Annotated in this window: 47 protein-coding genes, 1 other RNA gene and 2 pseudogenes (2 of these 50 only partly in view); 25 read left to right on the top strand and 25 right to left on the bottom strand. The window is 61.2% G+C overall.

The window, feature by feature from the left end:
* Positions 1 to 1061, bottom strand: partial view of an aldehyde dehydrogenase family protein gene (locus J1D76_RS05330; protein ID WP_421137354.1) — the 5' portion only. It extends 430 nt beyond the left edge of the window; only the first 1061 of its 1491 coding nucleotides appear in the window; its start codon is at positions 1059 to 1061; its stop codon lies beyond the left edge, outside the window.
* Between the two features lie 552 nt (positions 1062 to 1613).
* On the opposite strand from J1D76_RS05330, the gene peaA reads away from it, so the two are divergent.
* The 4 genes from peaA (at position 1614) to peaD (ending at position 6174) form a co-directional block, all read left to right on the top strand.
* Positions 1614 to 3194, top strand: coding sequence for a quinohemoprotein amine dehydrogenase subunit alpha (peaA, locus tag J1D76_RS05325; protein ID WP_421137353.1), 1581 nt, complete (start codon positions 1614 to 1616; stop codon positions 3192 to 3194).
* A gap of 81 nt (positions 3195 to 3275) precedes the next feature.
* The gene (peaB, locus tag J1D76_RS05320; protein ID WP_421137352.1) at positions 3276 to 4706 is read left to right on the top strand and encodes a quinohemoprotein amine dehydrogenase maturation protein; all 1431 of its coding nucleotides are present in this window, start codon (positions 3276 to 3278) and stop codon (positions 4704 to 4706) included.
* A 1-nt stretch (position 4707) separates the two neighbouring features.
* Positions 4708 to 5031, top strand: a complete 324-nt coding sequence (gene qhpC / locus J1D76_RS05315) for a quinohemoprotein amine dehydrogenase subunit gamma (RefSeq protein ID WP_007971075.1) — start codon at positions 4708 to 4710, stop codon at positions 5029 to 5031.
* A gap of 24 nt (positions 5032 to 5055) precedes the next feature.
* Positions 5056 to 6174, top strand: coding sequence for a quinohemoprotein amine dehydrogenase subunit beta (gene peaD, locus J1D76_RS05310; RefSeq protein WP_421137351.1), 1119 nt, complete (start codon positions 5056 to 5058; stop codon positions 6172 to 6174).
* A 120-nt stretch (positions 6175 to 6294) separates the two neighbouring features.
* Here peaD and J1D76_RS05305 read toward each other — a convergent pair whose 3' ends face one another.
* Together J1D76_RS05305 and J1D76_RS05300 are read right to left on the bottom strand one after the other, a co-directional pair.
* Entirely contained in the window at positions 6295 to 6696 is a 402-nt protein-coding gene (locus J1D76_RS05305) for a lysozyme inhibitor LprI family protein (protein ID WP_421137350.1), read from the bottom strand.
* 63 nt (positions 6697 to 6759) lie between these two features.
* Positions 6760 to 7158, bottom strand: coding sequence for a GFA family protein (locus J1D76_RS05300; protein WP_421137349.1), 399 nt, complete (start codon positions 7156 to 7158; stop codon positions 6760 to 6762).
* Between the two features lie 198 nt (positions 7159 to 7356).
* On the opposite strand from J1D76_RS05300, the gene J1D76_RS05295 reads away from it, so the two are divergent.
* Positions 7357 to 7836 carry an SRPBCC family protein gene (locus J1D76_RS05295; RefSeq protein WP_421137348.1) on the top strand — a complete coding sequence of 160 codons (480 nt, stop codon included), beginning with the start codon at positions 7357 to 7359 and terminating at the stop codon, positions 7834 to 7836.
* A gap of 288 nt (positions 7837 to 8124) precedes the next feature.
* Here J1D76_RS05295 and inhA read toward each other — a convergent pair whose 3' ends face one another.
* Entirely contained in the window at positions 8125 to 8811 is a 687-nt protein-coding gene (gene inhA, locus J1D76_RS05290) for an isonitrile hydratase (protein WP_421137347.1), read from the bottom strand.
* A gap of 89 nt (positions 8812 to 8900) precedes the next feature.
* Between inhA and J1D76_RS05285 the strand changes: the two genes are divergently transcribed.
* Positions 8901 to 9884 carry a GlxA family transcriptional regulator gene (locus J1D76_RS05285; protein WP_421137346.1) on the top strand — a complete coding sequence of 328 codons (984 nt, stop codon included), beginning with the start codon at positions 8901 to 8903 and terminating at the stop codon, positions 9882 to 9884.
* Positions 9885 to 10126: 242 nt separating this feature from the next.
* Here the strand turns inward: J1D76_RS05285 and J1D76_RS05280 are convergent, their stop codons facing one another.
* Positions 10127 to 11953: a glycoside hydrolase family 15 protein gene (locus J1D76_RS05280; RefSeq protein WP_421137345.1), complete on the bottom strand. Its 1827-nt coding sequence runs from the start codon at positions 11951 to 11953 to the stop codon at positions 10127 to 10129.
* 234 nt (positions 11954 to 12187) lie between these two features.
* Between J1D76_RS05280 and J1D76_RS05275 the strand changes: the two are divergent.
* The 5 genes and pseudogenes from J1D76_RS05275 to J1D76_RS05255 form a co-directional block, all read left to right on the top strand.
* Positions 12188 to 12502, top strand: a pseudogene (locus tag J1D76_RS05275) (ornithine monooxygenase); the annotation flags it as partial.
* 506 nt (positions 12503 to 13008) lie between these two features.
* Positions 13009 to 15723, top strand: coding sequence for a magnesium-translocating P-type ATPase (gene mgtA, locus J1D76_RS05270; protein ID WP_421137344.1), 2715 nt, complete (start codon positions 13009 to 13011; stop codon positions 15721 to 15723).
* Between the two features lie 352 nt (positions 15724 to 16075).
* Positions 16076 to 16477 carry a chemotaxis protein CheY gene (locus tag J1D76_RS05265; RefSeq protein ID WP_421137343.1) on the top strand — a complete coding sequence of 134 codons (402 nt, stop codon included), beginning with the start codon at positions 16076 to 16078 and terminating at the stop codon, positions 16475 to 16477.
* 108 nt (positions 16478 to 16585) lie between these two features.
* On the top strand, positions 16586 to 17212 hold the full coding sequence (locus tag J1D76_RS05260; RefSeq protein WP_421137342.1) for a response regulator: 627 nt from the start codon (positions 16586 to 16588) through the stop codon (positions 17210 to 17212).
* A complete protein-coding gene (locus J1D76_RS05255) occupies positions 17213 to 20440 on the top strand; it encodes a transporter substrate-binding domain-containing protein (RefSeq protein ID WP_421137341.1) in 3228 nt (1075 codons plus the stop codon).
* A 3-nt stretch (positions 20441 to 20443) separates the two neighbouring features.
* On the opposite strand, the pseudogene dkgB reads toward J1D76_RS05255, so the two are convergent.
* Positions 20444 to 20580 (bottom strand): annotated as a pseudogene (gene dkgB, locus J1D76_RS05250) (2,5-didehydrogluconate reductase DkgB); the annotation flags it as partial.
* Between the two features lie 187 nt (positions 20581 to 20767).
* Entirely contained in the window at positions 20768 to 21676 is a 909-nt protein-coding gene (locus J1D76_RS05245; protein WP_421137340.1) for a LysR substrate-binding domain-containing protein, read from the bottom strand.
* A gap of 104 nt (positions 21677 to 21780) precedes the next feature.
* Between J1D76_RS05245 and J1D76_RS05240 the strand changes: the two genes are divergently transcribed.
* The 3 genes from J1D76_RS05240 (at position 21781) to ycaC (ending at position 24108) form a co-directional block, all read left to right on the top strand.
* Entirely contained in the window at positions 21781 to 22647 is an 867-nt protein-coding gene (locus tag J1D76_RS05240) for a pirin family protein (RefSeq protein WP_421137339.1), read from the top strand.
* A gap of 94 nt (positions 22648 to 22741) precedes the next feature.
* The gene (locus J1D76_RS05235) at positions 22742 to 23425 is read left to right on the top strand and encodes an isochorismatase family protein (protein WP_421137338.1); all 684 of its coding nucleotides are present in this window, start codon (positions 22742 to 22744) and stop codon (positions 23423 to 23425) included.
* A gap of 56 nt (positions 23426 to 23481) precedes the next feature.
* Positions 23482 to 24108, top strand: a complete 627-nt coding sequence (gene ycaC / locus J1D76_RS05230) for an isochorismate family cysteine hydrolase YcaC (protein ID WP_421137337.1) — start codon at positions 23482 to 23484, stop codon at positions 24106 to 24108.
* Between the two features lie 111 nt (positions 24109 to 24219).
* Here the strand turns inward: ycaC and guaD are convergent, their stop codons facing one another.
* From guaD to xdhA, 4 genes are all read right to left on the bottom strand, one after another.
* Positions 24220 to 25524: a guanine deaminase gene (guaD, locus tag J1D76_RS05225; RefSeq protein ID WP_421137336.1), complete on the bottom strand. Its 1305-nt coding sequence runs from the start codon at positions 25522 to 25524 to the stop codon at positions 24220 to 24222.
* Positions 25525 to 25547: 23 nt separating this feature from the next.
* Positions 25548 to 26405, bottom strand: a complete 858-nt coding sequence (gene xdhC, locus J1D76_RS05220) for a xanthine dehydrogenase accessory protein XdhC (RefSeq protein WP_421137335.1) — start codon at positions 26403 to 26405, stop codon at positions 25548 to 25550.
* A gap of 140 nt (positions 26406 to 26545) precedes the next feature.
* Complete coding sequence (xdhB, locus tag J1D76_RS05215; protein WP_421137334.1) at positions 26546 to 28945, bottom strand: xanthine dehydrogenase molybdopterin binding subunit; 2400 nt, start codon at positions 28943 to 28945, stop codon at positions 26546 to 26548.
* Entirely contained in the window at positions 28938 to 30392 is a 1455-nt protein-coding gene (gene xdhA / locus J1D76_RS05210; protein WP_421137333.1) for a xanthine dehydrogenase small subunit, read from the bottom strand. The genes xdhB and xdhA overlap by 8 nt, the downstream gene beginning before the upstream one ends.
* A 265-nt stretch (positions 30393 to 30657) precedes the next feature.
* On the opposite strand from xdhA, the gene J1D76_RS05205 reads away from it, so the two are divergent.
* The 6 genes from J1D76_RS05205 (at position 30658) to ffs (ending at position 39975) form a co-directional block, all read left to right on the top strand.
* Positions 30658 to 31317: a GntR family transcriptional regulator gene (locus J1D76_RS05205; RefSeq protein ID WP_421137332.1), complete on the top strand. Its 660-nt coding sequence runs from the start codon at positions 30658 to 30660 to the stop codon at positions 31315 to 31317.
* 2 nt (positions 31318 to 31319) lie between these two features.
* Positions 31320 to 34808 carry a chromosome segregation protein SMC gene (smc, locus tag J1D76_RS05200; protein ID WP_421137331.1) on the top strand — a complete coding sequence of 1163 codons (3489 nt, stop codon included), beginning with the start codon at positions 31320 to 31322 and terminating at the stop codon, positions 34806 to 34808.
* A 258-nt stretch (positions 34809 to 35066) separates the two neighbouring features.
* Positions 35067 to 35921, top strand: a complete 855-nt coding sequence (gene zipA / locus J1D76_RS05195) for a cell division protein ZipA (protein WP_421137330.1) — start codon at positions 35067 to 35069, stop codon at positions 35919 to 35921.
* Positions 35922 to 36087: 166 nt separating this feature from the next.
* On the top strand, positions 36088 to 38445 hold the full coding sequence (gene ligA / locus J1D76_RS05190; protein WP_421137329.1) for an NAD-dependent DNA ligase LigA: 2358 nt from the start codon (positions 36088 to 36090) through the stop codon (positions 38443 to 38445).
* Positions 38446 to 38600: 155 nt separating this feature from the next.
* A complete protein-coding gene (locus tag J1D76_RS05185; protein WP_421137328.1) occupies positions 38601 to 39767 on the top strand; it encodes a zinc-binding metallopeptidase family protein in 1167 nt (388 codons plus the stop codon).
* 111 nt (positions 39768 to 39878) lie between these two features.
* Positions 39879 to 39975, top strand: an RNA gene (ffs, locus tag J1D76_RS05180) — signal recognition particle sRNA small type.
* Positions 39976 to 40071: 96 nt separating this feature from the next.
* Here the strand turns inward: ffs and J1D76_RS05175 are convergent.
* Positions 40072 to 40836, bottom strand: coding sequence for a substrate-binding periplasmic protein (locus J1D76_RS05175; RefSeq protein ID WP_421137327.1), 765 nt, complete (start codon positions 40834 to 40836; stop codon positions 40072 to 40074).
* 123 nt (positions 40837 to 40959) lie between these two features.
* On the opposite strand from J1D76_RS05175, the gene dnaX reads away from it, so the two are divergent.
* From dnaX to J1D76_RS05150, 5 genes are all read left to right on the top strand, one after another.
* Positions 40960 to 43038, top strand: coding sequence for a DNA polymerase III subunit gamma/tau (dnaX, locus tag J1D76_RS05170; protein WP_421137326.1), 2079 nt, complete (start codon positions 40960 to 40962; stop codon positions 43036 to 43038).
* Positions 43039 to 43106: 68 nt separating this feature from the next.
* On the top strand, positions 43107 to 43445 hold the full coding sequence (locus J1D76_RS05165; protein ID WP_007971455.1) for a YbaB/EbfC family nucleoid-associated protein: 339 nt from the start codon (positions 43107 to 43109) through the stop codon (positions 43443 to 43445).
* Positions 43446 to 43707: 262 nt separating this feature from the next.
* Complete coding sequence (locus J1D76_RS05160; RefSeq protein ID WP_421137325.1) at positions 43708 to 44742, top strand: NADP-dependent oxidoreductase; 1035 nt, start codon at positions 43708 to 43710, stop codon at positions 44740 to 44742.
* Between the two features lie 71 nt (positions 44743 to 44813).
* Positions 44814 to 45416: a recombination mediator RecR gene (gene recR / locus J1D76_RS05155; protein WP_046041325.1), complete on the top strand. Its 603-nt coding sequence runs from the start codon at positions 44814 to 44816 to the stop codon at positions 45414 to 45416.
* Between the two features lie 181 nt (positions 45417 to 45597).
* Entirely contained in the window at positions 45598 to 46746 is a 1149-nt protein-coding gene (locus J1D76_RS05150; RefSeq protein WP_421137324.1) for an acyl-CoA dehydrogenase family protein, read from the top strand.
* 118 nt (positions 46747 to 46864) lie between these two features.
* Here the strand turns inward: J1D76_RS05150 and J1D76_RS05145 are convergent, their stop codons facing one another.
* From J1D76_RS05145 to ccoO, 13 genes are all read right to left on the bottom strand, one after another.
* Positions 46865 to 47413 carry an adenine phosphoribosyltransferase gene (locus J1D76_RS05145; RefSeq protein ID WP_008057870.1) on the bottom strand — a complete coding sequence of 183 codons (549 nt, stop codon included), beginning with the start codon at positions 47411 to 47413 and terminating at the stop codon, positions 46865 to 46867.
* Positions 47414 to 47493: 80 nt separating this feature from the next.
* Complete coding sequence (gene fnr, locus J1D76_RS05140) at positions 47494 to 48228, bottom strand: fumarate/nitrate reduction transcriptional regulator Fnr (protein WP_007995802.1); 735 nt, start codon at positions 48226 to 48228, stop codon at positions 47494 to 47496.
* 90 nt (positions 48229 to 48318) lie between these two features.
* Complete coding sequence (hemN, locus tag J1D76_RS05135) at positions 48319 to 49701, bottom strand: oxygen-independent coproporphyrinogen III oxidase (RefSeq protein ID WP_421137367.1); 1383 nt, start codon at positions 49699 to 49701, stop codon at positions 48319 to 48321.
* Positions 49702 to 49828: 127 nt separating this feature from the next.
* Entirely contained in the window at positions 49829 to 50512 is a 684-nt protein-coding gene (locus tag J1D76_RS05130) for a sulfite exporter TauE/SafE family protein (RefSeq protein ID WP_421137323.1), read from the bottom strand.
* On the bottom strand, positions 50505 to 50723 hold the full coding sequence (ccoS, locus tag J1D76_RS05125; protein WP_421137322.1) for a cbb3-type cytochrome oxidase assembly protein CcoS: 219 nt from the start codon (positions 50721 to 50723) through the stop codon (positions 50505 to 50507). Before ccoS ends, J1D76_RS05130 begins: the two co-directional genes overlap by 8 nt.
* A gap of 22 nt (positions 50724 to 50745) precedes the next feature.
* Positions 50746 to 53196, bottom strand: a complete 2451-nt coding sequence (locus J1D76_RS05120) for a heavy metal translocating P-type ATPase (protein ID WP_421137321.1) — start codon at positions 53194 to 53196, stop codon at positions 50746 to 50748.
* Positions 53197 to 53351: 155 nt separating this feature from the next.
* Positions 53352 to 53891: a FixH family protein gene (locus J1D76_RS05115; RefSeq protein WP_421137320.1), complete on the bottom strand. Its 540-nt coding sequence runs from the start codon at positions 53889 to 53891 to the stop codon at positions 53352 to 53354.
* An 11-nt stretch (positions 53892 to 53902) separates the two neighbouring features.
* Positions 53903 to 55318: a cytochrome c oxidase accessory protein CcoG gene (ccoG, locus tag J1D76_RS05110; RefSeq protein ID WP_421137319.1), complete on the bottom strand. Its 1416-nt coding sequence runs from the start codon at positions 55316 to 55318 to the stop codon at positions 53903 to 53905.
* Between the two features lie 205 nt (positions 55319 to 55523).
* Positions 55524 to 55934: a type II toxin-antitoxin system VapC family toxin gene (locus J1D76_RS05105; RefSeq protein WP_421137318.1), complete on the bottom strand. Its 411-nt coding sequence runs from the start codon at positions 55932 to 55934 to the stop codon at positions 55524 to 55526.
* Positions 55934 to 56188, bottom strand: coding sequence for a type II toxin-antitoxin system Phd/YefM family antitoxin (locus tag J1D76_RS05100; protein ID WP_421137317.1), 255 nt, complete (start codon positions 56186 to 56188; stop codon positions 55934 to 55936). Before J1D76_RS05100 ends, J1D76_RS05105 begins: the two co-directional genes overlap by 1 nt.
* Positions 56189 to 56372: 184 nt before the next feature.
* Positions 56373 to 57350 (bottom strand): cytochrome-c oxidase, cbb3-type subunit III, encoded by a 978-nt coding sequence (gene ccoP / locus J1D76_RS05095; RefSeq protein WP_421137316.1) that lies wholly within the window; start codon positions 57348 to 57350, stop codon positions 56373 to 56375.
* On the bottom strand, positions 57347 to 57532 hold the full coding sequence (locus J1D76_RS05090) for a CcoQ/FixQ family Cbb3-type cytochrome c oxidase assembly chaperone (RefSeq protein ID WP_003175465.1): 186 nt from the start codon (positions 57530 to 57532) through the stop codon (positions 57347 to 57349). Before J1D76_RS05090 ends, ccoP begins: the two co-directional genes overlap by 4 nt.
* A gap of 5 nt (positions 57533 to 57537) precedes the next feature.
* Positions 57538 to 57671 carry the end of a cytochrome-c oxidase, cbb3-type subunit II gene (gene ccoO / locus J1D76_RS05085; RefSeq protein ID WP_421137315.1) on the bottom strand. It continues 475 nt past the right edge of the window, so only the last 134 of its 609 coding nucleotides appear in the window; its start codon lies off the right edge, out of view — the gene reads right to left on this strand; the stop codon is at positions 57538 to 57540.

Below are 57671 nucleotides of genomic sequence, written 5' to 3'. Positions count from 1 at the left end.
CGCTCTTGCTGGCGCGCTGAAATCAGCGGCCCCATCTCGACACTCGGGTCCAGGCCGTTGCCGAGTTTCATGGCGTTGGCGATATCACTGATGTCCGCCACCACATTGTCGAAATGCTTGCGCTGCACATACAGCCTGGAACCTGCGCAGCAAACCTGGCCCTGGTTGAAGAAAATCGCGCTGGCAGCCCCGGCCGCAGCGGTTTTCAGGTCGGCGTCGGCCATGACGATGGTCGGTGATTTGCCGCCCAGTTCCAGGGTGACCCGGGTCATGGAATCCATGGCGATCTTGCCGATCTGCTTGCCCACGGCGGTGGAGCCGGTGAAAGTCAGCTTGTCCACCAGCGGGTTGTGGGTCAGGGCGGAGCCGGCGGTGATGCCAGTGCCGGTGACCACGTTGAACACGCCTTCTGGGTAGCCGGCCTCCAACACCAGTTCGGCGAGTTTCAACGCGGTCAGCGGGGTTTCGTCGGCGGGCTTGAGCACCACGGTGCAGCCGGTGGCGAGCGCCGGGCCGAGTTTCCAGCAGGCCAGCAGCAGCGGGAAGTTCCAGGCGACGATGGCGCCGACCACGCCGACCGCTTCGCGCCTTATGAAGCTGTGGAACTGGTCGTTAGGCATCAGCGGAACCGACACATCAACCGTCGAGCCTTCGATCTTGGTCGCCCAACCGGCCATGTAGCGCAGGAAGTCGATGGCCAGTTGCACGTCCATCACTTGCGCGACCACCGCACTTTTACCGTTGTTCAGGCATTCCAGTTGCGCGAGCAATTCGGCGTCGCGCTGCATCAGGTCGGCGAGTTTCCACAACAGGTTCTGCCGCTCCCGGGGGCGGGTGCGGGTCCAGGCCGAGTCGTCGAACGCCTGGCGAGCGGCGAGCACCGCACGGTCGACGTCTTCCGGCGTTGCCCGTGGCACCAGGCACAACACCTCGCCGGTGGCCGGGTTGTGCAGGGCCATGGTCTGGCCGTCGGCGGCCTCGACCCAGTCACCGCCGATCAGCATGCGCGGGGCACGCTGGATGAATGCCGATACGGCAGGAAGCACATTGGGAAGCGACATGTTGAAACCTCGTCTTGTTCGTGTGGCGAGGTCTTCGCAACGGTTGTGCCAGTTTGCCCAAAGTGCCGTGTTTGCAGGCTTGGGCGGAAAAAGCGGCTCATGAACGAGCGCAAGACTGTCGCAAACTGAGACGCCGCTGACACACTCGTTGCGCCCCTGTAGGAGCTGGCTTGCCAGCGATGGACTCCAATGCGCCGCGTTTATCCAGTCATTACGCGTTTTCGTTAACGACCATCGCTGGCAAGCCAGCTCCTACAAAAGCCGGGTGAATTGATAGATGGTCATCCGCCCGCCGCACGCTTACCTATGCTTGTCTCAGGCTGAAACAGTTGTCGCGAAATTAAACGTGGAACGCAGGCGACAAGACTGGCAAAACACCGGCCTTTATCAGCAACTCATTGATTAATTGAGGTATTCGTAAGCTGGCACGCTCCGTGTATTGCTCATCGCAGACGTTTCTCTTGCCTCCGTCAGCGGCTTGCCGCCGACGGCAGAAACCATAAAAACGATAAGCCACAACAATAAGAACGCACCGTGCGAGGTTCGACGTTGATGAAGAGAAAACTCCGATCAGGCATGAGCGCCAGCCTGCTGGCCGTAGCCGCTTGTGTAGCGCTGCATTCGCCTCACAGCCTGGCAGCCCGCGACGCCCAGACCATCCTCAAGGAAACCTGTCAGGGCTGTCACACCCCCGAAGCCGATAACGCCCTGAGCCGCATCAGCCACCAGCGCAAGACACCGGAAGGCTGGCTGATGAGCATCGCCCGCATGCAGACCATGCATGGTTTGCAGATCAGCGATGATGACCGTCGTACGCTGGTCAAGTACCTGGCCGACACCCAGGGCCTGGCGCCGAGCGAAACCGACGGCGTGCGCTATGCGCTGGAACGCCGGCTCAACACGGTTGAGCACTTCGACGACCAGACCAGCCAGATGTGCGGTCGTTGCCACTCCGGTGCGCGGATCGCCCTGCAACGGCGGCCGGCGCAGGAGTGGGAACGCCTGGTGAACTTCCACCTCGGCCAGTGGCCGTCGCTGGAATACCAGGCGCTGGCCCGGGACCGCGACTGGTTCGACATCGCCCGCAAGGACATGGTGCCGCTGCTGGCCAAGCGTTATCCGCTGGACAACCCGGCCTGGAAAAAATGGCAGAGCGTGGCGCCCAAAGCCGAGACGCTGGTGGGCGACTGGAGCTTCAGCGGTCACTTGCCGGGCAAGGGTGAACTGGCGGGTGTGATGAGCATCAACGCCGACGGCAGCGACACCTTCAAGGTCAGCATCAAGGGCCAATACGCCGATGGCAGCCCGTTCAACGGCGACGGTAGCGCGATTCTCTACACCGGCTACGAATGGCGCGGCAACGTGACCATCGATGGCGTGACCCTGCGCCAGGTGTTCGCTGCCCAAGGCAATGCGATGCAGGGCCGGATGTTCGAGGCCGAGCACGATGAGCGCGGCCTGGACTTCGTTGCCGCCAAGCAAGGTTCCAAGCGTTTGCTGGCGGTGCAGCCGGGTTATCTGAAGGCCGGCAGCGAAACCGAAGTGACCCTGGTCGGCAGCGGCCTGAATGGCAAGCCCGACTTCGGCAAAGGCGTGGAAGTGCTCGAAGTGGTCTCGCAGAGCCCGGAACAAATCAAAGTCAAACTCAGGGCTGCGGCCAATGCCCAACCGGGCGTGCGCGCCGTCACCCTCGGCGCATTGAAAGGCCCGAGCCTGTCGGTCTACAGCAAGATCGATGCGGTCAAGGTGATACCTGAGTTTTCGGTAGCGCGGATCGGCGAGGGCGGCGGTTCGACGCCGAAAGTCCAGGGCCGTTTTGACGCGGAAGCCTGGGGCAAGGGCGCCGATGGCAAGCCGTACCGCATCGGCGTGTTCCCGGCACAGTGGACAGTCGAAGCCTTCGACGACCGCGCCAAGGAAGATGAAGACGTCAAGTTCGCCGGCACCATGCAGGCCGACGCGGGCGTGTTCACACCGGGCGATGCCGGGCCGAACCCGGCGCGCAAGATGTCCACCAACAACGCCGGCAATCTCAAGGTGATCGCCGCCGTCGACGACGCAGGGAAATCCCTGTCCGGCGAAGGCCACATGATCGTGACCGTGCAACGCTGGAACAATCCACCCATTCCTTGAGTTGACTGATCGTCAGCGATTCAGACACTTTTTCGGAATGATCGCAGGCCCTCAAAGCAGGGACTGCACAGGAGGTTGGCAATGGGCGCTATCTTGAATCTGGTCGAACGCAACCTGCACGAAGTGCAGGTCGATGCCGACCGCATGTTGTTTCATATTCCCAGCAGTTCGCTGTTCGCCAGCGATGAACTGACGGGCACCATCATCGATACGTTGCGCGGGCCAGGTTGTTCCTCGGACGACCTGATCCAGCGCCTGGCCGCGCGTTTCAACGGTGAGGAAATCACCGAGACGCTGCGCGAGCTGATGGCCCTGGAACTGGTCAGCGACGGCTCGCCGCTGACCCCGGACATCGCCACCAAACGCGTCGAGCGCACGGCGATCAATACCGTGGTGTTGAACGTCAACACCGGCTGCAACCTGAGTTGCACGTATTGCTACAAGGAAGACCTCGACAAACCGTCTGCCGGCAAGAAGATGGACGTCGAAACGGCGATTGCCTCGGTGGAAATGCTGCTGCGCGAATCCCCGGATGAAGAGCGTTTCACCGTGGTGTTCTTCGGCGGCGAACCGCTGAGCAACCGCAAGCTGATCGAGTACATGGTCGACTACTGCGAGAAGCGTTTTCGCGAGGCGGGCAAGTTCGTCGAATTCGTCATGACCACCAACGCCACGCTGCTCACCGAAGACACCGTGGACTATCTCAACGCCCACCGTTTTGGGTTGTCCGTGAGTATCGACGGACCGAAGACCGTGCACGACCGCAACCGCATCACCGTGGGCGGCCAGGGCACCTACGACGTGGTGCGGCGCAAGGCCGAAATGCTGCTGTCGCGCTACAACAGCCGTCCGGTCGGCGCTCGCGTCACGCTCACCACCGGCGTCACCGATGTCGAAACCATCTGGGATCACCTGTTCAACGAACTGGGTTTTGCCGAAGTCGGCTTCGCCCCGGTGACCTCCGGCGATATCAGCAGCTTCAACCTCACCAGCGACGAGCTGATCGAAGTCTTCGCCAGCATGAAACGCCTCGGTCGGCGTTACCTGGAAGCGGCGCTGGAACACCGCAACATTGGTTTCTCCAACCTGCACCAATTGATCACCGACATCCACGAAGGCCACAAGAAAGCCCTGCCATGTGGCGCGGGCCTGAAGATGCTGGCGGTGGATCACAAGGGCGAGCTGAACCTGTGCCACCGCTTTACCGGGTCCAGCCTGCCGACCTTCGGCAACGTCCACAGCGGCGTGAAACAGGTGGCGTTGAACGACTTCCTGTCCCAGCGCCTGGACCGTACCAACACCGGCTGCGAAGACTGCCAGATCCGCAACCTGTGTTCCGGCGGCTGCTACCACGAGAGCTACGCCCGCTACGGCGACCCGACGCACCCAACCTATCACTACTGCGAACTGATGCGTGACTGGGTCGACTTCGGCATCGAGGTCTACACCCGGATCATGGCCAATAACCCTGCGTTCATCAGCAGCTACATCACTCCGCGCAAGGCTCACTGATATGAAACATCTCAAGGCAATCAATAACAAAGCGTTGAAGCTGGATCAGGCCGCGGACGAGAACCGCATTGAAGAAGTGGTGGCCATGAGTTCGGTCGCGGGCTGTGCCTCGACCACGGATCCGGGCTGGGAAATCGATGCATTTGGCGGTGTGTCGTCGTTGTGCCAGCCGATGGAGGCCGATCTCTACGGTTGCTCCGATCCGTGCTGGTGGCCGGCCCAGGTGCCGGACATGATGAGCACCTACCCGGACTGGAACAAGGATGCCCAGGCGTCCAACGAAAACTGGCGCAACCTCGGCACTGTCTTCCCCAAGGACAAGTGATCAGATAATAAGAAGGATTCCAGCATGCACAGCATCAAAGCCTGCGGCCTGGCCGCTTTCGCCCTCCTGAGCAGCTGTTCGCTCAGTGTCCTGGCCGATGAAAACAGCGCGTTGCAAGACGGTCACGAGTACATGTTGACCACCAATTATCCGAACAACCTGAACGTGATCGACCTGGCCACCGACAGCCTGTTCAAGACCTGCAAGATGCCCGACGCCTTCGGCCCCGGCACCGTGCAACTGTCGCCGGACCGCAAGACCGCCTACGTGCTGAACAATCACTACGCGGATGTCTACGGCGTCGAGCTGGACAATTGCAAGCAGGTGTTCCACGCCAGCATCACCCAGAAGCCGGGGGAGAAAGCCAAGTCGATGTTCGCCTTCACCCTCAGTCATGACGGCAAGGAACTGTTCACCATCGCCAACCCGACGCTGATGATGAACGATCACTACGAAGTGCAGCCGCCGCGGCTCGATGTGTACAAGACTGACGCCGGGATGGACGCCAGGCCGGTGCGCAGTTTCCCGGCGCCGCGCCAGTTGACCATCATGCAGAGTGGCGACGACGGCACCTTGTACGTGGCGGGGGCGGACGTCTACAAGGTCAATGTGCAAACCGGCAAGTTCGACGTGCTGATCCCCAGCCGCCACTGGAAACGCCCGAACTACAGCGCGCCGGACGTGCTCTACGTGTGGAACCAGCAGACGTATCGACATGACTTCTCGCTGCTCTACACCGCCGCGAAGTTCAAGGACAAGAAACAGGACCCGGCCACCGCCGAATACCTCTACGGCCTGTTCAGCGTCGACCTGAAGACCGGCAAGACCGAATCCACCGACTTCGGGCCGCTGACCGAAATCTATTTCAGCGGCATGCGCTCGCCCAAGGACCCGAACCTGATGTTTGGCGTGCTCAACCGCCTGGCCAAGTACGACATCAAGCAGAAAAAGATGCTCCAGTCCGCCACGCTTGATCACTCGTACTACTGCATTTCCTTCAACAAGGACGGCAGCAAGATCTACCTGGCGGGCACGTTCAACGATGTGGCGATCTTTGATGCCGACAGCCTGAAACAGATCGGCAGCATCAAGATGCCCGGTGGCGACATGGCGATTACCACGGCGCAGGTGTTTGTCCGGTAATTGCGGTGCCTGAACTGACGCCTTCGCCGGCAAGCCGGCTCCTACAGTATTTTGTGAGCGTTACACATCTGCTGTAGGAGCGGGCTTGCCCGCGAAGAAGCCCTCAAAGGCACTGAAAATTCAAACCCCCGGCACCGGGCAACTCATGTCGCCCTCCTGGCACTTCAGGTAATTCTTGAAGGTCTGCACCCGCGCCTTGGTCAGCTCGGTGGTGCAGTTGCTGTAGATCAGCGGGAACACACTCCCGCCGTCCACCCCGGAGGCCGAGAATTTGCACTCGGCATCGCGGAATGCCACCCACGACCGCTGCGCACCCACCAGCAGTTTCTTGCTGACCGGGTTGCTCTTGAGGCGAGTGGTGATCTGTTGATACAGCGTATTCAGTTCCTTATCGGCGGCCGCATTTTGCTGCGCTGCGCACTGGTTCAACGTCGCCTGGTCGCTGGCGTTGTCGCAGTCCAGGGCGAAGGCCATGGGGGTGAACAGTAGCGGTGTCAGGGCCAATAGAAAGCGTGGGTTCATGCTGGATTACTCCCTGTGATCGACGGTAGAGGTGCAGTGTAACGTTGCGCTGCGTTCAGCCCGTCACGCCTGCCACTCCAGATGTTTTTCGACCGCCGTGCAGGCAAGCCAGGGCACATCGTGGGAGGTCCAGATATGCGCCTGGGGCGTCATCTGCGGATCGCTGTCCAGTGTCGCCACACGCACAATCACGTGCGGTTGGGCCGGCCGTTCAGCGATCAGGTGTGAGCCACAGACCGAACAGAACACGCGAAACTTGCCCGGCGACGATTCGTAGCGACTCAGGCGATCCTGGCCTTTGGTCCAGCGAAAATGCTCGCGCATGACCCCCGCAGTCGATGCAAACGCCGCCGCGTGAGCCTTGCGGCAGGTGTGGCAATGGCAGTGACTGATGGGCATGTCGAGGCGATCGAGTTGGTATTCGACGGTTTTACACAGGCAGCTGCCGTGCAGTTTTTTCATGGAGAACTCCTTTTCCCGGCGATTTCGAGGAAGAACCTTAGCACTTTCGCTGTGCAGGCCAGGTTTTTGCCCCAGAACTTATCTCCGAAAATGCAGCCGAATATCCTGGACAGGGTTGAATGCATTTGCCGATGGGTACAACTTTAGGGTTGGTCTTATGGTCTTACTGACCTACTGTTCAAATACAGGAGGTGACTTATGAACCCAGCATCTGATCGCATCGAAAGGAAAATCCTGCTCAAGGCCAAGCGTTCACAGGTCTGGCGCGTGGTGGCCAATGCCGAAGTGTTCGGACAGTGGTTTGGCGTGGCGCTGGAGGGCAAGCGATTTGTTGCCGGCGAGTGGACCCAGGGGCAGATAACCTACCCCGGTTACGAGCATTTACGCTGGAACGTGCTGGTCGAGCGGGTCGAGCCGGAGCGCTTGTTTTCGTTTCGCTGGCACCCGTACGCCGTGAACCCGGAAGTCGATTATTCCCAGGAACCCACCACCCTGGTGAAATTCGAACTGGAAGACATGGACAACGGCACCTTGCTCAAGGTCTCCGAGTCCGGTTTCGACCATGTTCCCCAGGCCCGTCGCGAGAAGGCTTTCCGCATGGACAGCCGCGGCTGGGAAGAGCAAATGAACAACATCGAGCAGTTCTTGATCGAAAGCGCCAAGTCCCACGAGCAGTGACAGCATCAAGGGTGACCTGAGCCATCTAAGGGTTTTCGGAAGGTGGCTTATAGCGAATGTCTTACGCGCGATGGTAGTGATGTCGCCTGTTGCAGATTGGATCCGATGCGTATTCTGGCCTCACCCACTGAAGCACAGGATGTGCTCAGGATCATGGATGATCGGCCATATGCAAGGAACGCTACGACAAGGAGTCGTCATGGTCTTGGAAAAACCCGCTTCGGCGGGTTTTTTTGTGGGCGCAAGAAAAAAACACGGCAGCAGGAACACGGTTCCCGCTGCCTTTTTTTACTGAAGATCCAGCCTTGCCGCCGCGCGCTCGGTAATTTGCGTGCGCAGTTTCAACGAGCCGGCCGCCCGCTGACGCGCCGCTTCCAGCACGCTGGCGGGGGCCGTTTGAGGGCTGCCCGCAGCAAACGGTGGGGCCGGGGCGTATTCGAGTTGCAACTGCACCAACTCGGCGGTGGCCTGGTCGAACAGCTCGGCGGCCAGGGTCAGGGCGAAGTCGATACCGGCAGTGATGCCGCCACCGGTCAACAGGTTGCCGTCGCGAACCACCCGATCTTGCACCGGGATGGCGCCCAGCGGCTTGAGCAGTTCGTGATACGCCCAGTGCGTGGTGGCGCGCTTGCCCTTGAGCAATCCCGCTGCGCCCAATACCAACGAGCCGGTGCACACCGACGTGACGTACCGCGCGTTGGCGGCCTGGACCTTGAGAAAGTCCAGGGTTTGCTCATCTTCCATCAATGGCCCGACACCGCCGCCACCGGGCACGCAGATCACGTCCAGTGCCGGGCAATCCTCGAAAGTGGTAGTCGGTTTCAACACCAGTCCGGTGCTGGCGGTGACCGGCATCAGGTCTTTCCAGACCAGATGCACGTTCACATCCGGCAGCGACGCCAGGACGTCATAGGGGCCGGTCAGGTCCAGTTGCTGAACCTGCGGAAACAACAGAAAACCGATCTGCAACGTCATGGTGTTTTGCTCATGAAGTGGGGTGGACGGTTTGACTGTAGCCTCGTAGGCTTTGGCGTATACGCCAATCTCCCCACGAATTACGCCAAATGTCGAAAATCATCCATGTACTTGCGTTCGCCAACGTGCAATTGCTCGACGTCACCGGGCCGTTGCAGGTATTCGCCTCGGCCAACGACATCGCCCGCCAGCGAGGGTTACCGCCGCCCTATGTGCCCACGATGATCGCCAGCGGCGGCGGGGCGGTGATGTCGTCGGCGGGGCTGGCGCTGTTGGCCGAACCGCTACCGGAGGAGGGCACCGATACCTTGATTATCGCCGGTGGCTGGGGGGTCTACGCGGCGGCAGACGATGTGCCGCTGGTCACTTGGGTGCGCGAACATGCCCGGGGTTGCCGACGGGTTTCCTCGGTGTGCACCGGCGCGTTCCTGCTGGCGGCCAGTGGCTGGCTCGATGGCCGGCGCGTGGTCACCCATTGGACCCGTTGCGAGCAATTGGCGCAGCAATACCCACGTTTGCAAGTCGAGCCCAACCCGATCTTCATCAACGACGGCCCGGTCTGGACTTCGGCGGGGGTGACGGCCGGCATCGACCTGGCGTTGGCCATGGTCGAACAAGACCTGGGGCGCAACATGGCCCTGGAAGTGGCGCGGCAACTGGTGGTGTTTCTCAAGCGCCCGGGCGGTCAGTCGCAATTCAGCGTGACCCTGTCCCTGCAAAAAGAAGGCAATCGTTTCGATGAACTGCATGCCTGGATCAGCGAGAACCTCACCCACGACCTTGGCATCCCGACCCTGGCCTCGCAGGCCGGCATGAGCGAACGCAGCTTCGTACGCCATTACCGCGCCGACACCGGCCAGACCCCGGCCCGGGCCATAGAGCTGATTCGCGTCGAAACGGCGCGGCGCCTGCTCAGCGACACCGGCGTGCCCATCAAGCGAGTGGCGGTGCAATGCGGTTTCGGCAGCGAGGAAACCCTGCGCCGCAGCTTCCTGCGGGCCATGGGCGTGACGCCGCAGGCTTATCGCGAGCGGTTTTCGGTCAGTGCCGCAGCCGATCCAGCAGTGCTTTGAGTGTGGCTTCTGGTGCTTCTTCGGGAATGTTGTGGCCCACCCGACCGCACAATCGTAGCCACACAGGGACGCTTGCTGGAGGCTTGCTCCCGCTGGGTTGTGAAACAACCCTCGTGAGTTGAAGGCGTGATCTGTCAGGTGACTGTTGCTTAACCAGTTTGCGACTGCTGCGCAGCCGAGCGGGAGCAAGCTCCCTCGCCACAGGTGCCAGGTGTCAGGGGATGTCCAGGTTTGATAAGCGCTCACGGCTGCCAGACATTTTTCTCCCCACTCAAGCGCCGATCCAGAAAACACGCCGCGCTGATCAACGCCAGGTGCGTCAGTGCCTGCGGTGTATTACCCATATGTCGTCCATGGCTGTCGAACTCTTCGGCATACAGGCCCAGCGGGTTGGCGTAGCGCAGCAGTTGTTCGAACTCCAGGTGGGCCTTGTCGAGCTGGCCGGCGCGGGCCAGGCATTCGACGTACCAGAATGAGCAGGCGGCGAAGGCGCCTTCGCTGCCGTGCAGGCCGTCGATCTGGCTGTCGTCGTTACGGTAGCGGTAGACCATGCCGTCGCGCACCAGGCTTTTTTCAATGGCTTGCAGCGTTGCCAGCCAGCGCGGGTCGCGGGCGCTGACGAAACGCACCAACGGCATCAGCAGCATTGAGCCGTCGAGGCCGGTGCCGCCGATGTGCTGGACGAAATGCCCGCGTTCCTCGTTCCAGAAATTCTCCCAGATGTCGGCGTAGATCGCCTGGCGAGTCTGGTCCCACCGCGCAAACGGGGCGGGCAGCGAGCGCTTGGACGCGAGGCGGATAGCGCGGTCCAAAGCCACCCAACACATCAGCCGAGAATGCAGGAAATGGTATTGCTCGCCGCGCATTTCCCAAATGCCGACGTCCTTTTGCTCCCAGGTTTCGCAAACCTGGTCGACCACCTCCACGGTGTGTCTCCAGCCCTCATGGGAGATGGCTTCGCCGTATTTGTTGACCAGGTAGATCGCGTCCATCAGCTCACCAAAGATATCCAGCTGGACCTGTCCATATGCCTGGTTACCGATGCGCACCGGTTGCGCGCCGCCATGGCCGCACAGGTGCGCCAACTCGATCTCCGGCAACTCCTGGCGACCGTCGATGGCGTAGAGGATGTTCAACTTCATCGCCTTGCCCTGGCAGTCGCTGACCCGCCCGCGCAACCAGCGCATGTAGGCGTTGGCTTCCTCGACGAAGCCCAGGCGCATGAACGCGTAGACGGTGAACGAAGCATCGCGAATCCAGGTGAAGCGATAGTCCCAGTTGCGTTCACCGCCGGGGCTTTCCGGCAGGCCGAAGGTGGCGGCGGCGAGAATTGCGCCGTGTTTGCGCGAGGTCAGCAGCTTCATCGCCAGGGCCGAGCGATTGACCATCTCGCGCCAGCGGCCACGGTAGTTGGACTGGCCGATCCAGTCGCGCCAGAACTTCAGGGTGCGAGTCAGGCACAGGTCGGCGGCACCTTCCTTGAAGCGCGGATCGTCAGGTGTGCCGAGCAGGAACTGGGCGGTCTGGTCTTGCTCAAGGGTGAACTGCGCGACCGCCGCATTGGCATCGAGGTGCATGGCTAGATCGGCGCGCAGTCGCAGGGGTGGCAGATCATTGGCCTCGAAGATCACATCGTCTTTATCCAGGCGTGCGCGGGTGCTGGCGCGAGCGTAGTCATGGCGCACGGCGCAGCGCATGTGGAACGTGGCACGGCCGCTGACCACACGGATCCGCCGCATCAACAGCGGCAAGTCATCCTCGGTATCGCCGACGGGCAGCAGGTCGGTCATCTCGACCACGGCGCGATCGCTGAGCCAGCGAGTCCGCAGCACATTGGTGTCGGGCAGGTAGATCTGTTCACGGCGGGCGTCGGGCAAGTCCGGCGACAACTGGAAAATCCCCGCCTCGGGGGTGTCCAGCAGCGAACAGAAAATCGAGGGGCTGTCGAACTCCGGCCAGCAGAAAAAATCCACGCTGCCCTTGTCGTTGACCAACGCCGCACTGCGCATGTCGCCGATGATGCCGTGGGCGTCGATAGGGCTTTGGCGTTCGGGGTGATGATCAGCCATTGCGTGGAACTCCGGGAACGTGGGGCCTATGTAGCTGACTGGTTTGGGGCGGTGAGAGTTCATTTGGCGAAGGGAGGTGAGTTGTCGGGTCTGGCCCCATCGCGAGCAGGCTCGCTCCTACAAGGGGTTGTGTACACCGGCCATTGTGGTAGCGCGCCTGCTTGCGAAAGCGTCCTCCCGGACACCTCGGCTACAAAACCAACCGGCGCGAGCAGCCCGGCCGTCAGGTTGTGCATCGCCCGCCATGCGTTCCATACCCTGACCATCATTGAACGGGCCACCGCCCATGAACGCGGGGTCGAACTGGGGCTGCGCAACGACGCCAGCGGCGAGGTCTCGGTTCGTCATTACGACGCCGTGGTCCTGGCCACCGGTTACGAGCGCAAGTTGCTGGCGCCGCTGGAGGAATACCTGGGGGATTTCGAGGTGGATCGCAACTACAAGCTGATCGCCGATGAGCGCTGCAAGGCTGGCCTGTACAGGCAGGGTTTTTGCCAGGCCAGCCACGGGCTGAGCGATACCTTGCTGTCGATCCTGCCGATTCGGGCCGCGTATCAACGGTAGGAGCCGGCTTGCCGGCGAAGGGGCCTTCAGCCGCTGCACACATCCTGATTCCTGAACCCTTCCTGAAGAGCCCCAAGATACCCCCGGCAATATTTTGTATCGGGTTTACTCTGCAGATATCGGGGCGTAAGCTTCGCGCGTTTTCATCCATTACGGAGACCCACAGTGGGTACTTGTTCGAGTGACAGTTGTCGGCCGGTCTCGGTAACCGGCATTTTCTCGGCAAGATAACGCGCAGTCTCCTGTGCCGTTGTCTCGCCGACAAGCGAGCAGCGGCATCCCGATCATGGCCAATCCTGGCCGTGTCCCGACGTCCCTCTCATCGACGCTGAACAGTGCGTGGTTTCGACTTTTTGTCGTGGCCGCCGCTCTATCGACACGCCTGTCATTCGTGACCGGCGCGCCAGGCCTTGGCTTGCCGGTTGTTCCGGCGGCAGCGGCGCGGACCTGCCTGCTCAAGGGTTTCCCGGCTGACCAAAGGGGCACCAGCCATGAAACTTACCCTCAAGGAATTCTTCGCAGGTTTCCTGCGTACCCGCCACATCGCCCGGCACTTCCGTCGCCTGGCGTTGCTGGAAACCTTCACCGACACCACGGTCAGCCGTGAAGTCCCGCCCACCCTGGCACAAACCCTGGTGGCCGCTGCCGGCAGCGAAACGGGTCAACTGCTGAACTCGCTTGGCACGCATACCGACGGCTTGAGCGAAGTCGAAGCCGATGCCCTGCGCGAGCAATACGGCCTCAACGAAGTCGAGCACGAACAGCCGCTGCCTTGGTACGTGCACCTGTGGCACTGCTACAAAAACCCGTTCAACCTGCTGCTGACCTTGCTGGCGGTCATCTCGTGGCTGACCGAAGACATCAAGGCCGCCATCGTGATTTTCTCCATGGTGGTGCTCTCGACCTTGCTGCGTTTCTGGCAGGAAACCAAATCCAACCAGGCAGCCGATGCCTTGAAAGCCATGGTGAGCAACACCGCCACCGTGATGCGTCGTGACCTGGAAGACAAAAACGCCACACGCATCGAACTGCCGATCAAGCAACTGGTGCCGGGTGACCTGATCGTGTTGTCGGCCGGTGACATGATCCCCGCCGATTGCCGGGTGCTCAGTGCCAAGGACCTGTTCGTCAGCCAGGCGGCGATGACCGGTGAATCGATGCCGGTGGAAAAGTTTCCTCGTCAGCAGGACCGCGACACGCTCAATCCACTGGACCTGGACAACATCCTGTTCATGGGCACCAACGTGGTGTCCGGCACGGCGATGGCGGTGATTCTCACCACCGGCAATAGCACCTATTTCGGTGCGCTGGCCCAGCGCGTCGGCGCCACCGACCGGGCGCCGACATCGTTCCAGACCGGGGTCAACAAAGTCAGCTGGCTGCTGATCCGCTTCATGTTCGTCATGGCGCCGCTGGTGCTGTTCATCAACGGTTTCACCAAGGGTGACTGGACCGAAGCGCTGCTGTTCGCGTTGTCGATTGCCGTGGGCCTGACCCCGGAAATGCTGCCGATGATCGTCACCTCGACCCTGGCCAAGGGCGCGGTGTTTTTGTCGCGCAAGAAAGTCATCGTCAAACGCCTCGACGCCATCCAGAACTTTGGGGCGATGGACGTGCTGTGCACCGACAAGACCGGCACCCTGACCCAGGACAAGATCTTCCTGGCGCGCAACGTCGACGTCTGGGGTAACGACTCCGATGACGTGCTGGAAATGGCCTACCTCAACAGCTACTACCAGACCGGCCTGAAAAACCTGCTGGACGTGGCAGTGCTCGAGCACGTCGAAATCCACCGGGAATTGAAAGTCGGCACGGCGTTTCGCAAGGTCGACGAGATCCCGTTCGACTTCAATCGCCGGCGCATGTCGGTGGTGGTGGCTGAGCGTGACCAACCGCACCTGCTGATTTGCAAAGGCGCGGTGGAAGAAGTGTTGTCGGTGTGCGCGCGGGTGCGCCACGGCGAAAACGATGAGGCATTGACCGAAGAACTGCTGGCACGCATCCGTCAGGTGACTGCCACCTTCAACGCCGAGGGCCTGCGGGTGGTTGCCGTGGCTGCACGGCCAATGATCGAAGGCCGCGACACCTACAGCCTGGCCGATGAACAGGCGCTGACACTGATCGGCTACGTGGCGTTCCTCGATCCACCGAAAGAAAGCACCGCGCCCGCCCTCAAGGCCCTGGCCGCGCACGGGGTGGCGGTGAAAGTGTTGACCGGCGACAACGAACTGGTGACCGCGAAAATCTGCCGCGAAGTCGGCCTGGAACAACAAGGCCTGCTGATGGGCAACGACATCGAACGCATGAGCGATGCCGAACTGGCCAAAGCCGTGGAGACCACCAACGTCTTCGCCAAGCTGACCCCATCGCACAAGGAGCGCATCGTCCGCCTGCTCAAGGGCAATGGCCATGTGGTCGGGTTCATGGGCGACGGCATCAACGACGCCCCGGCCCTGCGCACCGCCGACATCGGCATTTCGGTGGACAGTGCGGTGGACATCGCCAAGGAAGCGGCCGACATCATCCTCCTGGAAAAGAGCCTGATGGTGCTGGAGGAGGGCGTGCTGGAAGGGCGTCGCACCTTCGCCAACATGCTCAAGTACATCAAGATGACTGCCAGCTCGAACTTCGGCAATGTGTTCTCGGTGCTGGTGGCCAGTGCGTTCATCCCGTTCCTGCCGATGCTGCCGATGCACCTGCTGGTACAGAACCTGCTCTACGACATTTCGCAGATCGCCATTCCGTTCGATAATGTCGACGACGAAATGCTCAAGCAGCCGCAGCGCTGGCAGCCGGCGGATGTCGGGCGCTTCATGCTGTTTTTCGGGCCGATCAGTTCGATCTTCGACATCACCACGTTCGCCTTGATGTGGTACGTGTTCGATGCCAACACCCCGGACCACCAGACCCTGTTCCAGTCGGGCTGGTTCGTGGTCGGGCTGCTGACCCAGACGCTGATCGTACACATGATCCGCACACCGAAGATCCCGTTCCTGCAAAGCCGCGCGGCCATGCCGTTGCTGGTGATGACCGGGTTGATCATGGCCGTGGGCATCTTCCTGCCGATGGGGCCGCTGGCGCACTACTTCAAATTGCAGGCGCTGCCATCGCTGTACTTCGTGTTCCTGCCGGTGATTCTGCTGGCGTACATGGCGCTGACCCAGGCGGTGAAGGGGTTCTACATTCGGCGGTTTGGCTGGCAATAATGCGGTGTGGCGCACACTAAAAATCTTTGTGGCGAGGGGGCTTGCCCCCGTTCGACCGCGTAGCAGTCGCAAAATCGGCGAGCGCGGTCTGCTGGAGGGGCTGCGTCGTCAGGTTTTGGGGCCGCTTCGTTGCCCAACGGGGACAAGCCCCCTCGCCACAGGGGATCGTGTGCTTTTGTGCGAGCACTCAACAACCTTAACCGTCAGCCACTCGAAGCCGAAATGCATCTGCATTTCCCCGCCGACGCGTCAGACCAACTCGCGGATATTTAGGAATAGTCCTACAGAAAGCGCCAGGGGTCTTCCGTAGGCTTTGCGACCTCTTGCAACCGACATCCTTCTGGAGGTCACCTTGTCGAACAAATCCCTGCGCATCCTGATCGCCGATGCGCAGCACTTCAATCGCCTGCGCATCGAGCGGTTGTTCAACCTGCTCGGTTATTTCCGGGTGGCGCCGGTGCACAGCCTCGAAGAACTGCTGAGGCTGGTGGAATACGGTTCGCAACCGCTGGACCTGGTGGTGGTCAATGGCGCTTTGGCCGGTGGATCGGTGAACCTGCGCTGCTTTTTCGCAGACAACGTGCAGGTTCGACAGGCCTTTATCTTCAACGCACAGCAGTCGACGTCGTCGGGCGTTGGAGGCAAGGTCCAGGTCAGTCAAACGGTTCTGCCTGACCTGGTGGCCATTTCGCAGTTGATCAGTGCCGTCGACCAGCGGCTGCCGTTCGTCGGGACTGTTATTTCTGTCAGGTAGTTTTCGCCCAACCTTTCATGCAAGAGTTCAAGCGCAGCGTTGTGCCTTACCGCAGCGGTGCCTGGGGGCATTGGCTGCCCGATCGTGTTGTTTTGCACGGGAGTTGTCATGAAGTCAGCACTGATTGTGGAAGATCATCCGGTGGTTCGCTCCATGATCAAACTCGTTCTCAGGGGCGAAGGGTTCAAGCGGCTCTACGAGGCTTCCCGTGGTGATGAAGTCGTGGCGTTGATCCGTGTCCATCGGCCGAATGTTGTCCTGCTCGACCTGGGCTTGCCCGGCGTGGCGGGGCTGGATGTAATGGAGCGCATCAAGGCTGAAGACACGACGTGCCGGGTGGTGGTATTCACCTCGCTGGAAGCCCAGTTCTACCAGGAGCGTTGCATGCGTGCCGGGGCCGCCGCGTACGTCTCGAAGAGCAAGGACCTGGAGGACTTGAAGGCCGCAGTGAATTGCGTGATGGCCGGCTATACCTATTTCACCCAGTTGCCTTCGAGTTCGGTGGCAATGGGCGCGCTGCAGCGCAGCGAAAAGGAGTTGATCGACAAGCTCTCCAACCGTGAGCTGACCATTTTGCAATACCTGGCTCGCGGTTCGAAAAACCTGGAAATCGCCAACATCATGCACCTGAGCTACAAGACCGTCAGCACCTACAAGACCCGGCTCACGCTCAAGCTCAATGTGAGTTCGTCTGTGCATCTGCGGGATTTCGCCTTGCGCAATCATCTGATCTGAATGGATGCCTTGCGACGGCTGTGCGTCTTTATCCTGCTTGGCCTGTTGCTGTGGGCGTCGACTGTCTGTGCGCAGCAGTCGTTGACCCTGCTGGGGCGCTCCAGTGGCGAAGGCCTGAGCGTCAGGTTGACCGACACCGACACGCGCTGGCTGCAGCAAAAGGGCCGGTTGGTGCTCGCGGTGTCGGCGCCGGATTATCCGCCGTTCGAGTTCAATACCGCCGGCAAGGTCTTCGAAGGCCTGACGGCAGACTACGCCGGGCTGCTTGAACAATTGCTGAAGGTGGTCATCGACGTGCGACGTTATCCGTCGCGGGCCGACGCGGTGCAGGCGATCAAGGATGGGCGGGCCGACTTGCTGGGCACCGCCAACCGTTTTGAAGCCGAAGATCCGCAGCTACAACTGTCCAGCGCCTATGCGGTGGACCAACCGGTACTGGTCACTCGCAGCGATTTTGCGCCAGTGCTCGACACGACCCTGGCCGGCAAGCGGCTGGTGATGCTCTACCACTACCTGCCCGAATACAGCGTGCAGCAGTTTTACTCCAAGGCGCAGGTGCAGCTGTTCCCCTCGACACTGGCGGCGATCGGTGCCGTGGCATTCGGTCAGGCCGATGTCTATCTGGGCGATGCGATCAATGCCCATTACCTGATCAGCAAGAACTACCTGAACAACGTGCAACTGACGGATTTCTCGCCCATGGAATCCGGGCGTTTTGCCTTTGCGATGGCCCGCGACAACCGGCAACTGCTGCGCATCGTCAACAAGGCGCTGGCCGCCATTACCACTAATGAACAGATGAACATCCTGCGCCGTTGGGGGGCCAACGGCGTGTCCATCCCCGGCACCCGGTCTTTGCAATTGAGTGTGGCAGAACGGTACTGGCTTGAGCGCCATCCACGCGTGACAGTCGCGATCAACGAAAACATCCCGCCGATTTCCTTTATCGACAGCGAAGGTCAGTTTCGCGGGATCGGCGTCGATGTGCTGGCGAAAATCACCGCGCGCACCGGGCTGCAATTCGACATCCGTGGCATGAAGTCGGTGGCCGACATGATCAGCGGCATCAACAGCGGCCAGATCGATGTAGTGGCCGGCATCGGTCTCAGTGCCCAGCGTGAAAACCAATTGCTGTTCACCCGGGCGTTTCTGAGTAGCCCGTCGGTGCTGGTGACCCGCGTGGCACCCGAAGGCCCTAGGACGCTGGAGGACATGGCGGGCAAGACCCTGGCACTGACCCAGGGCAACATCGCCGGCGATTTCATTCGCCAGCATTACCCGCTGATCCAACAGGTGGATGCGCCGCTGTCGACAGACGCCATGGACATGGTCGTCCAAGGCAAGGCTGAGGGCGGCATTAACTCGCTGATCAGCGCCCGCTGGCTGATTGCCCGGCAGTACCGCGATCTGCTGCAAGTGACCAGCACCGTGGGCACCGACCCTGCGCGAAGCACCCTGGCAACCAGTCGCGATGCGGTCGAACTGCATTCGATTCTGGACAAGGCGCTGTTGAGCATTCCGCCCGAAGAAATTGACGAGCTGACCCAGCCCTGGCGCTATGACTCAATGGTCGAGCAGAGTTACTGGCTGCGCCACCGACAGGCCATTCTCCAGGCGTTCGCCGTCGCAGGTAGCCTGCTGTTGCTCGCCCTGGCCGGGATCGTCTGGCAGCGGCGGCAGATTCGCCAGCGCCAGCAACTGCTTGGGCAATTACAGGAAGCCAAGGACGCGGCAGATGACGCCAACCGCGCCAAGACCACGTTCCTGGCGACCATGAGCCATGAAATCCGCACACCGATGAATGCGTTGATCGGTATGCTCGAGCTGGCCTTGAAACGCGCCGATGAAGGCGTGACCGACCGCGCCGCCATCGAGGTGGCCTCCAACGCCGGGCAGCAGTTGCTGGACTTGATCGGCGACATTCTGGACATCGCGCGGATCGAGTCCGGGCACTTGTCGTTGGCGCCGGAGCGGGTCAACCTGCATGCGCTGGTGACGTCGGTGTGTCGGGTTTTCCAGGGCCTGGCGGTGCAGAAGAACCTGCAGTGGCGAGTCGAACTCGACGAACACAGTGACTGCGATGTAATGCTCGATCCGACGCGTTTCAAACAGGTGCTGTCCAATCTGTTGAGCAACGCGATCAAGTTCACCCGCGAAGGCCAGGTGAGCCTGACGCTACGCGTTCGGCCACAAGCGTCGACGCACCTGGCGGTTAGTGTGCTGATCGAGGACAGCGGCATTGGTATCAGCGCATTCGACCAGCAGCGCTTGTTCAGTCCGTTCGTACAGGCGGGCAACAACCCGCAGTCGACCCGCCAGGGTTCCGGCCTGGGCCTGGTGATCAGTCGCACCCTGTGCGAAATGATGGGCGGCCGGTTGCGACTCGACAGTGAGCCTGGACGCGGCACGCAGGTAGACATCGGCCTGGTGCTGCCGCTGCTGGCGCCGTTGGCTGCCGAAGTGTTGCCTGCGCAACCGGTGCAGCACGCGAGCCGCGCATTGACGATTCTGGTGGTCGATGACTACCCGGCCAATCGCTTGCTGCTCTCGCGGCAGTTGAGCTACCTGGGTCATTGCGTAGTGCTGGCGGATGACGGGGCGCAGGGGCTTGAGCAGTGGCGCGGGCAGGACGTCGATCTGGTCATTACCGACTGCAACATGCCGGTGCTCAGCGGGTATGAACTGGCGGGCGCGATCCGTGAGCACGAACGGCGGCTGGGCCTGCCGTCGACGCGGATTCTGGGATTTACCGCCAATGCCCAGGTCGAGGAAAAAGTCCGCTGTCAGGCGGCCGGCATGGACGATTGCCTGTTCAAGCCGATTCGTCTGGAGGACTTGCAGGCGTGGCTGGCGCAATGGTTTGCCAACGAGCCCTCAGCGTCGACCGATGAGCGCGATCGCGCCGAATTCGACTTGAGCGGGCTGGAGCGTTTTGCCGACACCGATGCCGAGTTGATCGATCAATTGCTGCACGATCTGGCGCTGAGCAACCGCGAGGACCGTGTGCATTTGCTGGCCTTGCATACCAGCGGTAATCGCCCCGACCTGCAGGCATTGGCACACCGGATCAAGGGCGGAGCGCTGATGGTGCAGGCGCAGGCGCTGGTCGAGTGTTGTGAGCAGCTGGAGCAAGCGCTACGCGATGGACACGCGACAGGGGTCAACGACGCCGTCGACCAATTGCAGCAGGCCATGACCCGTCTGGACCAGAGCCTGCCACAGGATTGAGGCTCAGTCCCAGTGAGGCGTGATGCCCTTGGGCTGATCAACCGATAGCCGCGATCCAGGGTGGCGATCAAGGCCATGTCCACCTCGCTCAAGGATAATTTGCAGGCCTTCAGGTTGCTTTGCAGGTTAGCCCTGCGCGTACCGGGTCATCGACACCGCCCAAAAATCATGAATCGCTGGCCGTATGGGGAGGGGTGTCTGAGCGGGCGCCTTCGCTGGCAAGCCAGCGCCTACAATGATCCGCGCCGTGCCCAAAATCCCTGTAGGCGCTGGCTTGCCAGCGAAGGCCACAACGCGGTCCAACGCCCGATTACCGCGTCTCAGCCTTCAGGCAATATCACTACGGCTAAATTCTTCCCCAAGAAAGTCGATCAGCGTGCGCACTGACGGCAGCAATCCCCGGCGTGACGGGAAAATGGCATGAATCACGCCGCTTCTCGGCGCCCAGCCCGGCACCAGTTCCACCAGTTGTCCGGCGGCGATTTCATCGCGCACTACCACACTGGGCAGGTGCACGATGCCGATCCCGGCGACGGCGGCATGGCGCAAGGCCAACAAGTCATCGGTGACCATGCGCGGTGCATGCCGGATCATCGCGGTGCTGCCATCGGCCCCGAACAGTTCCCACTGGTATTCGCGCTGCGCCGCGCCCCAGTGCAGGCTTGGCATGCCGCTGAGGTCGACCGGGGAGGCGGGTGTCGACAGGCGCGATAAAAAGGCCGGGCTGCCGACCACGGTCTGGGTGCTGTTGCCCAGCACCTTCATCACCATGTCGGTGTTTTCCAGCGGCGGAAAACGCACCCGCAGGGCAATGTCGAAGCCTTCGTGAATCAGGTCGACCCGACGGTTGGTGCTCTCGATGAACACTTCCACCAACGGGTACTTGAGCAGGTAACGGGTCAGCATCGGCCCGACCCAGGAATTGAGCAGCGCCGTCGGGCAACTGACGCGCACCAGGCCCTGAGGTTCGGAGCGGTTGCGCTCGATCAGCTCGGCGGCACTTTCTGCTTCCACGCGCATGGCCAGGCACCGCTGGTAGTAGGCCTGGCCGATTTCGGTCAAGGAGCAATGCCGGCTGGTGCGGTGCAGCAAACGCACACCCAGGCGTTCTTCAAGCTCGGCGATGCGGCGGCTGAGCTTGGACTTGGGCATGTCCAGGGCACGCCCGGCGGCGGCGAAACCGTGATGTTCCACCACTTGGGTGAAGTAGTAGAGGGTGTTGAGGTCTTCCACCATCGTTCTCCAAATAGAACGCTAAAGCTGATTTTTGCAGTCTAGCGCAGCAAAGGGCACGGTTTTAAGCTTTGTCCATCGCTTCACCCACCTCATCAGGAGACACCATGAAAAACATCATCGGTATCTACACCAGTCCACGGACCCACTGGGTCGGCGACGGTTTTCCGGTTCGCACGCTGTTTTCCTACGACAACCTGGGCAAACACATCAGCCCGTTCCTGTTGCTGGATCACGCCGGCCCCGCGCAATTCAGCCCGACCACCGAGCGACGTGGCGTTGGTCAGCATCCGCACCGCGGCTTCGAAACCGTGACTATCGTTTACAAGGGCGAACTGGAGCACCGCGACTCCACCGGTAGTGGCGGCAAGATCGGTCCCGGCGATGTGCAGTGGATGACCGCTGCCTCGGGGATCCTACACGAGGAGTTTCACTCCGAAGGGTTCGCCAAGAGCGGCGGCACCCTGGAGATGGTGCAGCTGTGGGTCAACCTGCCGGCCAGGGACAAAATGGCCGACCCCGGCTACCAGACGATTCTCGACAGCGACATCCCGAGCATCGCCTTGAAGGACAAGGCCGGCAGCCTGCGCCTGATCGCCGGTGAGTTCCAGGGGCACCAAGGCCCGGCACGCACGTTCACCCCGGTCGACGTGTGGGACATTCGCTTGAATGCCGGCAAGTTGCTCACCCTGGATCTGCATGAAGGGCGCAACACCGCGCTGGTGGTTTTGCGCGGCACGGTTCGGGTCAATGACCTGGAATCGGTGCGCGAAGGGCAACTGGCGCTGTTCGACCGCAAGGGCGAGCGTTTGACCCTTGAAGCCGACAAAGACGCCGTAGTGCTGTTGCTCAGCGGCGAGCCGATTGACGAACCCATCGTTGGCCACGGCCCGTTCGTGATGAACACCGAGCAGGAAATCCACCAGGCATTCGCCGATTTCCAGTCCGGCCGCTTCGGCCGGATGCACGGTTAAACCGTAGCGCATCTACAACCCCGACTCTACACAGGACGAGTAGGCCGGTTTTCAGGCCAGGGATGGCTATTGCCCAAAACAAAGAGGAACGCTCATGAATACCGTCAACGTGGCCAACTTCAACGGCCAGAAACCGACCATCGACCCCAACGACAGCGCCATGCTGTTGATCGATCACCAGAGCGGACTGTTCCAGATCGTCAAGGACATGGATGTACCACAACTGCGCGCCAACGCCATTGCCCTGGCCAAGGCCGCGACCCTGCTGAAAATGCCGGTAATCACCACCGCCTCTGTTCCCCAGGGGCCGAACGGGCCGTTGATCCCGGAAATCCACGAGGCTGCACCCCATGCGCAATACGTGGCGCGCAAAGGCGAAATCAACGCCTGGGACAACCCTGAGTTTCACGCAGCGGTCAAAGCCACCGGCAAGAAAACCCTGGTAATCGCCGGCACCTTGACCAGCGTGTGCCTGGCGTTCCCGTCCATCGCTGCCGTGCATGAAGGCTACAAGGTGTTTGCGGTGGTCGATGCCTCCGGCAACCACTCGAAACTTGCCACTGACTTGACCGTTGCCCGCCTGGCCCAGGCCGGGGTGGTGCCGATCGACATCATGGCCACGCTCTCCGAACTGCAAGGCTCGTGGAACCGTCCGGACGCCGAGCAGTGGGCCGCGGTCTACGCCCAGGCCATGCCGCATTATCAATTGCTGATCGAGAGTTACCTCAAGGCCCAGCAAGTGGCGAACGAACACCAGGTGTTGGACTCCCAGCGCTAACCGTTGAACCCCCGCCGACTTCCTGTCGGCTCCGATACCCTGCGAGGACTACTGCAATGACCACTTCCTACAAGCGTCTCGACAAGGACAACGCCGCCGTTCTGCTGGTGGATCATCAGACCGGCCTGCTGTCACTGGTGCGCGACATCGATCCGGATCGATTCAAGAACAACGTGCTGGCACTGGCCGACCTGGCCAAGTACTTCAAGCTGCCGACCATCCTCACCACCAGTTTCGAAACCGGCCCCAATGGCCCACTGGTACCGGAGCTGAAGGCATTGTTCCCCGATGCCCCGTACGTCGCCCGCCCAGGGCAGATCAACGCCTGGGACAACGAGGATTTCGTCAAGGCGATCAAAGCCACCGGCAAGAAACAGCTGATCATCGCCGGCGTAGTCACCGAAGTGTGCGTGGCGTTCCCGGCCCTTTCGGCCCTGGCCGAAGGCTTTGAAGTGTTCGTGGTCACCGACGCGTCCGGTACCTTCAACGAACTGACCCGTGAGTCGGCGTGGAGCCGCATGACCGCCCAGGGCGCGCAATTGATGACCTGGTTTGGCCTGGCGTGTGAGCTGCACCGTGATTGGCGCAACGACATCGAAGGCTTGGGCACGCTGTTCTCCAACCATATTCCGGACTACCGTAACTTGATGACCAGTTACAGCATGTTGACCAACAGCAAGTGATCGAACAGGGTTTTGCGTCGAAGGCAAAAACCCGTGATGACTTCTGCAACCGGCAATAAAAAATCCCCCGGGGCCAAAAAGCGCCGGGGGATTTTTCATGCCTGGGGGTACTTAGCGTTGGTGAACCAGGTTGCCCGCCGCGTAGGTCTGCTGCACGGTGCGGTCATCGCCCAGGGTCATCAACACAAACAACGTTTCGGCAATGTTATTGGCCTGCTTCAAGCGGTAGCTCAGCAGCGGCGTGGCGTTGTAGTCCAGCACCAGGAAGTCGGCGTCGCTACCCGGTTGCAGGTTGCCGATCTTGTCTTCCAGGCGCAGGGCGCGGGCGCCGCCGAGGGTGGCCAGGTACAGCGACTTGAACGGGCTCAGGCGCGCACCTTGCAGTTGCATGACTTTGTAGGCTTCGTTGAGGGTTTGCAGCAGCGAGAAACTGGTGCCGCCACCGACATCGGTACCGATGCCGACATTGAGTTTGTGTTTCTCGGCCATCGGCAGGTTGAACAGGCCGCTGCCGAGGAAGAAGTTCGAGGTCGGGCAGAATGAGATGGCCGAACCGGTTTGCGCCAGGCGCGCGCACTCGTCATCGCACAGGTGCACGCCGTGGGCGAACACCGAGCGCTCGCCGAGCAACTGGTAGTGGTCGTAGACGTCCAGGTAGCCCTTGCGCTCCGGGAACAGTTCCTTGACCCACTCGATTTCCTTGAGGTTTTCGCTGATGTGGGTCTGCATGTACAGATCCGGGTACTCGGTCAGCAACTGGCCGGCCAGGGTCAACTGTTCCGGGGTGCTGGTCGGGGCGAAGCGCGGGGTGACGGCGTAGTGCAGACGGCCCTTGCCGTGCCAGCGCTCGATCAGCGCCTTGCTTTCCAGGTAGCTGGATTCGGCGGTGTCGGTCAGGTAGTCCGGGGCGTTGCGGTCCATCATCACCTTGCCGGCGATCATCCGCAGGTCCAGCTCCTGGGCCGCTTCGAAGAACGAGTTCACCGATTGCGGGTGCACGCTGCCGAACACCAGGGCGGTGGTAGTGCCGTTGCGCAGCAGTTCCTTGATGAAAATGTCCGCGACTTCGTCGGCGTGGGCCTTGTCGGCAAACTGGCTTTCGCACGGGAAGGTGTAGGTGTTGAGCCAGTCGAGCAGTTGCTCACCGTAGGCACCGACCATGCCGGTTTGCGGCAGGTGGATGTGGGTGTCGATGAAGCCCGGGGTGATCAGCGCATCCTGGTAGTGGGTGATGTCGATGTCCGCCGGCAAGGTCGGCAGCAACTCGCTGGCGTGGCCCAGGGCGCTGATCTGGCCGTTATCGACCACCAGCAAGCCGTCTTCAAAATATTCGTACGAGGCTTCGATGCCCACTTCAGCGGGGTCGGCAATGCTGTGCAGGATGGCGGCGCGGTAAGCTTTGCGAGTCAGAGGCATTTGGGTTCTCTATATCTGGCTTGTCAGTTCGAGGCTGCTTGTTTGGCAGCGTGGCTGCGGCGTGACACCGGCAGCAGTTTGGCAATCGGTTCGGCGCTGGACGTTTGCTGGCCGAAGTTGGCGTTGTAAGTGGCGATGATTTCGCCGGCGATGGAGATGGCGATTTCCACAGGCAGCTTGCCTTTGACTTCGCCGATGCCCATCGGGCAGCGCATGCGTTGCACCACGCTGCTGTCGAAACCGCGATCACGCAGGCGATGTTCGAATTTCACCCGTTTGGTCTTCGAGCCGATCAGGCCGAAGTAGGCGAAGTCATTGCGCTTGAGGATGGCAGCGGTGAGTTCGAGGTCGAGCTGGTGGTTGTGGGTCATGACGATGCAATAGCTGCCGGCGGGCAGGTCATCGATTTCGTCCACCGGTTCTTCGCTGACGATCTTGCGCACGCCGTGGGGAATCTGCTCGGGGAATTCATCTTCACGCGAGTCGATCCAGCGCACCCGGCACGGCAGGCTGGCGAGCAGCGGCACCAGGGCGCGGCCAACGTGGCCGGCACCGAACACGGCGATTTGCGCCTGCACCTGGCCCATCGGTTCGAACAGCAAAACGGTCGCGCCACCGCAGCACTGGCCGAGGCTGGCGCCAAGGCTGAAGCGCTCCAGGTGGGTGTACTGCTTGCCGCTGGCGAGCATGTCGCGGGCGATCTGCATGGCCTTGTATTCCAGGTGCCCGCCACCGATGGTGTCGAAGGTCTGCCTGGCGCTGATGACCATTTTCGAACCTGCATTGCGCGGCGTCGAGCCGAGCTCTTCGATGATGGTCACCAACACGCAGGGTTCACCGCGGTTTTGCAGGTCGGCGAGGGCGTCGATCCAGTTGTACATGTTCACCTCGACATCGTCGTTGTCTGTTCGGCCGTCTTCGCCAGCAAGCCGGCTCCTACAGGTGTCGTGTCGGTAGCAAAATCGCGACGCACCGCCTGTCTGTAGGAGCCGGCTTGCTGGCGATCCAGTCACCTCGGTCCTTAGAGCGAAGCCAACTCGGTCTCGGCCTCGACCGCTTTCGCCGCCTTCAACTGGCGCATTTGCTCACAGCCCCACAACACCCGCTCCGGGGTCGCCGGTGCGTCGATCTTCGGTTGATGCTTGTAGTCGCCCAGGCTTGCCACGGCGTCCTTGATCGCACACCACGAAGCGATGCCAAGCATGAACGGCGGCTCGCCCACGGCCTTGGAATGGAACACCGTGTCTTCCGGGTTCTTGCGGTTTTCCACCAGCTTCACCCGCAGGTCCAGCGGCATGTCGGCCACGGCCGGGATCTTGTAGCTGGCCGGGCCATTGGTCATCAGCTTGCCCTTGTTGTTCCACACCAGCTCTTCCATGGTCAGCCAGCCCATGCCCTGGATGAATCCGCCCTCGACCTGACCGATGTCGATGGCTGGGTTCAGCGAGGCGCCGACGTCGTGGAGGATGTCGGTGCGCAGCATCTTGTATTCGCCGGTCAGGGTGTCGACCAGCACTTCGCAGCACGCCGCACCGAAGGCGAAGTAGTAGAACGGACGGCCACGGGCCTGGCTGCGGTCGTAATAGATTTTCGGGGTCTTGTAGAAGCCAGTGCTCGACAGCGATACCTGGTTGAAATACGCCTGCTGGATCAGCCCTTCAAACGTCAGGATGTGATCGCGAACCCGCACGTGGCCGTTGTGGAATTCCACGTCTTCCTCGCTGACCTTGTACTGGCGAGCGGCGAATTCCACCAGGCGTTGCTTGATGGTTTCGGCGGCGTTCTGCGCGGCCTTGCCGTTCAGGTCGGCACCGCTGGAGGCGGCGGTCGGCGAGGTGTTTGGCACCTTGTCGGTGTTGGTCGCAGTGATCTGCACGCGGTCCATTTCCACCTGGAACACCTCGGCCACGACCTGCGCAACCTTGGTGTTCAAGCCCTGGCCCATTTCCGTGCCGCCATGGTTCAGGTGGATGCTGCCGTCGGTGTAGACGTGCACCAGGGCGCCGGCCTGGTTGAGGAAGCTGGCGGTGAACGAGATACCGAATTTCACCGGGGTCAGCGCCAGGCCTTTTTTCAGGATCGGGCTGTTGGCGTTGTAGCGACGGATCGCTTCGCGGCGCTCGGCGTACTGGCTGCTTTCTTCCAGTTCGGCGGTCATCTCTTCGAGCATGTTGTGCTCGACGGTCTGGTAGTAGTGGGTGACGTTGCGCTCGGTCTTGCCGTAGTAGTTGGCCTTGCGCACCGAAAGTGGATCGAGGGCCAGGTGGCGAGAGATGGCGTCCATCACTTCTTCGATGGCGACCATGCCTTGCGGGCCGCCGAAACCACGGTAGGCAGTGTTCGACGCGGTGTTGGTCTTGCAGCGGTGACCGTTGATGGTCGCGTCGCCCAGGTAGTACGAGTTGTCCGAGTGGAACATCGCACGGTCGACGATCGACGCCGACAGGTCAGGCGAGCAACCGCAGTTGCCGGCCAGCTCCAGGTTAATGCCGTGCAGGCGGCCGGTGCTGTCGAAGCCGACGTCGTATTCGACGTAGAACGGGTGACGCTTGCCGGTCATCAGCATGTCTTCGACGCGCGGCAAGCGCATCTTGGTCGGCTGGCCGGTGAGGTGTGCGATCACTGCGCACAGGCACGCCGGGCTGGCCGCCTGGGTTTCCTTGCCACCGAAACCACCGCCCATGCGGCGCATGTCGACAACGATCTTGTTCATCGACACGTCCAGCACTTCGGCCACCAGCTTCTGCACTTCGGTGGGGTTCTGTGTGGAGCAGTAAACGATCATGCCGCCGTCTTCGGTCGGCATCACCGAAGAGATCTGGGTTTCGAGGTAGAAGTGTTCCTGGCCGCCGATGTGCAGCGTGCCCTGGATGCGATGTTCGGCGGTGGCCAGCGCCGTGGCCGAATCGCCGCGTTTGTGGGTGTGGCTGTCGAGTACGAAGTGGCGCTTGCGCAAGGCTTCTACCACGTCCAGCACCGGCTCGAGTTCTTCGTATTCGATGATCGCGGCCATCGCGGCTTTACGGGCGGTTTCCAGATCCCGCGCGGCAACGGCAACCACTGGTTGACCGACGAATTGCACGGTGTCGATGGCCAGCAATGGGTCGCCAGGCATCAGCGGGCCGATGTCTTTCAGGCCCGGCACGTCTTCGTGGGTGATGGCGATGCGCACGCCTTCAAAGGCGTAGCACGGCGCAGTGTCGATGCTGATGATCCGGGCGTGGGCACGGTCCGACATGCGCGCATAAACGTGCAACTGGTTGGGGAATTCCAGGCGGTCGTCGATGTACTGCGCTTCACCGGCCACATGCTTGGCGGCGCTGTCGTGCTTGACGCTACGACCGACACCGGTGGTCAGGTCCTTGGCGAACAGTTCAGCCAGTTCGGCTTGGGTCTTCTCTACGGCGTGATGATTAGACATAAGCGGTCACCCGAGTCTCGATGTGCGGTGTTTGCAGTTCGATGAAGTATTTGCGCAGCAGGTTCTGCGCACTGAGCAGGCGATATTCCTTGCTGGCGCGGAAATCCGAGAGCGGCGTGAAGTCTTCGGCCAGGGCAGTGCAGGCGCGTTCGACGGTGGCGTTGTTGAACGGCGAACCGAGCAATGCGGCTTCGCAGGCGGTGGCGCGTTTCGGGATCGCGGCCATGCCGCCGAAGGCGACGCGGGCTTCAGCGACGACGCCATTCTCCAGGCGAATGTTGAACGCGGCGCACACCGCGGAAATGTCATCGTCCAGACGCTTGGACACCTTGTAGGCGCGGAACAGTTTTTCGACGCTGGCACGCGGCACGATGATCTTCTCGATGAACTCGCTTTCCTGGCGGGCCGTGACGCGGTAATCGATGAAGTAGTCTTCCAGCGCCAGGGTGCGGCGGGTTTCGCCTTTGCACAGCACGATTTGCGCGCCGAGGGCGATCAGCAGGGGCGGCGAGTCGCCAATCGGCGATGCGTTGCCGATGTTGCCGCCCAGGGTGCCCTGGTTGCGGATCTGCAAGGAGGCGAAGCGGTGCAGCAATTCGCCAAAGTCCGGGTACTCGGCGTTCAGCGCTTCGTAGCAATCGGAGAGGGAAGTGGCGGCACCGATTTCCAGCCGGTCTTCAAAGCGCTCGATGCGTTTCATTTCGGCGACGTTGCCGACGTAGATCATCACCGGCAGGGTGCGGTGGAACTGGGTGACTTCCAGCGCCAGGTCGGTACCGCCGGCCAGCAGGCGGGCTTGCGGGTAAGCGTCGTAGAGGTCGGCGAGGTCGGCGACGGTCAGCGGCACCAGGCAGCGTTTGTCGCCACTGTTGAGCTCGCCGATGTCGGTCGGGGCGATGGCTTTGAGGCGGGCGATGGTCTCGGTTTCGCGGGCGTCAAACTGGTCCGGTTGTTTGCCACAGCAGGACTGCTCGGCCGCTTCCAGGATCGGCCGGTAGCCGGTGCAGCGGCAGAGGTTGCCGGCCAGCGCTTCGTGGGCCTTGGCATGATCCGGTGCATCGCTGTTCTTTTGCAGGGCAAACAGCGACATCACGAAACCGGGGGTGCAGAAGCCGCATTGCGAGCCGTGGCACTCGACCATGGCTTTCTGCACGCTGTGCAGTTCGCCTTTGTGCTTGAGGTCTTCGACGCTGATCAGTTGCTTGCCGTGCAGGGACGACACGAACGTCAGGCACGAATTGAGGCTGCGATAGCGAATATGCTCGCGGCCATCGTCATCCGTCTGCAACTCGCCGACCACCACGGTGCAGGCGCCGCAGTCACCGCTGGCGCAGCCTTCTTTGGTGCCGGGTTTGCCCACATGGTCGCGCAAGTAATTGAGCACGGTCAGGTTCGGGTCCAGGGCGTGCTCGCTACGGAGTTCCTGGTTTAGTAAAAACTGGATCACGGAAGGCCTCGCAGACTCATTATTGTTGTTAACCGATGGAACCGAATTTAGCAGGTCTGACTTTTCGGTCAATGATTTTCTGACTTAAAGGTCAGGAAATAACATTTTCTCGGTCAACCACGTGTTCCTTAATTATTGTCGCTGGATCGACTGCCTGCTTTTTTGCTTGAATCGTGCCAAAACCACCGGGCGGGCACTCCGCCATGACCCGTTAGTTGCGCTACACTGCGCCGCTTGTACAGATCGAAGAGTTTGAAGGACAACCATGACGTTCAAGGCGCCGGACAGCCTCGCCGAGCAAATCGCTCACCACCTCGCCGAACGCATCATTCGCGGCGAAATGAAGCCCGGGGAGCGCATCCAGGAACAGAAGGTCACGCTGGCCCTCAATGTCAGCCGTGGTTCGGTCCGCGAGGCGTTGCTGATCCTCGAGCGTCGGCACCTGATCGCGATCCTTCCGCGACGTGGTGCCCACGTCACCGAACTCACCGCGCACAAGGTGCAGAGCCTGTGCGCGCTGATGAGCGAGATGTACATCCTGCTGGCCAACGCCGTGGCCAATGGCTGGAAAGTCCAGGCTGACCTGGCGCCGTTCTTGCAGATCCAGCAGCGCCTGACCGCCAGCTTCGAGCGCCAGGACATTCATACCTTCGTCGACGACAGCTTCAACGTGATGCGTGCCACGTATGGGTTTGCGAACAACCCGTACCTGCAGGAAACCGTCGAGAACCTGCAACCGGCCATGAGCCGCGCCTATTTCCTTGCCCTGGACCAGCGCAAGGCGTCGATGAGCGAGTACCTGGAATTGTTCGAACGCCTGCTCGCAGCCGTGGTTGCCCGTGACTTCGGGCAGATTCGCGAAGTGCTGACAGCTTACGCCCAGCGCAGTTGCGATCTGGTGATTTCTGCGCTGACGGACGCCTGAGCGTGCGGCTCAAGTGCATCAAGCTGGCGGGGTTCAAGTCCTTCGTCGATCCGACCACGGTGAACTTCCCCAGTAACATGGCGGCGGTGGTCGGGCCCAATGGCTGCGGCAAGTCGAACATCATCGACGCCGTACGCTGGGTGATGGGCGAAAGTTCGGCGAAGAACCTCCGTGGCGAGTCGATGACTGACGTCATCTTCAATGGCTCGACCAGTCGCAAGCCGGTGAGCCAGGCGAGCATCGAGCTGGTGTTCGATAACTCCGACGGCACGCTGCTCGGCGAATACGCCGCCTACGCGGAAATATCCATTCGCCGCAAAGTGACCCGCGACAGCCAGACCACTTATTACCTCAACGGCACCAAATGCCGGCGTCGCGACATCACCGATATTTTTCTCGGTACCGGTCTCGGCCCGCGCAGCTACTCGATCATCGAGCAGGGGATGATCTCCAAGCTGATCGAGTCCAAGCCTGAAGACCTGCGCAACTTTATCGAAGAAGCCGCGGGGATTTCGAAGTACAAGGAACGCCGGCGCGAGACCGAAAACCGCATCCGCCGCACCCACGAAAACCTCGAGCGCCTGACCGACTTGCGCGAAGAGCTGACGCGTCAGCTCGAACGCCTGCATCGCCAGGCCGAGGCCGCCAAGAAGTATCAGGAATACAAGGGCGAGGAACGCCAGCTCAAGGCCCAGCTGTCGGCCCTGCGCTGGCAGGCGCTGAACGATCAGGTCGGCCAGCGTGAAGCGATCATCGGCAACCAGGAGGTGTCTTTCGAGGCGTTGGTGGCCGAGCAACGCAACGCCGACGCGAGCATCGAGCGCCTGCGTGACGGGCACCATGACCTGTCGGAACGCTTCAATCTGGTGCAGGGGCGCTTCTATTCGGTCGGCGGCGACATCGCCCGGGTCGAGCAGAGCATCCAGCACGGCCAGCAGCGTTTGCGCCAATTGCAGGACGACCTCAAAGAAGCCGAGCGTGCTCGCCTGGAAACCGAATCGCACCTGGGCCACGACCGCACGCTGTTGCTAACCCTCGGCGAAGAGCTGGACATGCTCACCCCGGAGCAGGAAGTCACCAGCGCCGCCGCCGAAGAAGCCGCCGCCGCGCTGGAAGAATCCGAAACCACCATGCACGGCTGGCAGGAACAGTGGGACACCTTCAACCTGACTGCCGCCGAGCCGCGTCGTCAGGCCGAAGTGCAGCAATCGCGGATCCAGCAACTGGAAACCAGCCTGGAACGCCTGGCCGACCGCCAGAAGCGTCTTGGCGAAGAACGTGCCTCGCTCTCGGCTGACCCTGAAGACGCGGCGATCATGGAACTCAGCGAGCAGCTCGCCGAGTCCGAAGCGACGCTTGAAGACTTGCAGACCAGTGAAGAGGCGCAGGTCGAAAAGCTTGAGCAACTGCGCCAACAATTGCAGCAAACCCTGACCGCGCAACAACAGGCACAAGGTGATCTGCAGCGGCTCAACGGTCGACTGGCATCGCTGGAAGCCTTGCAGCAAGCCGCACTTGATCCGGGCACCGGCACCGCCGAATGGCTGCGCGAGCAACACCTGGCGGATCGCCCGCGTCTGGCTGAAGGCCTGAAGGTTGAAGCCGGTTGGGAAATGGCAGTGGAAACCGTGCTCGGTGCCGACCTGCAAGCGGTGCTGGTGGATGACTTCAACGGTTTCGATCTGGCCGGGTTTGCCCAGGGCGATCTGCGTTTGCTCAGCCCGGCCAGCGATGGCGTGCGGGTGCCGGGCAGTTTACTGGACAAGGTCGAAGCAGCCATCGACCTGTCGCCATGGTTGGGGCAGGTCAAGCCAGTCGATAACCTTGAACAGGCGCTGGCCTTGCGTGGGCAACTCACCGCTGGCCAGAGTTTGATCAGCCGCGACGGCTACTGGGTCGGTCGACATTTCCTGCGGGTACGTCGGGCCAGTGAGGCTGAAAGCGGTGTGCTTGCCCGAGGTCAGGAAATCCAGCAACTGGGGCATGAGCGCGAAGAGCGCGAAGCCGCCGTCGAATCCCTGGAAAGCCAATTACAAAACCTGCGGGCGCAGCAGCGTCAGCAGGAAAACGGCCGCGAACATCTGCGCCGTTTGCTGCAGGACGAAGCCCGCCAGCAAGGTGAGCTGAAGGCGCAACTGTCCGCCGGCAAAGCCAAGGCTGAGCAACTGACCCTGCGTCGTTCCCGTCTCGACGACGAATTGGTGGAGCTGGACGAACAACGCACCCTTGAACACGAAAACATCGGCGAGGCGCGCCTGCAATTGCAGGAAGCCCTCGACAGCATGGCGCTGGACACCGAGCAGCGCGAGTTGCTGCTGGCCCAGCGCGACAGTTTGCGTGAGCGCCTGGATCGGGTGCGTCAGGAGGCACGCCAGCACAAGGATCACGCCCATCAATTGGCGGTGCGTTTGGGCTCGCTCAAGGCGCAGCATGATTCAACGCGTCAGGCGCTGGAACGCCTGGAAATGCAGTCCGAACGCCTGACCGAAAAGCGCGAGCAGTTGAGCCTCAATCTGGAGGAGGGCGAGGCTCCGCTGGAAGAACTGCGCCTGAAACTCGAAGCGTTGCTCGACAAGCGCATGACCGTCGACGAAGAACTCAAGACCGCGCAAATCGCCCTTGAGGATGCCGACCGCGAACTGCGCGACGCCGAAAAGCGTCGCAGCCAGGCCGAACAGCAATCCCAGTTGATTCGCAGCCAGCTCGAAACCCAGCGCATGGAATGGCAAGCCCTGACCGTGCGCCGCAAGACTTTGCAGGACCAGTTGCTGGAAGACGGCTACGATCTTCACGGCGTGCTCGCGACCTTGACTGCCGAGGCCAGCGAACAGCAAGCCGAGGAAGAACTCGAGCGCATCGCGGCACGGATTCAGCGCCTGGGTGCGATCAACCTCGCGGCCATCGACGAGTACCAGCAACAATCGGAGCGCAAACGTTATCTGGATGCCCAGGACGCCGATCTGGTGGAAGCGCTCGATACGCTCGAGAACGTGATTCGCAAGATCGACAAGGAAACCCGCAACCGTTTTAAAGATACCTTTGATCAGATCAACGGCGGTTTACAGGCGCTTTTCCCAAAAGTTTTCGGTGGAGGCCGCGCCTATTTGGAACTGACGGGCGAAGATTTACTCGATACAGGGGTAACAATCATGGCGCAGCCGCCCGGGAAGAAGAACAGCACCATCCATTTGCTCTCCGGTGGCGAAAAAGCCCTGACCGCATTGGCCCTGGTTTTTGCGATCTTCAAGTTGAACCCGGCGCCGTTCTGCATGCTCGATGAAGTTGACGCACCCCTGGATGACGCTAACGTTGGACGCTACGCAAGATTGGTCAAGGAGATGTCGCAGACGGTGCAGTTTATCTATATCACCCACAACAAGATCGCCATGGAAATGGCCGAGCAATTAATGGGGGTCACAATGCACGAGCCCGGTTGTTCGCGCCTGGTGGCGGTGGATGTCGAAGAGGCGATGGCAATGGTGGATGCCTGAGTCGCCGGTCACAGGAAGAGTATTTGGCCGCTGTTGGACTTGTTTCTCGGCTTCGACTTGCTGGCCAATCGACATATTCGCGTTAGCCGGGGTGGTAGACGGTGTAAAGTTGCCTTTGGTCGTGCTAGTTTAATGTCAATTTTTCGTATACGTGGGCAAAACGCCTGTCAGAACATAGAGTTGGCGCCACGTTTTAAAGCGGTTTACAGGTTGTAAACCCCTTATTTTTCAGCATTTTTTATAGAGGCACGGGATTACATGGAAATCGGTCTGCGCGAGTGGCTGATCGTCATCGGCATTATTGTCATTGCCGGTATTCTTTTTGATGGCTGGCGCCGTATGCGCGGCGGCAAGGGAAAACTGAAGTTCCGTCTTGATCGAAGTCTGTCCAACCTGCCGGACGAGGACAGCAGCGCCGAGCTGCTGGGCCCGCCACGGGTGCTGGACTCACAAAAAGAGCCGCAACTGGACGAGCTGGACCTGCCGTCGGTGAGCATGCCGGCCCGCGAGCCTCGCGAGTCGGGTGCCAAGCGCGGCAAACGCGGCCACGGCGAGCCTTCCCAAGGCGACATGAACCTGAGCCTTGATCTGGACGGCGGCCCGAGCTTCAGCAGCCGTGACGATGATTTCCCGGATGACACCAAGCCTGCGCCATCGCTCAGCGACAAGGAGCAGCCGCAAGCGGAAGAAGTGCTGGTGATCAGCGTGATCTGCCGCGACGCTGCCGGCTTCAAGGGCCCGGCGCTGTTGCAGAACATTCTGGAAAGCGGCCTGCGTTTTGGCGAGATGGATATTTTCCACCGTCACGAAAGCATGGCGGGCAACGGCGAAGTCCTGTTCTCCATGGCCAACGCGGTCAAGCCGGGCGTGTTCGACCTGGACGACATCGACCACTTCAGCACCCCGGCGGTCAGCTTCTTCCTCGGCCTGCCAGGCCCGCGTCATCCCAAGCAAGCTTTCGACGTGATGGTGGCGGCAGCGCGCAAACTGTCCCAGGAACTGAACGGCGAACTGAAGGACGACCAGCGCAGCGTACTGACCGCGCAAACGATTGAGCATTACCGTCAGCGCATCGTCGAATTCGAACGCCGCGCCCTGACTCAGAAGCGTTGATTTTTGAAATGTGTGGACATGACTGCCACACACTGTAGGAGCCGGCTTGCTGGCGAGGCGGACTTGAAATCGCCATCGCCGGCAAGCCGGACTCCTACAATGAATCTGCGCCGCATCTACAAATTGAGCAGCCTAGGCTGCTCTTTTGCTTTATGAGAGAACACCCATGACCGCCGCCAAAACCCGCATTTTAGAGCTGCGCGCTGAGCTGGATCAGCACAACTATCGCTACCACGTCCTCGACGAGCCGAGCATCCCGGACGCCGAATACGACCGCTTGTTCCATGAGCTCAAGGCCCTGGAAGCGGCCAATCCGGAACTGATCACCAGCGACTCGCCGACCCAGCGCGTAGGCAGTGCGGCGCTGTCGGCGTTCACCCAGGTGCGTCACGAAGTGCCGATGCTCAGCCTCGGCAACGCCTTCGAAGAAACCGACATGCGCGAGTTCGACCGCCGGGTGACCGAAGGCCTGGACCTGCCGGCCGGCGATCTGTTCGGTAGTGGCGTAGCGGTCGAATACAGTTGCGAACCCAAGCTCGATGGCCTGGCTGTCAGCCTGTTGTATCAGGACGGCGTGCTGGTGCGCGGCGCTACCCGCGGCGATGGCACCACGGGCGAAGACATCAGCGTCAACGTGCGCACCGTGCGCAATATCCCGCTCAAGCTGCACGGCAGCGGTTGGCCGGCGACCCTGGAAGTACGCGGCGAAGTGTTCATGTCCAAGGCCGGTTTCGAGCGGCTCAACGCCACGCAACTGGAAGTCGGCGGCAAGACGTTCGCCAACCCGCGCAACGCCGCGGCCGGCAGCCTGCGTCAACTGGATTCGAAGATCACCGCCAACCGTCCGCTGGAATTCTGCTGCTACGGCATCGGCCAGGTGTCGGCGGACATTGCCGACACGCACATCGGCAACTTGCAGCAACTCAAGGCCTGGGGCATGCCGATCAGCCACGAGTTGAAACTGGCGCACGGGATCGCCGAGTGCCTGGATTACTACCGCGACATCGGCGATCGGCGCAACGCGCTGCCGTATGAAATCGACGGCGTGGTGTTCAAGGTCAACAGCATTGCCTCGCAGCGCGAACTGGGTTTTCGCGCCCGTGAGCCGCGCTGGGCCATCGCCCACAAATTTCCGGCGATGGAAGAACTCACCGAGCTGCTCGATGTGGAATTCCAGGTCGGCCGCACCGGTGCGGTGACGCCGGTGGCGCGTCTGAAACCGGTCAAGGTTGCAGGCGTGACCGTGGCCAATGCCACGCTGCACAACATGGACGAAGTCGCACGCCTGGGCTTGATGATCGGCGACACGGTGATCATCCGCCGCGCCGGTGATGTGATTCCACAAGTGGTGCAAGTGGTGATGGAGCGCCGTCCTGAGAATGCGCGGCCAGTACAGATTCCAGAGAAGTGCCCGGTGTGCGGTTCCCATGTCGAGCGTACGCAACTGATCAAGCGCAGCAAGGGCCGCGAGACGGTCAGCGAAGGCGCGGTGTATCGCTGCGTCGGTCGCCTGGCCTGCGGTGCGCAGCTCAAGCAGGCGATCATTCACTTCGTGTCACGTCGCGCCATGGACATCGAAGGCCTGGGCGAGAAGAGCGTCGAGCAACTGGTCGACGAAGGCCTGGTGAGTTCGCCGGCCGATCTGTATGCGTTGACGTTCGAGCAGATCGTCGACCTGGAAGGCTTTGCCGAACTGTCGAGCAAGAACCTGCTGAACGCCATCGAAGACAGCAAGAAGCCAGGGCTGGCGCGGTTCATCTACGCCCTTGGGATTCCAGACGTCGGCGAAGAGACGGCCAAGGTACTGGCGCGTTCGCTGGGGTCGCTGGAGCGGGTGCAAAAGGCCTTGCCGCAAGTGCTGACGTACTTGCCGGATGTCGGGCTGGAAGTCGCGCACGAGATTCACAGCTTCTTCGAGGACGCGCACAACCGGCAAGTAATCGACGATTTGCTCAAGCACGGTTTGCAGATTCAGGATCAGGGCGAGCTGGGTGCCGAATTTTCGGCGAGCACCACACTGGGTGGTTTCCTCGACAAGCTGCATATCCCCTTGGTCGGCCCGGGCGGGGCGCAGAAACTGGCGGACAAATTCGGCTCGTTGCAGGCAGTGATCGGCGCGGACTGGCTGGACATGCGCCAGGCACTGCCGGAGAAACAGGCCAATTCGGTGCGCGAGTTTTTTGCGGTGCAAGAAAATCGTCAATTGGCCGAAGCGGCCGAACAGCAACTCGCTGACTTCGGCATGCACTGGCAGAGCGAGAAGAAGGTCGTCGAAGGTTTGCCGCTGGCCGGGCAGACCTGGGTGCTGACCGGCTCGCTGGAATTGATGAGCCGCGATATCGCCAAGGACAAACTTGAAAGCCTGGGCGCCAAGGTGGCAGGCTCGGTATCGGCCAAGACCCATTGCGTGGTGGCCGGGCCGGGTGCGGGTTCGAAGTTGACCAAGGCCAATGATTTGGGGTTGAAGGTGTTGGACGAAGAGGCGTTCGTGGCGTTTTTGAGTGAGCACGGCATAGCCGTGTGATGCCATTCGCTGGCAAGCCAGCTCCTACAAAAAACGCGTACATCCTTGTAGGAGCTGGCTTGCCAGCGAAGGCGATTCCAATGCCACCGCAGAAAACGGGAACGATCCACGCCGGGGAATGATCTAGTCTCTGCAAGCCCTCGGGAGAGATCGCCATGTACCGTTTTTTCGAACAGCTCAGCTCGCGTATCGCCGCCCCGTTCATGGGCGACAGTTCGCGCAACAGCAAGGTCTGGCCCTGTCGTTGCGGGCAGTCGTTGTTCTTTCGCAACAGCCAGTGCCTGGCCTGTTCGGCAGCGTTGGGCTATCAGCCAGAGCGGAGCCGCCTGTCATCCTTGACGCCGGGCTCGACTCCGCAGACCTGGCGACTCGATGCCGACCCCGAGGGCGGCGAATTTCGCCGCTGCGCCAACCTCGATTCACCCGCTGCGTGCAATTGGTTGCTGCCCGCCTACGATCACGCCACGTTGTGCATCGCCTGCAATCTCAATCGCACCATTCCCGACCTGTCGATCGCCGACAACCACGAACGCTGGCGCAAGATGGAAACGGCCAAGCGCCGACTGGTGGCGCAACTGGTCAGCCTGGGATTACAGGTGACTCCCAAGACGGTCGATGCAGAGACAGGCCTTGCCTTCGACTTCATCGGCGTCGACATCGAAGGCAATTCGCCGACCACCGGCCACGCCAACGGCCTGATCACCCTGGACATCAAGGAGGCCGATGACGCTCATCGCGAGCAGCTCCGGGTGCAAATGCACGAGCCTTATCGCACCTTGCTCGGGCATTTTCGTCACGAGGTCGGGCACTACTACTGGGATCGATTGATCGCCGACGGCCCTTGGCTCGAAGCCTTTCGTGGCCTGTTCGGCGACGAGCGCGCCAGTTACGCCGAGGCCCTTGAACGGCACTATCAGCAGGGTGCACCGCAAGACTGGCAGCAACGCTACGTCAGCGCCTACGCAACCATGCACCCGTGGGAAGACTGGGCGGAAACCTGGGCGCATTACCTGCACATGATGGACGCCGTGGACACTGCATTGGGTTTTGGCATGAGCGCCCGAGAAATGGATTTCGACTACCAGCCGTTTGCGCCCGAGACTCTTTATGACCCGCAGCATCCTGGCGGCGCGGCGTTTCTGTCGTTCGTCAACGCGTGGATCGAACTGGCCGGCATGCTCAATGAATTGTCGCGTAGCATGGGGCAGCCGGATTTCTATCCGTTTGTCTTGCCACCGGCGGTGATCGCCAAGCTGCACTTTATCCATCTGGTGATTCAGCAGGCGGGCGGCAGGGCCGAGGAGGTGCTTCAGGCGCATTAGCAAGTGCTTGAGCGAGCTCATGTTTTTTATCCAAAACCAACGGTTGTAACTTCGTCTCAGATAGGTACAATGGCGCGGCTCGCCGACAGGTGAGCATCGTTATGGTGACCCTATCGGTCCCCCCGCAACGATTACCCGTGAACCTGGTCAGAGCCGGAAGGCAGCAGCCACAGCGGGAACATTGTGTGCCGGGGTGTGGCTGGTAGGGTTACCACCTTAACGAACAGCGTGGAAAGTACACCGAACTGCATGGGTATCACCCACTGCGGTTTTTTTTCGTCTGCGATTTATGCGCGCGACGCCGTCAAGGTTCTCGGGCGCCAACAGTCGACGACTCGCCGCCGATGTACAGCCGGATGATGTCCTCGATTTCCCCGGACATTTTCATCCGCAACAGGGTGCGCAGAATGCGTTGCACCGGCACTTGCGGGTCGTTGCGCACGTAGCAGCCGACATGCTGCTCCTGCAGCAGCGCCACGCTGAGCAGCTGCTGTTCCGGCAGCAGGCGCTGATTGAACCAGTCCAGGCTCCATTGATTGCTCACGGCATAGCGGTTGCGCCCGGCGAGGATTTTTTCCAGTACCTGTTCCTGGTTGCGGGCGTCGTCGCGGTGCAATTGATCGGTGTCAAACAGCGGTTGCAGGGTCGGGTAGCTGTAGCCCAGCACGGTGCCGATGGACTGGTGTGTCAGTTCTTCCGGGTTCACCGTGGCGGGGCGCTCATGCCGGGTGATCAGCAGGTCGGGCTGGGTAAAGATCGGGATGCTCCAGATATAGTCGCCGGACTGATGCGGTAGCCACGATTGCGCGGCATAACAACGGACGTCGACTTCGCCATGCTCCATGGCGTTTTGCACGCGCCCGCGGGGCAAGACATGGAATTCGGCCGGCACGCCGACCTGGGTCGCGAGGCTGAGCATCACGTCATACAGAATGCCCTGGACCGGTTTTCCCCGCTCCAGTTGCACCATGGGCATGGTCCAGCTGTCGGTTATCACGAAGCGCAGCGGCGCTGGTGCGGCCACGCTGTCCAGGCTGATCAACAGCAATGCCCCCAAGGCCAACCGCATAAACACTCCGTTAATAGCCCCCGATAAGCAGCTTAGCCAGAATACACGAGCGCACCGGATGCAATTTGCGCCTTGCTCCGCTAGCATTAGCCGCTTCTGCTTCCTTCGCTGCGACGGTTTTCGATGAGTTATCAGGTTCTTGCACGTAAATGGCGTCCGCGCTCGTTCCGCGAAATGGTCGGCCAGACCCATGTGCTCAAGGCTCTGATCAATGCCTTGGACAGCCAGCGGCTGCACCACGCCTACCTCTTCACCGGTACCCGTGGGGTCGGCAAGACCACCATCGCGCGGATCATTGCCAAATGCCTGAACTGTGAAACAGGTATCACTTCCTCGCCCTGTGGCGAGTGCTCGGTGTGCCGCGAAATCGACGAAGGCCGCTTTGTCGACCTGATCGAGATCGACGCCGCGAGCCGCACCAAGGTCGAAGATACCCGCGAACTGCTCGACAACGTGCAGTACGCCCCGAGCCGTGGGCGCTTCAAGGTCTACCTGATCGACGAAGTGCACATGCTCTCCAGCCATTCCTTCAACGCGCTGCTCAAGACCCTCGAAGAGCCGCCACCCTACGTCAAGTTCATCCTGGCCACCACCGACCCGCAGAAACTTCCTGCAACGATTCTGTCGCGGTGCCTGCAGTTCTCCCTGAAGAACATGACACCGGAGCGTGTGGTCGAGCATTTGACCCATGTGCTGGGTGTCGAGAACGTGCCCTTCGAGGACGATGCACTGTGGTTGCTGGGCCGTGCCGCCGACGGGTCGATGCGTGACGCCATGAGTCTGACCGACCAGGCGATTGCCTTCGGTGAAGGCAAGGTTATGGCCGCCGATGTGCGGGCAATGCTCGGGACCCTCGATCACGGGCAGGTCTACGACGTTTTGCATGCGCTGATCGAAGGCGATGCCAAGGCGTTGCTCGAAGCCGTCCGCCACCTGGCCGAACAAGGCCCGGACTGGAACGGCGTGCTGTCGGAAATTCTCAATGTGCTGCACCGCGTCGCCATCGCCCAGGCCTTGCCGGAAGGTGTCGACAATGGCCACGGTGACCGTGACCGCGTACTGGCACTGGCCCAGGCCTTGCCGGCCGAAGACGTGCAGTTCTACTACCAGATGGGCCTGATCGGTCGCCGCGACTTGCCGCTGGCGCCCGACCCACGCGGCGGCTTTGAAATGATGCTGCTGCGGATGCTGGCGTTCCGGCCCGCAGACACCGCGGATGCCCCGAGGCAACCGCTAAAGCCAGTGGGGATCAGCCAGGCCACAGTTGATTCCGCCAATTCAGTGGCTGCCGCGCCGGTTGTTGCGCCGGTAGTCGCTGCGGCTGTTGCACCCATCGCCACCGCGCCGGTTGCGCCTTTGGCGGCCCCTGTGCCTGCCCCGGAACCGGTGGCGCCGGTGGTTGTGCCTGAACCTGTGGTGCAAGTGGTCGCGGTCGAAGAAGTGGTCGACCTGCCGTGGAATGACCCGGTCGAGCCGACCCCTGTTCAGCAACCGGCGGTGGAGCCGGTGCTGGAAACCACCAGTGAACAACCCGAATTGCCGCCGATGCCGTTGCCAACGCCGGACAGCGTTGTGCCAGACGCCCCGGAATGGGCTGCCGCGCCGATCCCGGAACCTTCGGTGGCCGACGTCGATGCCGCGACACCGGGCATGGACCTGGATGACGAGCCGCCGCTGGACGAAGATTACATCGAGCCGGACATGGATTCGGCCTACAGTTATCTCGACGAGCTGGCCAGCGAGCATGCCGCCGAGCCGGCTCCAGAGCCCGAGCCGGAACCCGCCGCAATGCCGGCCACCGGTCTGGCCCTGCAATGGCTGGAGCTGTTCCCGAAATTGCCGATTTCCGGCATGACCGGCAGCATTGCCGCCAACTGCACGCTGATCGCGGTCGATGGCGACAACTGGCTGATGCACCTGGACCCGGCCCACAGCGCCTTGTTCAACGCCACGCAACAGCGTCGCCTCAATGATGCGTTGAACCAGTATCACCAGCGCACGCTGACCCTGAGCATCGAGCTGATCAAGCCCGAGCAGGAAACCCCGGCACAAGCGGCTTCGCGCCGCCGCGCCAACCGTCAGCGCGAGGCGGAGGAATCGATCCACGGAGATCCGTTCATCCAGCAAATGATGCAGCAGTTCGGTGCGGTGGTGCGTAACGATACTATTGAACCTGTCGACGCCCTGGTCACCCAGGGCTAATAATTGAAGGCGCTCGGCTACCCTGTGCCGGGCGCTGTTTTGATCCACGTACTTTTGAGGTGATTACCATGATGAAAGGTGGCATGGCCGGCCTGATGAAGCAGGCGCAGCAGATGCAGGAAAAAATGGCCAAGATGCAGGAAGAGCTGGCCAACGCCGAAGTCACCGGTAAGGCCGGTGGTGATATGGTCACCGTGGTGATGACCGGTCGTCATGACGTCAAGAGCGTGACCATCGACCCAAGCCTGGTCGAAGGCATGAGCGAAGACGACAAGGAAATGCTCGAAGCGGTCATCGCTTCCGCGGTCAACGATGCCGTGCGCAAGATCGAGGCCAACAGCCAGGACAAAATGGGCAGCATGACGGCCGGCATGCAACTGCCGCCGGGCATGAAACTGCCATTCTGATTCGCCTTCAGGCGGCAGATGAGCTACAAAAAATGCCAGGCATTGCGCTTGGCATTTTTGTTTTCTGCATTTTGTTTTGTGATGCCTGTGAGATAGCAATCGCGAGCAGGCTCACTCCTACATTTGAAATGCTTTCCTCTGCAGGAGCGAGCCTGCTCGCGAAGAAGTCAGCTCGGTCTTACTAAAAACACATCGAACGCCACACCGCCACAAAGGTCTGCTCCCTATATCAACGAACCCATCGATCACAGGAGACGCTGCCATGTCCGACCCCATGACCCTCAATCAACGCATAGTCCTGGCCTCGCGCCCGGTCGGCGCGCCAACGCCGGAAAACTTCCGCATGGAGCGAGTGGCGCTGCCGGACCTGGCCGACGGCCAGGTGCTGCTCAAGACCGTTTTCCTGTCGCTGGACCCCTACATGCGCGGGCGCATGAGTGACGCACCGTCCTACGCCGCTCCCGTGGAAATCGGCGAGGTCATGACCGGTGGCGCTGTCAGCCGGGTCGAGCGCTCGCTCAATCCGAAGTTCCAGGAAGGTGACCTGGTAGTCGGTGCCACCGGGTGGCAAAGCCACAGCATCAATGACGGGCGCAGCATCATCCCGGTGCCGTCGGGATTGCCCAGTGCATCGATGGCCCTCGGCGTATTGGGGATGCCCGGCATGACTGCGTACATGGGCCTGATGGACATCGGCCAGCCCAAGTCCGGTGAAACCCTGGTGGTGGCCGCCGCCTCTGGCGCGGTCGGTTCAGTGGTCGGCCAGGTGGCGAAGATCAAGGGGCTGCGCGTGGTCGGTGTGGCCGGCGGTGCCGACAAGTGCCGTTATGTAGTCGACGAACTGGGCTTCGACGCCTGCGTCGATCATAAGAGCCCGGATTTCGCCGATGAACTGGCCAAAGCCTGCCCCAAGGGCATCGACATCTATTTCGAGAACGTTGGCGGCAAGGTTTTTGATGCCGTGGTGCCGCTGCTCAATCCCAAGGCGCGGATTCCGCTGTGTGGCCTGATTGCTTCCTACAACGCCCATGAAGCGCCGAGCGGGCCGGATCGCCTGCCGCTGTTACAGCGCACGTTGCTGACCAAGCGCGTACACATCCAGGGGTTCATCGTGTTCGATGACTATGGTGATCGCCAGCCGGAATTCCTCAGTGCCATGGCGCCTTGGGTGCGTGAGGGCAAGATGAAATTTCGCGAGGACGTAGTCGATGGCCTGGAGCAGGCGCCCGAGGCGTTCATCGGCATGCTGGAAGGGCGCAACTTCGGCAAATTGGTGGTGCGGGTTTCCCCGGACTGACGCTGCAATTTGACGCTCAACCGAGGCGCGGGTATAAACCGCGTCTCGTTGTTTTGTCGGACGTTTCCACCATGAGCTTCAGCCCTTTGATTCGCCAACTGATCGACGCCCTGCGAATTTTGCCAGGTGTGGGTCAGAAAACCGCCCAGCGCATGGCGTTGCAGTTGCTCGAGCGTGACCGCAGCGGCGGCTCGCGACTGGCGCTTGCCCTGAGCCAGGCTATGGAAGGCGTCGGTCATTGCCGTTTGTGCCGCACGCTGACTGAAGATGACCTGTGCCCGCAATGCGCCGATACCCGCCGTGACGACACCTTGCTCTGCGTGGTGGAAGGGCCGATGGACGTCTATGCGGTGGAACAGACCGGTTTCCGCGGTCGTTATTTCGTGCTCAAGGGCCATTTGTCACCGCTCGACGGCCTGGGGCCGGAAGCCATCGGTATTCCACAATTGATGGCGCGGATCGAAGAGGCCGGCACATTCGCTGAAGTGATCCTGGCCACCAACCCGACTGTGGAAGGTGAGGCCACCGCGCACTACATCGCCCAATTGCTCAGCAGCAAAGGCCTGATCGCCTCGCGTATTGCCCATGGCGTGCCGCTGGGTGGCGAGCTGGAACTGGTGGATGGCGGGACGTTGGCGCATTCGTTTGCCGGGCGTAAGCCGATTACTCTGTAATTTGTGTTGTCTGGGCTGGCGTCTTCGCTGGCAAGCCAGCTCCTACAGGGAGGTTGTGCTTACCGGTAGGAGCTGGCTTGCCAGCGAATCAGACACCGCGATCTCGTTGATTCACACAATCCTATTGAAAACCAAGCAAGCGCTCGGTTAACTTCACTGACCCCTTCAGTGGAGCTCGCCGATGTCTGCCTTTCAGGAATACTTCGATCCCAGCCACCAATTAGTCCGTGACAGCGTCAGCCGTTTCGTCGAACGCGAGATTCTTCCGGATATCGAGCAGTGGGAAGAAGCCGAAAGCTTTCCCCGAGAGCTGTACCTCAAGGCCGGCGCGGCAGGGATCCTCGGCATCGGGTATCCGCAGGCTTACGGCGGCAGCCATGAAGGCGATCTGTTCGCCAAGGTGGCTGCCAGCGAAGAGTTGATGCGCTGCGGCTCGGGTGGGCTGGTCGCAGGGCTCGGCTCACTGGACATCGGCCTGCCACCGATTCTCAAATGGGCAAGGCCGCAAATCCGCGACCGCGTGCTGCCTCAGGTGCTATCAGGCGAGAAGATCAGCGCCCTGGCCGTCACAGAACCCGGTGGCGGCTCCGACGTCGCCAACCTGCAGACCCGCGCCGTGCGGGACGGCGATGTCTACCGGGTCAACGGCAGCAAAACCTTTATCACCAGTGGCGTCCGTGCGGATTACTACACCGTCGCGGTCCGCACCGGCGCGCCGGGTTTTGCCGGCATCAGCCTGTTACTGATCGAGAAGGGCACACCAGGTTTCACCGTCGGTCGGCAGTTGAAGAAAATGGGCTGGTGGGCGTCGGACACGGCCGAATTGTTCTTTGAAGATTGCCGCGTGCCCGTGGGAAACCTGATCGGCGCCGAGAACATGGGCTTCGCCTGCATCATGGGCAACTTCCAGAGCGAACGCCTGGCCCTGGCGTTGATGGCCAACATGACCGCGCAACTGGCATTGGAAGAGAGCCTGAAGTGGGCGCGCCAGCGTGAAGCCTTTGGCAAGCCGATCGGCAAGTTCCAGGTGATCAAGCATCGCCTGGCAGAGATGGCCACCGCACTGGAAGTGTCCCGGGAATTCACCTATCGCCAGGCGGCGAAAATGGCGGCGGGGCAAAGCGTGATCAAGGAAATCTCGATGGCCAAGAATTTTGCCACGGACACGGCCGACCGGATCGTCAACGACGCGGTGCAGATTCTGGGGGGGCTGGGTTACATGCGCGAGAGTCTGGTGGAACGGCTGTACCGCGACAACCGGATTTTGTCGATTGGCGGCGGGACGCGGGAAGTGATGAACGAGATCATCAGCAAGCAGATGGGGCTTTGAGTTTTGCGCAGCGGCGGATGACGCTTTCGTTGGCAAGCCAGCTCTACAAGGGTTTTACGATGCTCACAAATTCTTGTAGGAGCTGGCTTGCCAGCGATGGCGGTTTGAAAGGCGCCGCTTACTTGTCGCTCAATGCAAACTGCGTCAGGCAGAACGTCGGGATGCCCATGTCTTCCAAACGCTGCGAACCGCCCAGCTCCGGCAGGTCGATGATCGCCGCCGCTTCATGCACCCGCGCACCCATGCGACGGATCAGGTTGGCCGCGGCAATCAAGGTGCCACCGGTGGCGATCAAATCATCGAACATCACCACCGAATCGCCTTCGCACAGGCTATCGGCATGCACTTCCAGGAAGGCCTCGCCATATTCGGTCGCGTAGCCCTCGGCCAGCACGTCAGCCGGTAACTTGCCTTGCTTGCGGAACAGCACCAGCGGCTTGTTCAACTGATAGGCCAGCACCGAACCGATCAGGAAGCCACGGGCATCCATGGCGCCGATGTGGGTAAAGTCAGCCTCGACGTAACGGTGGGCGAAGCTGTCCATCACCAGGCGCAGGGCCGTAGGCGACTGGAACAACGGGGTGATGTCGCGAAAGATCACGCCCGGTTTCGGGAAGTCGATGACAGGGCGGATGAGGGATTTGATGTCGAAGGAGTCGAAGACCATCGTCTGGTGTTCCTGGCAGGGCTGCAAACGACGCAGTATAACGGCGGCTGAACCGTTTCGCTCAGCCGCAACGATTTGTATCAGCTTTCCAGTGAACCGCCGGCCAGCGCGCACAACTGGATCGGGTCGATAATCCGGATTTCCTTGCCTTCGGCGGCAATCAATTCGTTTTGCTGGAAGCGCGTAAACACCCGCGATACGGTCTCTACCGCCAGGCCCAGGTAGTTGCCGATTTCGTTGCGCGACATGCTCAGGCGGAACTGATTGGCGGAAAAACCCCGCGCACGGAAACGTGCCGACAGGTTGACCAGGAAGGTGGCGATGCGCTCGTCGGCGGTCTTCTTCGACAACAGCAACATCATTTGCTGGTCGTCACGGATTTCGCGGCTCATCACGCGCATCAACTGGCGGCGCAACTGCGGCAGTTGCAGGGCCAGTTCGTCGAGGCGTTCGAAAGGAATTTCACACACCGAAGTGGTTTCCAGGGCTTGTGCCGAGACGGGGTGCTTTTCGGTGTCCATGCCCGACAGACCGACCAGTTCGCTGGGCAGGTGGAAACCGGTCAGCTGTTCTTCGCCGGTGTCGCTCAGGCTGAACGTCTTGAGTGCGCCAGAGCGGACCGCGTAGACAGAATCGAAGGTATCGCCCTGACGAAACAGAAACTCGCCTTTTTTCAGTGGCCGACCGCGTTTGACGATTTCGTCCAGCGCGTCCATGTCTTCCAGGTTCAGCGAAAGTGGCAGGCACAGAGGGGCCAGACTGCAATCCTTGCAATGGGCTTGATTGTGAGCGCGCAGTTTTACTGGCTCGGACATTTCTTCAATCCTTGTGGGAAATCACACATAAGCCGTAAGGGTAACTCACCCTAAGAGATCGAGGCCAGTCCGGGCTGCTTGCTTGCAGAATTAGATTACGCGTGAAAAGCGCTGACGACTGTGTTGCTCCAGATAAGCATCAAACACCATGCACACCGAGCGCACCAACAACCGGCCGGCGGGCAGGACGGTGATTCTGTCCCGATCAAGCGTGATCAGGCCGTCCTTGGCCATGTTGTGCAGTTGCGGCCAAAGTTCGCCGAAATAGCCCTGAAAATCGATATTGAAGGCCTGTTCGATGTCGGTGAATTCAAGGCTGAAATTGCAGATCAATTGCGCAATCACGGCGCGCCGCACGCGGTCATCGGTGTTGCACCGCAGGCCGCGGCTGGTGGCCGGTTGAAGGGAGGCGAGGGCGTTCTGATAGTGGTTCAGGTCGCTGCTGTTCTGGCAGTAAAGATCACCGATCTGGCTGATCGCTGAAACACCCAGGCCGATCAAGTCGCAATGACCGTGGGTGGTGTAGCCCTGGAAGTTGCGCTGCAGGGTCGATTCTTCCTGGGCAATCGCCAGTTCATCGTCGGGCAGGGCGAAGTGGTCCATGCCGATGTAGCGGTAGCCGGCCGCCGTCAGTTGCTCGATGGTGCGGTGCAGCATTTCCAGTTTCTGTGCGGGTGTTGGTAGATCGTTGCTGTTAATTCGCCGCTGCGGCATGAAGCGTTCCGGCAGATGCGCATAGTTGAACACCGACAGCCGGTCCGGTTGCAGGCGGGTGACCTCTTCGACGGTGCGGGCGAAGTTGTCCGGCGTCTGTTTTGGCAGGCCATAAATCAGGTCGATGTTGATCGAGCGAAACTGCAAGGTGCGGGCGGCGTCGATCACGGCGCGGGTTTCTTCCAGGCTTTGCAGGCGGTTGACCGCACGCTGCACCGCCGGTTCGAGGTCTTGCAGGCCGATGCTGACCCGATTGAAGCCCAGTTCGCGCAGCAGGCCCATCGTCGACCAGTCCGCCTCGCGGGGGTCGATCTCGATGCCGTAGTCGCCGGAGTCGTCGTCCAGCAAATGGAAGTGTTTGCGCAAATGCGCCATCAACTGGCGCAGTTCGTCGTGGCTGAGGAACGTCGGTGTGCCACCGCCGAAGTGCAGTTGCTCGACCTTTTGCGTCGGGTCGAGGTGGCAGGCGATCAGCTGGATTTCCTGCTCCAGGCGCTGCAAGTAGGGTTGCGCCCGGCCACGGTCCTTGGTGATGACCTTGTTGCAGGCGCAGTAATAGCAAATGTTCGCGCAGAACGGCACATGCACGTACAGCGACAACGGACGCTGGGCCTTGCGGCTGTCGCGCAGGGCATGGAACAGGTCGAAGCTGCCGACTTGACTGTGAAATTGCACGGCGGTCGGGTAGGAGGTGTAGCGTGGTCCCGCCAGGTCATAACGGCGGATCAGTTCGGTATCCCAACGAATGGCGTCGAGCATCATGCGGGCGTTCCCCCGGATTGGCTGGCAGTGTTGGCCACTTTATGCGAGGGCGGGGCGGGGCATCTTGATTTGCATCAAGAGGGAGTATGAAGAGCCTTTTGTGGCGAGGGGGCTTGCCACAGAATCAGTGCCCCATGAGCCAATGCTGGTGCGGCCCCGGCAAGGTCCAGAGGCCGAACAGCATCACCAGCAAGCCGCCCGTCATCCGCACGCTGCGCTTGCGCAACAGGGCCGTGACGCGCTCAGCGGCGAGTCCGGTGGCCAGTAACACCGGCCAGGTGCCAAGCCCGAACGCGAGCATCAGCAACGCACTGTCCAGCGCGTTGCCCTGACTGGCCGACCACAGCAAGGTGCTGTAAACCAGGCCACACGGCAGCCAGCCCCAAAGCGCACCCAACAGCAACGCGCGCGGCACACTCGATACCGGCAGCAAGCGGTTGGCGACGGGCTGGATATGTCGCCACAAGCCGCGGCCGAGGCTTTCGATGCGGGTCAGGCCGCTCCACCAGCCGGCCAGGTACAGGCCCATGGCAATCAACAGCAAACCGGCGAGGATGCGCAGGAACATCGCCGCCGGGCTGCTGGCCACCGCCCAGCCGGCCAGGCCGATCAACAGGCCGGCGCAGGCGTAACTCAGGATTCGTCCCAGGTTGTAGGCCAGCAACAGGCGAAAGCGCCGGCTGCGTTGCTCCTTGGGAATGGCCAGGGTCAGCGCGCCCATCAAGCCGCCGCACATGCCCAGGCAATGCCCGCCACCGAGCAAGCCAAGGATCAGCGCAGACACCAGCAGTGGCGCCAACTCAAGCATGAGGCGGGGCCTTGTCGTCGGATTTGGCCGGATGGCCGCTGGCCTCATCGACGGCGGCGGTGTGGTTCGGGTCCTGGTCGTCGAACAGGATACTGTGGGCCGGGCCGTCGAGGTCGTCGTACTGACCGCTGTCGACCGCCCAGAAGAAGATGTACACGGCGATGGCCACAATCAGCAATGCGGCGGGAATCATCACGTAAAGAGCTGGCATCTGGACTCCATGCCCGCGCGGCTCAGGCCGGCAGCGGGCGGGTTTCTGGCGAAGTGTCGAGGGCGGGCGCGCCCGGCAGGCGAGTCAGGCGCAACGCGTTCAACACCACGGTCAGCGAACTGATCGACATGCCCACCGCGGCCCACACTGGCGTGATCCAGCCGAGGGCGGCGAAGGGCAACATGAGGCCATTGTACAACCCGGCCCACAGCAGGTTCTCGATAATGATCCGGCGAGTGCGCCGCGCCAGGCTGAAGGCCTGCACCAGCGCGTCGAGGCGGTTGGACAACAACACGGCGTCGGCACTGGTTTTCGCAAGGTCCGTGGCCGAGCCCATGGCGACGCTGATATCCGCCGCCGCCAGCACTGGCACGTCATTGACGCCGTCCCCCAGCATCAACACTTTGCGGCCTTCCTTGTGCAGCTGTTGCAACACTTGCAACTTATCGTCCGGGCGCAAACCGCCGCGGGCTTCATCGATGCCGAGTTCCGCCGCCACGCTGGCGACCATCGGTGAACTGTCGCCAGACAGTAGCAGCGTGCGCCAGCCCCGCGCCTTGCACGCCGCGAGCAACGCCGGTGCGTCGGCACGCAAGCGATCATCGAGGACCAGCCAGGCCAGCGGTCCCTGGCTGTCGCCGAGCAGCAGCCATTGGCCGGCTTCCTCAGGCATCGTCGGTGTCGCGGCGCCACTGAGTTCACAGACAAAACGCGGTTGGCCGATGCGCAGGCGTCGCCCTTCAACCAGCCCCTCCAGGCCAAGGCCCGGGCTGCTGTGGACTTCTTCGGCCGCCAGCGGCGCGCGACCGAAAGCGCGGGCAATCGGGTGTTCGGAACGGTTTTCGAGGGCGGCGGCGAGGCTCAGGCATTGATCGCTGTCGAGGGCGCCGAGGGGACGGATCGAGCGCAGCGCCAGGCGTCCTTCGGTGAGGGTGCCGGTCTTGTCGAAAATCACCGTGTCGATCTGATTCAAGCCTTCCAGCACATGGCCGCGAGTCAGTAGCAGGCCGAGTTTGTGCAAGGTGCCGGTGGCAGCGGTGAGGGCGGTCGGCGTCGCCAGTGACAAGGCACACGGGCAGGTTGCCACAAGCATTGCCAGCACGATCCAGAACGCCCGCGAGGCATCCAGTTGCCACCACAGCAGGCCAATCGCCGCGACCGCAATCAGCGACAACAGCAAGAACCATTGCGCGGCGCGGTCGGCGATTTCCGCCAGCCGTGGCTTTTCCGCCTGGGCACGATCAAGCAGGCGGACGATGGCCGAGAGGCGCGTGTCCTGGCCCAGGGCCTGAACCTCGACGGTCAGCGCACCTTCGACGTTCAGGGTGCCGGCGGTGACCGCATCGCCGAGAGTGCGCGGTTGCGGCAGGTATTCGCCGGTCAGCAGCGACTCGTCGACACTCGACTGGCCGTCGAGGATCTTGCCGTCAGCCGGCAGGATCGCGCCCGGATGCACCAGCACCTGATCGCCGACGCGCAGCTCACTCAGCAGGATGCGCTCGCTCTGGCCGTCGGCCATCAATCGCAGGCACGAGGCGGGCAACAGGTTCACCAGCTGCGCGGTGGCGGCGGCCGTGCGTTCGCGGGCGCGCCGTTCCAGATAGCGTCCGGCCAACAGGAACAGGGCAAACATGCCGACGGCATCGAAATACAGTTCGCCGACGCCGGTGATCGAGGTCCAGATCCCCGCAACGTAGGCGCTGCCGATGGCCAGCGACACGGAAACGTCCATGGTCAGGTGGCGGGTGCGCAGATCACGCAGGGCGCCTTTGAAGAACGGTGCGCAGCTGTAGAACACGATCGGTGTGGTCAGGAATAACGCGACCCAGCGCAGGATCGTGTGCAGCTCGGGGCTGAGGTCGATGTTGAATTCAGGCCAGGTGGCCATCGTCGCCATCATCGCCTGGAACCACAGCAACCCAGCTACGCCGAGCTGGCGCAGGGCCCGACGGTTTTCGCTGGCCAGTTGTTCGCTGGCACGGTCGGCTAGATAAGGGTGTGCGGCGTAACCGATCTGGCGCAGTTCGCTGAGGATCTGGCTCAGGGGCAATTGAGCATCGGTCCAGCGTACGTAGAGCCGATGGTTGGACAGGTTCAGGCGCGCTTCAGCCACGGCCGGCAGGGTGCGCAGGTGTTTCTCGATCAGCCAGCCGCACGCGGCGCAACTGATGCCTTCCATCAACAGGGTGGTTTCGGCGAGTTCGCCGTCGTGGCGCACGAAAGGTTGTTGCACATCGGCGCGGTCGTACAGCGCGAGTTCGTCCACCAGTTGCACCGGCAGCGCCTCGGGGTTGGCGGAGGCTTCGCTGCGGTGTTGGTAATAACTTTCCAGCCCGCCGGCGATGATAGCCTCGGCCACGGCCTGACAACCCGGGCAGCAGAATTCGCGCGATTGCCCGAGCACGACGGCGGTGAAGCGGCTGCCGGCCGGGACGGGCAGGGCGCAGTGGTAGCAGGAGAGTGGGGTGGTCATTGAGTCGTCACTAGTACCGCAGGATCTCTATCGTCGGATAGGGCCTCTTCGCGGGCAAGCCCGCTCCCACAGTGATTGGCGGTGAATCTCGATTTTGCAGTCAATGCAAAGCCTTGTGGGAGCGGGCTTGCCCGCGAATGCGCGAAGCGCTGGTTTTATTTTTTCAGGTCTTCGGCGCCCTGCAATGGTTCATCACCCAGCAGCAGATCCTTGTCATGGCTGACCAGTTCTTCCTCGAACATGCGCCAGATATGGTCGTCCTGGGTGCCCAGCAATTCAACAAAGCGTCGGCCTTCGATCTTGTCGCCCAGTTGACCGACGTAGCGACCCTGTTCGGTTTCGCTGCGGGTCAGGGTGATCTTGCGATCCTTCTCCGGTTGGGTTGGCGAGATCAGGTTCAGTTCCAGGGTCTGGGGCTGGCTGTCACCGCTCAGGCGCAGGTCAACCTCGCCAGTGACGTCATCGAGATGAACGCTGGCGCGCATTTTCAGGTTCTGGGCCAGCAGTTCACGGTCAAGCGAGCGGTTGATGCCTTTGCCGGCCTCGTAGTAATTGTCGTTGACCAGGTTGTCCGGGTTCTTCACCGCGATGGTCACCATGGACAAGGTCAGCGTCACCGAGCAGGCCAGGATCCCGATGATGATCCATGGCCAGAGGTGCTTGTACCAAGGGCTTGCGGCAGTTGCTGCGGGCATGTTCAGTTCTCTCAACGATTTTGTGGGCCGATGAACCGGCTCTTGGCTTCAATGTGGACGCTGTCGTCATCGGCGTCCTTGAGGATGAATTTCACCTCGTTGGTGCTCGACGGCAGTTTTTCCGGTGCGACGGACAGTTCGGCGGGCAGGCTGACGATATCGCCGGCCGCGACCTTGATCTCGCGCCGGCCCTGCAACTTGAGGTCCGGCAGGCCGGCAGCATCAAGCAGGTAGGTATGATCGCGCTGGTCCTTGTTCATGATCTTCAGGCTGTAGACGTTTTCTATCCGGCCTTCGGCGTTCTCACGGTACAGCACGCGGTCCTTGCTGACATCGAAACCCACCAGCGCCCGCATGAAGAACGCGGTCACCAGCAGGCTGATCATCGCCAGCAACACGATGGCATAGCCGATCAATCGTGGACGCAGTTTATGGGTTTTCTGCCCGGACAGGTTGTGCTCGGTGGTGTAGCTGATGAGGCCGCGCGGGTACTCCATCTTGTCCATGATCGCGTCGCAGGCATCGATGCACGCGGCGCAACCGATGCACTCGATCTGCAGGCCGTCGCGGATGTCGATACCGGTCGGGCAAACCTGGACGCACATGGTGCAGTCGATGCAATCGCCCAGGCCCTGGGCCTTGTAGTCGATGCCTTTCTTGCGCGGGCCACGGCCTTCGCCGCGACGTGGGTCGTAGGACACAATTAGCGTGTCCTTGTCGAACATCACGCTCTGGAAGCGTGCGTAGGGGCACATGTAGATGCACACCTGTTCGCGCAACCAGCCGGCATTACCGTAGGTGGCGAGGGTGAAGAAACCGACCCAGAAGTACGACCAGCCATCGGCCTGGCCGGTGAAGAAGTCGAACACCAACTCGCGGATCGGTGAGAAATAGCCGACGAACGTCATGCCGGTGACGAAGCCGATCAGCAGCCACATGGCATGCTTGCTGAATTTACGCAGGAACTTGTTGGCGCTCATCGGCGCCTTGTCGAGCTTGATGCGTTGGTTGCGGTCGCCTTCGGTGACTTTTTCGCACCACATGAAGATCCAGGTCCAGACGCTTTGCGGGCAGGTATAGCCGCACCAGACCCGGCCGGCATACACCGTGATGAAGAACAGGCCAAACGCAGCGATGATCAACATGCCCGACAGCAGGATGAAATCCTGGGGCCAGAAGGTGGCGCCGAAAATGAAGAATTTGCGCTCCGGCAGGTTCCACCAGACGGCCTGGTGACCGCCCCAGTTCAGCCACACCGTACCGAAATACAGCAGGAACAACACGGCACCGCCGGTCATCCGCAGGTTGCGAAACAGGCCGGTGAAGGCGCGGGTGTAGATCTTTTCTCTGGAGGCGTAGAGGTCGACGCTGTTGTTCGCGTTCTTGGTGGGTGGCGTGACGTCGTGTACCGGAATCTGGTTGCTCATCATTGCATCCCACGGCAGTGGAAAAGTGCCTCGGTCAGTACGTGCCGAGCGAGGTCAAAAAGGGGTATTGCAGTGGCGCAATGATACGCCTGTCGCTCTAGCCTGCGGGTGCGACCTTTGGTCACGTTTGGTAAATTCAATTGATGGTGTAATGACTTGAATCAATTGACTTGGGAATTATGGACGTTTTTGCGCAGCTCGCCGCTCATTCGATCCAAGGGTTAATCAGTTCTACACCGCTGGACTGAAAGTCTGCGACGTTGCGTGTGACCACCGTCAAACCATGTACCAGCGCAGTGGCGGCAATCAAGGCGTCGCTTTCATTGGCTCTGTCCGGGACATGCAGGCTGGCGCAACGAATCGCTACAGCGGCATCGACTGGAAGGATTCGCGCATCGAAGGCCGGCATGACGTGATGCTTCAACCAAGTGCGCAAGACTTTCCCCTGGGTGGGATCCCTGCGCTCCATTCGCAGGACACCCGTTTCCAGTTCCTTCAAGGTAATAGCAGAAATGAACATCCGTGGCGCGATGATGCTTTTGGCCCATGCAACGACGTTCGCGTCAGCCTGGGGTTTACGCAGTTCAGAAATGACGTTGGTGTCGAGTAGATACATCAGGACAGGTCCACAGGGCGATGTTTGATCACGGCGCGCTCGGTTTCGAATTCGAAATCGGCTGCCTCTGGCATGACCAGCAGTTCGACGATGTCTGCGCTGGTGCCGGTCAATTTTTGGTAGTCCTCAATGCTTAGCAGGACATGGGCCGGTTTGCCTCGATCGGTGATGAAAACCGGTCCCTGACGAGCGGCTTTTTTGGCACCACTTGTGTCCTGGTTGAATTCACGGCTGGAAATGGTGGTGATGGCCATCATGGTTGGCCCTCCTGAAGTTTCTTTGTAGAAACGTTACTACTGTGCGTCTCGTCCCACAACCTCAGAGAGGGCACAGGGCATTACCATTGGTCGTCGAGCGCCAGAGATTAGGGCGAAAAAACAAAACGGCCCCGCCAATTCACACTGGCGGGGCCGTTTTTTGTTGCTTCAAGCGTTTGCCTTACTGAGCGTCCGCTGCCTTCTCGCCGTGAGACAGGCTGTAGACGTAGGCGGCCAGCAGGTGGACCTTGTCGTTGCCTTGCAGTTGCTCTTGCGCAGGCATCTGGCCCTGGCGGCCGTAACGGATGGTCTGCTGCAGTTGCGCGAAGCTCGAACCGTAGATGAACGCGGCCGGGTGGGTCAGGTTGGGTGCGCCCATGGCTGGCGTACCTTTGCCTTCCGGACCGTGGCACGCCACGCAGTTGCCGGCGAACAGTTTCTGCCCGGCCACCGGGTCAGCCTTGGTGCCTTCCGGCAGCTTGCGGCCATCGAGGTTGGTCAGGACGAACGCGGCCACGTCGGCCACGCCTTGCTCGCCGATCACTTCAGCCCATGCCGGCATCACCGCATGACGGCCGCCCATGATGGTGGTCTTGATGGTCTGCGGCTCGCCGCCCCAGCGCCAGTCGGCGTCGGTCAGGTTCGGGAAGCCATAGGCGCCCTTGGCGTCGGAACCGTGGCACACCGAGCAGTTGGAGGCGAACAGGCGGCCACCCATCTTCAGTGCTTGCGGGTCCTTGGCCACTTCCTCGATTGGCATGGCGGCGAACTTGGCGAAGATCGGACCGAACTTGGCGTCCGACTTGGCCATTTCCTTTTCCCACTCGTGCACGCCGGTCCAGCCGGTCTGGCCGTTGGCGAACGGGGTCTGCTTCTCGTTGTCGAGGTAGCCGTAACCCGGCAGCAGGCCTTTCCAGTTACCCAGGCCCGGGTACAGCGCCAGGTAGCCCAGTGCAAAGATGATGGTGCCCACGAACAGCATGAACCACCATTTCGGCAGCGGGTTGTCGTACTCTTCGATGCCATCGAACGAGTGCCCGACCGTCTCTTCCGTCTGCTCGCTACGCTGGCCCTTGCGGGTCGACAGTAACAGCCAGGTCAGGGCGAAGATCGTACCGAGACTGAGGACTGTGACGTACAGACTCCAGAATGTAGTCATTCTTTGTTACTCCTAGAAGCTTGCTCGACGTGCTTGATGGCTTCGGGATCATCCGCGAAAGGCAGCAAGGTCGCGTCTTCAAACTCCGACTTGCGCTTGGGACTGAACACCCACAGGGCCAGTCCGATAAAGGCCACCATCACGACAACGGTGCCCAGGCCACGAATCATCCCGATATCCATCCAGATCACCGTTTGCTTTTGATGATGGTGCCCAGGCCCTGCAGATAGGCCACCAGCGCGTCCATTTCGGTTTTGCCCTTCACCGCATCCTTGGCACCGGCGATGTCTTCGTCGGTGTAAGGGACGCCGAGCGTGCGCA

Origin of the sequence: Pseudomonas sp. NFX15, assembly GCF_049132105.1 — a bacterium.
Classification (GTDB): Bacteria; Pseudomonadota; Gammaproteobacteria; order Pseudomonadales; family Pseudomonadaceae; genus Aquipseudomonas.
Note: the sequence above shows the minus strand (reverse complement) of the source record. Positions and strands in the feature narration are given on the sequence as shown.

Coding starts and splice junctions, on each gene's coding strand:
- peaA (WP_421137353.1), top strand. CDS start 1,614: ATGAAGAGAAAACTCCGATCAGGCATGAGCGCCAGCCTGCTGGCCGTA.
- peaB (WP_421137352.1), top strand. CDS start 3,276: ATGGGCGCTATCTTGAATCTGGTCGAACGCAACCTGCACGAAGTGCAG.
- qhpC (WP_007971075.1), top strand. CDS start 4,708: ATGAAACATCTCAAGGCAATCAATAACAAAGCGTTGAAGCTGGATCAG.
- peaD (WP_421137351.1), top strand. CDS start 5,056: ATGCACAGCATCAAAGCCTGCGGCCTGGCCGCTTTCGCCCTCCTGAGC.
- J1D76_RS05305 (WP_421137350.1), bottom strand. CDS start 6,696: ATGAACCCACGCTTTCTATTGGCCCTGACACCGCTACTGTTCACCCCC.
- J1D76_RS05300 (WP_421137349.1), bottom strand. CDS start 7,158: ATGAAAAAACTGCACGGCAGCTGCCTGTGTAAAACCGTCGAATACCAA.
- J1D76_RS05295 (WP_421137348.1), top strand. CDS start 7,357: ATGAACCCAGCATCTGATCGCATCGAAAGGAAAATCCTGCTCAAGGCC.
- inhA (WP_421137347.1), bottom strand. CDS start 8,811: ATGACGTTGCAGATCGGTTTTCTGTTGTTTCCGCAGGTTCAGCAACTG.
- J1D76_RS05285 (WP_421137346.1), top strand. CDS start 8,901: ATGTCGAAAATCATCCATGTACTTGCGTTCGCCAACGTGCAATTGCTC.
- J1D76_RS05280 (WP_421137345.1), bottom strand. CDS start 11,953: ATGGCTGATCATCACCCCGAACGCCAAAGCCCTATCGACGCCCACGGC.
- mgtA (WP_421137344.1), top strand. CDS start 13,009: ATGAAACTTACCCTCAAGGAATTCTTCGCAGGTTTCCTGCGTACCCGC.
- J1D76_RS05260 (WP_421137342.1), top strand. CDS start 16,586: ATGAAGTCAGCACTGATTGTGGAAGATCATCCGGTGGTTCGCTCCATG.
- J1D76_RS05255 (WP_421137341.1), top strand. CDS start 17,213: ATGGATGCCTTGCGACGGCTGTGCGTCTTTATCCTGCTTGGCCTGTTG.
- J1D76_RS05245 (WP_421137340.1), bottom strand. CDS start 21,676: ATGGTGGAAGACCTCAACACCCTCTACTACTTCACCCAAGTGGTGGAA.
- J1D76_RS05240 (WP_421137339.1), top strand. CDS start 21,781: ATGAAAAACATCATCGGTATCTACACCAGTCCACGGACCCACTGGGTC.
- J1D76_RS05235 (WP_421137338.1), top strand. CDS start 22,742: ATGAATACCGTCAACGTGGCCAACTTCAACGGCCAGAAACCGACCATC.
- ycaC (WP_421137337.1), top strand. CDS start 23,482: ATGACCACTTCCTACAAGCGTCTCGACAAGGACAACGCCGCCGTTCTG.
- guaD (WP_421137336.1), bottom strand. CDS start 25,524: ATGCCTCTGACTCGCAAAGCTTACCGCGCCGCCATCCTGCACAGCATT.
- xdhC (WP_421137335.1), bottom strand. CDS start 26,405: ATGTACAACTGGATCGACGCCCTCGCCGACCTGCAAAACCGCGGTGAA.
- xdhB (WP_421137334.1), bottom strand. CDS start 28,945: ATGTCTAATCATCACGCCGTAGAGAAGACCCAAGCCGAACTGGCTGAA.
- J1D76_RS05205 (WP_421137332.1), top strand. CDS start 30,658: ATGACGTTCAAGGCGCCGGACAGCCTCGCCGAGCAAATCGCTCACCAC.
- zipA (WP_421137330.1), top strand. CDS start 35,067: ATGGAAATCGGTCTGCGCGAGTGGCTGATCGTCATCGGCATTATTGTC.
- ligA (WP_421137329.1), top strand. CDS start 36,088: ATGACCGCCGCCAAAACCCGCATTTTAGAGCTGCGCGCTGAGCTGGAT.
- J1D76_RS05185 (WP_421137328.1), top strand. CDS start 38,601: ATGTACCGTTTTTTCGAACAGCTCAGCTCGCGTATCGCCGCCCCGTTC.
- J1D76_RS05175 (WP_421137327.1), bottom strand. CDS start 40,836: ATGCGGTTGGCCTTGGGGGCATTGCTGTTGATCAGCCTGGACAGCGTG.
- dnaX (WP_421137326.1), top strand. CDS start 40,960: ATGAGTTATCAGGTTCTTGCACGTAAATGGCGTCCGCGCTCGTTCCGC.
- J1D76_RS05165 (WP_007971455.1), top strand. CDS start 43,107: ATGATGAAAGGTGGCATGGCCGGCCTGATGAAGCAGGCGCAGCAGATG.
- J1D76_RS05160 (WP_421137325.1), top strand. CDS start 43,708: ATGTCCGACCCCATGACCCTCAATCAACGCATAGTCCTGGCCTCGCGC.
- recR (WP_046041325.1), top strand. CDS start 44,814: ATGAGCTTCAGCCCTTTGATTCGCCAACTGATCGACGCCCTGCGAATT.
- J1D76_RS05150 (WP_421137324.1), top strand. CDS start 45,598: ATGTCTGCCTTTCAGGAATACTTCGATCCCAGCCACCAATTAGTCCGT.
- J1D76_RS05145 (WP_008057870.1), bottom strand. CDS start 47,413: ATGGTCTTCGACTCCTTCGACATCAAATCCCTCATCCGCCCTGTCATC.
- fnr (WP_007995802.1), bottom strand. CDS start 48,228: ATGTCCGAGCCAGTAAAACTGCGCGCTCACAATCAAGCCCATTGCAAG.
- hemN (WP_421137367.1), bottom strand. CDS start 49,701: ATGCTCGACGCCATTCGTTGGGATACCGAACTGATCCGCCGTTATGAC.
- J1D76_RS05130 (WP_421137323.1), bottom strand. CDS start 50,512: ATGCTTGAGTTGGCGCCACTGCTGGTGTCTGCGCTGATCCTTGGCTTG.
- ccoS (WP_421137322.1), bottom strand. CDS start 50,723: ATGCCAGCTCTTTACGTGATGATTCCCGCCGCATTGCTGATTGTGGCC.
- J1D76_RS05120 (WP_421137321.1), bottom strand. CDS start 53,196: ATGACCACCCCACTCTCCTGCTACCACTGCGCCCTGCCCGTCCCGGCC.
- J1D76_RS05115 (WP_421137320.1), bottom strand. CDS start 53,891: ATGCCCGCAGCAACTGCCGCAAGCCCTTGGTACAAGCACCTCTGGCCA.
- ccoG (WP_421137319.1), bottom strand. CDS start 55,318: ATGAGCAACCAGATTCCGGTACACGACGTCACGCCACCCACCAAGAAC.
- J1D76_RS05105 (WP_421137318.1), bottom strand. CDS start 55,934: ATGTATCTACTCGACACCAACGTCATTTCTGAACTGCGTAAACCCCAG.
- J1D76_RS05100 (WP_421137317.1), bottom strand. CDS start 56,188: ATGGCCATCACCACCATTTCCAGCCGTGAATTCAACCAGGACACAAGT.
- ccoP (WP_421137316.1), bottom strand. CDS start 57,350: ATGACTACATTCTGGAGTCTGTACGTCACAGTCCTCAGTCTCGGTACG.
- J1D76_RS05090 (WP_003175465.1), bottom strand. CDS start 57,532: ATGGATATCGGGATGATTCGTGGCCTGGGCACCGTTGTCGTGATGGTG.